Source organism: Pannonibacter sp. I15F10I1 (assembly GCF_900185665.1).
GTDB lineage: Bacteria > Pseudomonadota > Alphaproteobacteria > Rhizobiales > Stappiaceae > Pannonibacter > Pannonibacter indicus.
Map to the genome: position 1 here is coordinate 114946 of NZ_FYAN01000011.1, position 56941 is coordinate 171886.

General features: G+C 62.8%; 53 protein-coding genes and 2 tRNA genes (2 of these 55 running past the window's edge). 17 read left to right on the forward strand and 38 right to left on the reverse strand.

Features of this window, described 5'->3' with window-relative positions; genetic code table 11:
- The 8 genes from IF10I1_RS09045 to IF10I1_RS09080 all read right to left on the reverse strand — a co-directional run.
- Positions 1-89, reverse strand: the 5' portion of a protein-coding gene (locus tag IF10I1_RS09045; protein WP_186392533.1) for an ABC transporter ATP-binding protein. The gene continues 973 nt to the left of window position 1, outside the view; only the first 89 of its 1062 coding nucleotides appear in the window; it begins with the start codon at positions 87-89; the stop codon falls past the left edge of the window.
- On the reverse strand, positions 89-871 hold the full coding sequence (locus IF10I1_RS09050) for an ABC transporter permease (RefSeq protein WP_050470978.1): 783 nt from the start codon (positions 869-871) through the stop codon (positions 89-91). Before IF10I1_RS09050 ends, IF10I1_RS09045 begins: the two co-directional genes overlap by 1 nt.
- Positions 868-1740, reverse strand: a complete 873-nt coding sequence (locus IF10I1_RS09055) for an ABC transporter permease subunit (protein WP_050470977.1) — start codon at positions 1738-1740, stop codon at positions 868-870. Before IF10I1_RS09055 ends, IF10I1_RS09050 begins: the two co-directional genes overlap by 4 nt.
- 125 nt (positions 1741-1865) lie before the next feature.
- Positions 1866-2921, reverse strand: a complete 1056-nt coding sequence (locus tag IF10I1_RS09060; RefSeq protein WP_244293706.1) for an ABC transporter substrate-binding protein — start codon at positions 2919-2921, stop codon at positions 1866-1868.
- 602 nt (positions 2922-3523) lie between these two features.
- A complete protein-coding gene (locus IF10I1_RS09065) occupies positions 3524-4291 on the reverse strand; it encodes an ABC transporter permease (RefSeq protein WP_058900463.1) in 768 nt (255 codons plus the stop codon).
- Positions 4288-5106 (reverse strand): ABC transporter ATP-binding protein, encoded by an 819-nt coding sequence (locus tag IF10I1_RS09070; protein ID WP_244293702.1) that lies wholly within the window; start codon positions 5104-5106, stop codon positions 4288-4290. The genes IF10I1_RS09065 and IF10I1_RS09070 overlap by 4 nt, the downstream gene beginning before the upstream one ends.
- A gap of 56 nt (positions 5107-5162) precedes the next feature.
- Entirely contained in the window at positions 5163-6173 is a 1011-nt protein-coding gene (locus IF10I1_RS09075) for an ABC transporter substrate-binding protein (RefSeq protein WP_050470974.1), read from the reverse strand.
- Between the two features lie 513 nt (positions 6174-6686).
- Positions 6687-7166 carry a MarR family winged helix-turn-helix transcriptional regulator gene (locus tag IF10I1_RS09080; protein ID WP_050471363.1) on the reverse strand — a complete coding sequence of 160 codons (480 nt, stop codon included), beginning with the start codon at positions 7164-7166 and terminating at the stop codon, positions 6687-6689.
- Between the two features lie 157 nt (positions 7167-7323).
- On the opposite strand from IF10I1_RS09080, the gene hmgA reads away from it, so the two are divergent.
- The 5 genes from hmgA (at position 7324) to IF10I1_RS09105 (ending at position 12777) form a co-directional block, all read left to right on the forward strand.
- A complete protein-coding gene (hmgA, locus tag IF10I1_RS09085) occupies positions 7324-8685 on the forward strand; it encodes a homogentisate 1,2-dioxygenase (RefSeq protein WP_186392537.1) in 1362 nt (453 codons plus the stop codon).
- 90 nt (positions 8686-8775) lie between these two features.
- Positions 8776-9798: a fumarylacetoacetate hydrolase family protein gene (locus tag IF10I1_RS09090; RefSeq protein WP_186392538.1), complete on the forward strand. Its 1023-nt coding sequence runs from the start codon at positions 8776-8778 to the stop codon at positions 9796-9798.
- A gap of 26 nt (positions 9799-9824) precedes the next feature.
- Positions 9825-10775 carry an MBL fold metallo-hydrolase gene (locus IF10I1_RS09095; RefSeq protein ID WP_050470971.1) on the forward strand — a complete coding sequence of 317 codons (951 nt, stop codon included), beginning with the start codon at positions 9825-9827 and terminating at the stop codon, positions 10773-10775.
- Between the two features lie 53 nt (positions 10776-10828).
- Positions 10829-12493, forward strand: coding sequence for an FAD-dependent oxidoreductase (locus tag IF10I1_RS09100; protein WP_186392539.1), 1665 nt, complete (start codon positions 10829-10831; stop codon positions 12491-12493).
- A gap of 86 nt (positions 12494-12579) precedes the next feature.
- A complete protein-coding gene (locus IF10I1_RS09105) occupies positions 12580-12777 on the forward strand; it encodes a DUF2783 domain-containing protein (RefSeq protein ID WP_186392540.1) in 198 nt (65 codons plus the stop codon).
- Positions 12778-13178: 401 nt separating this feature from the next.
- On the opposite strand, the gene IF10I1_RS09110 is transcribed toward IF10I1_RS09105, so the two are convergent.
- The 13 genes from IF10I1_RS09110 to IF10I1_RS09170 form a co-directional block, all read right to left on the reverse strand.
- Positions 13179-13254 (reverse strand) — tRNA-Phe (locus IF10I1_RS09110).
- A 240-nt stretch (positions 13255-13494) separates the two neighbouring features.
- Positions 13495-16593, reverse strand: a complete 3099-nt coding sequence (locus tag IF10I1_RS09115) for a FecR domain-containing protein (protein WP_186415075.1) — start codon at positions 16591-16593, stop codon at positions 13495-13497.
- Between the two features lie 11 nt (positions 16594-16604).
- Positions 16605-17948, reverse strand: coding sequence for a tetratricopeptide repeat protein (locus tag IF10I1_RS09120; RefSeq protein ID WP_186392542.1), 1344 nt, complete (start codon positions 17946-17948; stop codon positions 16605-16607).
- Positions 17949-18298: 350 nt separating this feature from the next.
- Positions 18299-19912 carry a bifunctional UDP-sugar hydrolase/5'-nucleotidase gene (locus IF10I1_RS09125; RefSeq protein WP_050470967.1) on the reverse strand — a complete coding sequence of 538 codons (1614 nt, stop codon included), beginning with the start codon at positions 19910-19912 and terminating at the stop codon, positions 18299-18301.
- A gap of 248 nt (positions 19913-20160) precedes the next feature.
- Positions 20161-20373 (reverse strand): DNA gyrase inhibitor YacG, encoded by a 213-nt coding sequence (gene yacG / locus IF10I1_RS09130; protein ID WP_050470966.1) that lies wholly within the window; start codon positions 20371-20373, stop codon positions 20161-20163.
- A gap of 10 nt (positions 20374-20383) precedes the next feature.
- A complete protein-coding gene (locus tag IF10I1_RS09135; protein WP_186392543.1) occupies positions 20384-21025 on the reverse strand; it encodes a Maf family nucleotide pyrophosphatase in 642 nt (213 codons plus the stop codon).
- A gap of 29 nt (positions 21026-21054) precedes the next feature.
- Positions 21055-21273: a translation initiation factor IF-1 gene (infA, locus tag IF10I1_RS09140; RefSeq protein ID WP_019962913.1), complete on the reverse strand. Its 219-nt coding sequence runs from the start codon at positions 21271-21273 to the stop codon at positions 21055-21057.
- A 188-nt stretch (positions 21274-21461) separates the two neighbouring features.
- A complete protein-coding gene (locus IF10I1_RS09145) occupies positions 21462-21914 on the reverse strand; it encodes a low molecular weight phosphatase family protein (protein WP_050470964.1) in 453 nt (150 codons plus the stop codon).
- 5 nt (positions 21915-21919) lie between these two features.
- A complete protein-coding gene (locus IF10I1_RS09150; protein ID WP_050470963.1) occupies positions 21920-22444 on the reverse strand; it encodes a UPF0262 family protein in 525 nt (174 codons plus the stop codon).
- Between the two features lie 59 nt (positions 22445-22503).
- A complete protein-coding gene (gene hisD, locus IF10I1_RS09155) occupies positions 22504-23808 on the reverse strand; it encodes a histidinol dehydrogenase (RefSeq protein ID WP_186392544.1) in 1305 nt (434 codons plus the stop codon).
- Between the two features lie 98 nt (positions 23809-23906).
- Positions 23907-24347 carry a DUF2948 family protein gene (locus tag IF10I1_RS09160; protein WP_058900472.1) on the reverse strand — a complete coding sequence of 147 codons (441 nt, stop codon included), beginning with the start codon at positions 24345-24347 and terminating at the stop codon, positions 23907-23909.
- A 131-nt stretch (positions 24348-24478) separates the two neighbouring features.
- Complete coding sequence (gene murA, locus IF10I1_RS09165) at positions 24479-25768, reverse strand: UDP-N-acetylglucosamine 1-carboxyvinyltransferase (protein ID WP_186392545.1); 1290 nt, start codon at positions 25766-25768, stop codon at positions 24479-24481.
- Between the two features lie 184 nt (positions 25769-25952).
- Complete coding sequence (locus IF10I1_RS09170) at positions 25953-26156, reverse strand: hypothetical protein (protein WP_186392608.1); 204 nt, start codon at positions 26154-26156, stop codon at positions 25953-25955.
- Between the two features lie 238 nt (positions 26157-26394).
- Here IF10I1_RS09170 and IF10I1_RS09175 point away from each other — a divergent pair.
- A tRNA-Thr gene (locus IF10I1_RS09175) sits at positions 26395-26469 on the forward strand.
- A gap of 123 nt (positions 26470-26592) precedes the next feature.
- On the opposite strand, the gene IF10I1_RS09180 is transcribed toward IF10I1_RS09175, so the two are convergent.
- The 8 genes from IF10I1_RS09180 to IF10I1_RS09215 all read right to left on the reverse strand — a co-directional run bounded on the left by IF10I1_RS09180 (position 26593) and on the right by IF10I1_RS09215 (position 34407).
- Complete coding sequence (locus IF10I1_RS09180) at positions 26593-26886, reverse strand: helix-turn-helix domain-containing protein (protein WP_058900474.1); 294 nt, start codon at positions 26884-26886, stop codon at positions 26593-26595.
- Entirely contained in the window at positions 26883-27233 is a 351-nt protein-coding gene (locus IF10I1_RS09185; protein WP_122519540.1) for a type II toxin-antitoxin system RelE/ParE family toxin, read from the reverse strand. The genes IF10I1_RS09180 and IF10I1_RS09185 overlap by 4 nt, the downstream gene beginning before the upstream one ends.
- Positions 27234-27329: 96 nt before the next feature.
- Positions 27330-29243: a bifunctional sugar phosphate isomerase/epimerase/4-hydroxyphenylpyruvate dioxygenase family protein gene (locus IF10I1_RS09190; protein ID WP_186392546.1), complete on the reverse strand. Its 1914-nt coding sequence runs from the start codon at positions 29241-29243 to the stop codon at positions 27330-27332.
- A gap of 4 nt (positions 29244-29247) precedes the next feature.
- The gene (locus IF10I1_RS09195; RefSeq protein WP_186392547.1) at positions 29248-30114 is read right to left on the reverse strand and encodes a shikimate dehydrogenase; all 867 of its coding nucleotides are present in this window, start codon (positions 30112-30114) and stop codon (positions 29248-29250) included.
- 6 nt (positions 30115-30120) lie between these two features.
- Positions 30121-31614, reverse strand: a complete 1494-nt coding sequence (locus tag IF10I1_RS09200) for a tripartite tricarboxylate transporter permease (RefSeq protein WP_186392548.1) — start codon at positions 31612-31614, stop codon at positions 30121-30123.
- 13 nt (positions 31615-31627) lie between these two features.
- Positions 31628-32131 (reverse strand): tripartite tricarboxylate transporter TctB family protein, encoded by a 504-nt coding sequence (locus IF10I1_RS09205; protein WP_019962927.1) that lies wholly within the window; start codon positions 32129-32131, stop codon positions 31628-31630.
- A gap of 210 nt (positions 32132-32341) precedes the next feature.
- Positions 32342-33334: a tripartite tricarboxylate transporter substrate binding protein gene (locus IF10I1_RS09210; RefSeq protein ID WP_019962928.1), complete on the reverse strand. Its 993-nt coding sequence runs from the start codon at positions 33332-33334 to the stop codon at positions 32342-32344.
- Positions 33335-33465: 131 nt separating this feature from the next.
- Positions 33466-34407, reverse strand: a complete 942-nt coding sequence (locus IF10I1_RS09215; RefSeq protein ID WP_019962929.1) for a LysR family transcriptional regulator — start codon at positions 34405-34407, stop codon at positions 33466-33468.
- Positions 34408-34577: 170 nt separating this feature from the next.
- Between IF10I1_RS09215 and IF10I1_RS09220 the strand changes: the two genes are divergently transcribed.
- Positions 34578-35336, forward strand: a complete 759-nt coding sequence (locus tag IF10I1_RS09220; RefSeq protein ID WP_186392550.1) for a hypothetical protein — start codon at positions 34578-34580, stop codon at positions 35334-35336.
- Positions 35337-35353: 17 nt separating this feature from the next.
- Here IF10I1_RS09220 and IF10I1_RS09225 read toward each other — a convergent pair whose 3' ends face one another.
- Positions 35354-36211, reverse strand: a complete 858-nt coding sequence (locus IF10I1_RS09225) for a ChbG/HpnK family deacetylase (RefSeq protein WP_208977215.1) — start codon at positions 36209-36211, stop codon at positions 35354-35356.
- Between the two features lie 139 nt (positions 36212-36350).
- On the opposite strand from IF10I1_RS09225, the gene IF10I1_RS09230 reads away from it, so the two are divergent.
- On the forward strand, positions 36351-37364 hold the full coding sequence (locus IF10I1_RS09230; protein WP_186392552.1) for a glycosyltransferase family 2 protein: 1014 nt from the start codon (positions 36351-36353) through the stop codon (positions 37362-37364).
- Here IF10I1_RS09230 and IF10I1_RS09235 read toward each other — a convergent pair.
- Positions 37325-37762 carry a YqaA family protein gene (locus tag IF10I1_RS09235; protein WP_019962933.1) on the reverse strand — a complete coding sequence of 146 codons (438 nt, stop codon included), beginning with the start codon at positions 37760-37762 and terminating at the stop codon, positions 37325-37327. The genes IF10I1_RS09230 and IF10I1_RS09235 overlap by 40 nt on opposite strands.
- Positions 37763-37849: 87 nt before the next feature.
- The gene (gene uxuA, locus IF10I1_RS09240) at positions 37850-39073 is read right to left on the reverse strand and encodes a mannonate dehydratase (protein ID WP_186392603.1); all 1224 of its coding nucleotides are present in this window, start codon (positions 39071-39073) and stop codon (positions 37850-37852) included.
- A 204-nt stretch (positions 39074-39277) separates the two neighbouring features.
- Between uxuA and IF10I1_RS09245 the strand changes: the two genes are divergently transcribed.
- The 6 genes from IF10I1_RS09245 (at position 39278) to IF10I1_RS09270 (ending at position 44657) form a co-directional block, all read left to right on the forward strand.
- A complete protein-coding gene (locus tag IF10I1_RS09245) occupies positions 39278-39997 on the forward strand; it encodes a GntR family transcriptional regulator (protein ID WP_164477499.1) in 720 nt (239 codons plus the stop codon).
- 22 nt (positions 39998-40019) lie between these two features.
- Positions 40020-40997 carry a TRAP transporter substrate-binding protein gene (locus tag IF10I1_RS09250; protein ID WP_186392553.1) on the forward strand — a complete coding sequence of 326 codons (978 nt, stop codon included), beginning with the start codon at positions 40020-40022 and terminating at the stop codon, positions 40995-40997.
- A 62-nt stretch (positions 40998-41059) separates the two neighbouring features.
- Positions 41060-41569 carry a TRAP transporter small permease gene (locus IF10I1_RS09255; protein ID WP_019962937.1) on the forward strand — a complete coding sequence of 170 codons (510 nt, stop codon included), beginning with the start codon at positions 41060-41062 and terminating at the stop codon, positions 41567-41569.
- The gene (locus IF10I1_RS09260; protein ID WP_186392554.1) at positions 41566-42843 is read left to right on the forward strand and encodes a TRAP transporter large permease; all 1278 of its coding nucleotides are present in this window, start codon (positions 41566-41568) and stop codon (positions 42841-42843) included. The genes IF10I1_RS09255 and IF10I1_RS09260 overlap by 4 nt, the downstream gene beginning before the upstream one ends.
- A 6-nt stretch (positions 42844-42849) precedes the next feature.
- Positions 42850-43896, forward strand: coding sequence for an L-idonate 5-dehydrogenase (locus IF10I1_RS09265; RefSeq protein WP_186392555.1), 1047 nt, complete (start codon positions 42850-42852; stop codon positions 43894-43896).
- A 113-nt stretch (positions 43897-44009) separates the two neighbouring features.
- Positions 44010-44657: a DsbA family protein gene (locus IF10I1_RS09270; RefSeq protein WP_186392556.1), complete on the forward strand. Its 648-nt coding sequence runs from the start codon at positions 44010-44012 to the stop codon at positions 44655-44657.
- 11 nt (positions 44658-44668) lie between these two features.
- On the opposite strand, the gene IF10I1_RS09275 is transcribed toward IF10I1_RS09270, so the two are convergent.
- The 5 genes from IF10I1_RS09275 to IF10I1_RS09295 form a co-directional block, all read right to left on the reverse strand.
- Entirely contained in the window at positions 44669-45754 is a 1086-nt protein-coding gene (locus IF10I1_RS09275; protein WP_186392557.1) for an ABC transporter ATP-binding protein, read from the reverse strand.
- A 21-nt stretch (positions 45755-45775) separates the two neighbouring features.
- Positions 45776-47398, reverse strand: coding sequence for an alpha-glucosidase (locus tag IF10I1_RS09280; protein WP_186392558.1), 1623 nt, complete (start codon positions 47396-47398; stop codon positions 45776-45778).
- Positions 47399-47444: 46 nt separating this feature from the next.
- Complete coding sequence (locus IF10I1_RS09285) at positions 47445-48572, reverse strand: carbohydrate ABC transporter permease (RefSeq protein WP_186392559.1); 1128 nt, start codon at positions 48570-48572, stop codon at positions 47445-47447.
- Positions 48572-49567, reverse strand: coding sequence for a carbohydrate ABC transporter permease (locus tag IF10I1_RS09290; protein ID WP_094462210.1), 996 nt, complete (start codon positions 49565-49567; stop codon positions 48572-48574). Before IF10I1_RS09290 ends, IF10I1_RS09285 begins: the two co-directional genes overlap by 1 nt.
- A gap of 152 nt (positions 49568-49719) precedes the next feature.
- Entirely contained in the window at positions 49720-51078 is a 1359-nt protein-coding gene (locus IF10I1_RS09295) for an ABC transporter substrate-binding protein (RefSeq protein WP_058897701.1), read from the reverse strand.
- 282 nt (positions 51079-51360) lie between these two features.
- On the opposite strand from IF10I1_RS09295, the gene IF10I1_RS09300 reads away from it, so the two are divergent.
- The 3 genes from IF10I1_RS09300 to IF10I1_RS09310 all read left to right on the forward strand — a co-directional run bounded on the left by IF10I1_RS09300 (position 51361) and on the right by IF10I1_RS09310 (position 54407).
- Entirely contained in the window at positions 51361-52392 is a 1032-nt protein-coding gene (locus IF10I1_RS09300) for a LacI family DNA-binding transcriptional regulator (RefSeq protein ID WP_186392560.1), read from the forward strand.
- A 5-nt stretch (positions 52393-52397) separates the two neighbouring features.
- Positions 52398-53723, forward strand: a complete 1326-nt coding sequence (locus IF10I1_RS09305; protein ID WP_186392561.1) for a GH1 family beta-glucosidase — start codon at positions 52398-52400, stop codon at positions 53721-53723.
- Between the two features lie 75 nt (positions 53724-53798).
- Positions 53799-54407, forward strand: a complete 609-nt coding sequence (locus IF10I1_RS09310; RefSeq protein ID WP_371328537.1) for a GDP-mannose pyrophosphatase — start codon at positions 53799-53801, stop codon at positions 54405-54407.
- A 1241-nt stretch (positions 54408-55648) separates the two neighbouring features.
- On the opposite strand, the gene IF10I1_RS09315 is transcribed toward IF10I1_RS09310, so the two are convergent.
- A protein-coding gene (locus tag IF10I1_RS09315; RefSeq protein WP_186392562.1) for a PhoX family phosphatase crosses the window boundary here: on the reverse strand, positions 55649-56941 show its 3' portion. It continues 618 nt past the right edge of the window; only the last 1293 of its 1911 coding nucleotides appear in the window; its start codon lies beyond the right edge, outside the window — the gene reads right to left on this strand; the stop codon is at positions 55649-55651.

The window sequence follows — 56941 nt, forward strand, 5'->3', positions numbered from 1 at the left end:
TCCCCCGCGCCTACGGACAGGGAGAAATCCTTCACGACGGTGTTGAGCCCAAAGGACTTCTGCAGGTTCTTGAGTTCGAGAAAAGCCATCAGCGTCGAGCCTGTAGATGTTTGGAGAAGCGGGCGGCCAGCTGGATCAGCGCCATGCAGCCCCATGTGATGGCAAAGGCGATCACCGCCAGCGCCGCCGGCTCATAGGCACGGTTGACGCCAAGGCTTGCCATGAAGGGTCCGAAGGCCGGACGGTTCAGAAGCGCTGCCATGGTGAATTCGCCAATGACGATGGCAAAGGTCAGGAAAGCCCCCGAAAGCACCGAGATCAGCACGTTGGGCAGGATCACCCGGAACAGGATCGTCGTCCATCCGGCGCCAAGGCTCATGGCTGCTTCCGTCAGCGTCGCCACGTCGATGGTTCTGAGCCCCGTATCCACCGCGCGGTACATATAGGGCAGCGCCAGCATCACATAGCCGCACATGAGCAGGATGTTGGTGCCCCAGATGCTGCCCGTCAGCGGCAGGAAGGACGAGGTGTTGTAGAGCCGGATATAGCCGAAGACCACGATGATGGCCGGGATCACCAGCGGCAGCAGGGTGATGAACTCCACCCACGGCCGGGCGGCGGGCAGTTTCAGCCGCACCCAGAAGGCCGTCGGCACCACCAGCAAGACCCCGGCAACGATCGTCGCCAGCGCCATGGACACAGAGTAGATGAAGGTGTCCTGAAAGCGGCTGTCGGCCAGAACCGCCACATAGGCATCGAAGGAATAGGCATCGCGCCGCATCCGCAGGCTGAATTCCGTCATGCCGATCAGCGGCAGGGCGAAGAAGATGCAGCCGAGGATGAGCGTGCCCCAGGCAAGAAGACGGTTCACTTGAGCCACCTTTCACTGCGCACCCGCAGCCAGATGTAGATCCCGTTAGCAACGCCGGTGATGACGATCATGCCGAAGGCCAGCGCATAGCCCAGATGCGGATTGCCGAGCACGTCGCCGCGGATCTGCGCAAACAGCTTGATGGGCACGATGTTGAACTGCGGCCCGGCCAGCGCGAAGGCCGTTGCAATGGCGCCGAAGGAATTGGCGAAGAGCAGTGCAAACGTGCCGAGGAAGGACGGAAACAGGATCGGAATGGCCACCATGCGCCAGTATTGCGCGGAGGTCGCGCCCAGGATCGAGGCCGCTTCCTTCCACTCGCGCTTCAGGCCGTCCAGCGCCGGGGCGATCATCAGGATCATCAGCGGGATCTGGAAGAACAGATAGACGACCACCAGCCCCCAGAAGGACAGGAGGTTGAAGCCCATCGCCCGGAGATTGATGCCGAATTCGTTGCGCAGCCAAATGGTGACAAGACCAACCGGACCAAGTGTGGCGAGAAAGGCAAAGGCCAGCGGCACGCCGGCGAAATTCGAGGCAACGCCGGAAAAGGTCATCAGCGCCGAACGCACCCGTGCCGGCAATCCGCCGAGGATGACCGCCGATGCCATGCCAAAGCCGATCAGGCATCCCAGAAGTGACGTCACCAGACTGAGCTGGATCGACACCCAGTAGGAGGACTTGATCGAGTCCGTGTTCAGGCCGCGGATGTTTTCGAGGGTGAAGCTGCCATCGGGCGTCTGGAACGCCCCCACCACGATCTGCAGGGCAGGCAGGATCAGGAAAAGGAACGCAAAAAGCGTGAAGGGAGCAAGGCCGAGCCAATTGAGGTTCAATCGGAACGCGCTTGCCCTTGCCGGTTTCGTCATAAGGCTGAGCCCCCAAGGCGCCTTGTGAAACGCATGCCAGCCACGCGCAGGCAGCTGACTCGGAATGCAGAGAACCGGTCCCGGCCAAAGGGCCGGAACCGGACAGTCTCATGCGTCAGACGTTCTTACTGAACGTTGGCGCCAACGACCTTGTCCCAGCCGCCAACAACAGCTTCCTTGTTGGCGTTCTGCTCTTCGATGGTCGGGAAGTAGGCCTTCTCATAGGGGCCGGCCGGCGGCAGGGCGTCCAGCAGGTCCTGCGGGATCTTGCCGTCAGCAACCATCTGGTTGAAGCGGGCGGTGTGGCAGTAGCCCTTCACGTAGCCGTTCTGGCCTTCGTCGGAGAAGATGTGCTCCATCCACAGCTTGGCAGCGTTCGGATGGGGGGCGTAGGCGCTGATGGCCTGAACGTAGACGCCAGCCAGCGTGCCCTTGGTCGGCACGACGACTTCCACAGGCGGGTTGCCCTTCAGGGTGTCACGGGCGGTCAGGGCGTTGTAGTCCCACATCACCATGATCGGCGTGGTGCCCTGGGCCAGCGTGCCGGCCTTGCCGATGACCGGAACGAAGTTGCCGGCATCATTCAGCTTCTTGAAGAATTCGAGGCCAGCTTCACCGGAAGCCGTACCGGCAGCAGCGCCCTGGGCCATGCCGGCGGACAGAACGCCGAGGATCGCCTGGTTGGACGCGCGCGGGTCACCGGCGAGGGCCACCTGACCGGCATATTCCGGCTTCAGCAGGTCATCCCATTCGGCCGGGGTGTTGGTGACGAGATCCTTGTTCACGATGAAGGACATCACGCCATAATAGGCGCCGTAGTAGTAGCCGTCGGCATCCTTGACGTCGTCGGAGATCTGATCCCAGACGGAAACCTTGTACGGCTGGATCAGGCCTTCGCCCTTGGCCTGCGGACCAAAGGAAAGACCAACGTCGATGACGTCCGGAGCCTGCGGGCCGGTGTTGCCCTTGTTGGCGCGGATGGCTTCCAGCTCATCGGCGGAACCGGCATCCGGGTTCAGCTCGTTGACGGTCAGGAACGGGTACTTTTCCTTGAAGGATGCGATGATGTCGCCATAGCCGCACCAGTCATGCGGGAGAGCGATCGTGGTCAGCATGCCTTCCTTCTTGGCGCCTTCGATGATCTCTTCCATCGACTGCGCGTTCACCGCAGTGGTCTGCATGAGAGCCGCAAGGCTCACCGCTGCAGCGAGTGTCTTTTTCATGCTCATTCGCTTCTCCTCACTGTTCCGGCGGACGGCGCCCGCCGGTGTCAACCAGTCGCCCTCTTGGCCTTTGGCCGGGGAACCCGCTTGCTCCTGCGGCAAGTGCCAGGCCCTTCGCCCTGCACCTGTGACGGCCGGAAGACGGGCAGCCCATACCGCCCCTCCCACCCGGCCCTGCCGCCGCCCTTCGCTGATCACCGCGAAGGTTTCAGACATGCGCCTTAGAGCATCAGCATGTCAGTTCGGATTCTCTTTTATGACAGTTTCATGAAACTCCAGCCGCGCCAAATGTGACAGCACGGAAACGTCACAGTAATGCCTTGATGCGTCAAGCCTTAATGCGCAGCTGGATCAAGATTGACCGAATGCCGCAGCAACGGAAAACGCCCGGAATTCACCGTCCGCAGGCGTGCAGCGCACAATTCTTTGAACGGCATTTTCCGATGATAAAACGGACTGACCCCAAGGCTCTGAGATGGTGATGCCTCACGCCTCGAAATTGCCCGGACACCGCTCGGGCTTGCCTGCCCCCGGCAAGCCAGGCTCATCGGGAGATGGTATCAGGCCCTCGCCGAACCGGACCGGTGCGCCCAGCCGGTCATGCGCATTTCAAGCCAGGCCATGATCGCATACATGACGATGCCAAGCACGGCGAGCGCCATCAGTCCCGCCCACACCAGCGGCACGTTGAACTGCGACTGCGCCGCCAGCATCATGTGGCCAAGGCCGGAGTTGGCGGCCACCGTTTCGGAGATCACCGAGCCGACGAAAGCCAGCGTGATGGCCACCTTCAGCGAGCCGAAGAAATACGGCATCGAGCGCGGAATGCCGACCTTCAGCATAATGTCCATCTTGCGCGCGCCCAGCGCCCGGAGCACGTCTTCCATCTCCGGCTCGATGGTGGCAAGGCCCGTCGCCACATTCACCACAATGGGGAAGAAGGCGATGAGAAAGGCTGTCAGCACCGCCGGAACCGTGCCGATGCCGAACCAGATCACCAGGATCGGGACGACAGCCACCTTGGGCACCGAGTTGAAGCCGATCATCAGCGGATAGAGCCCGGCATAGATCGCCCGGCTCCAGCCGATGGCAAGACCGAGCAGCAGCCCGCCGCCGACGGCCAGCGCAAAGCCGAGCACGGTGGTGAACAGGGTCTGCAGCGAGTTCTTCCAGATGGCCGGCCAGAACTTCACCGTGGCCGCATAAATATCCGTGGGCGCAGGCAGGATATAGACCGGCAGCTTCAGGATGCTGCAGGCCGCCTGCCAGATGAGAAAGAGCCCGATGGTCCACAGCCAGGGGGCCGCCTTGATCCAACGCTCACTCATGCTGCCGCCCTCGCCTCTGCAATATAGCCGCGCAACTCGTGCACGATGTCGTTGAACCCGGCCTCATAGGTCAGATCAATGGGCCGCGGGCGCGGGAAGGTGACCTCGCGTTCCACGATCACCCGGCCCGGCCTTGCGCTCATGACAAAGATCCGGTCCGCCAGATAGACGGCTTCGCGCAGGTCATGGGTGACGAGAATGGTGGTGAAGCCCTTTTCCGCATGCAGATCCCGCATCACCTGCCACAGCTCTTCACGGGTGAAGGCATCCAGCGCGCCGAAGGGCTCGTCCAGCATCAGCAGCGTCGGATCATGCACCAGCGCACGGCACAGATTGGCACGCTGCTGCATGCCACCCGAAAGCTGCCAGGGAAACTTGGCGCCGAAACCCTTGAGGCCGACGAGCGACAGCAGCGCCTCGGCCTTGGCCACGTAAGCAGTCTTTTCCTTGCGCAGGCGGGCGCGGTGCGGCTGCACGATTTCCAGAGGCAGCATCACATTGTCGAGGGTGGTGCGCCAGGGCAGCATGGAAGGGTTCTGGAAGGCCATTCCGGCCACACTCACCGGACCGCTGACTTCCTTGCCCGCCACTTCCACAGTGCCCGCATTGGGGCGCATCAGGCCGGTGGCGAGCTTCATCAGCGTGGACTTGCCGCAGCCTGACGGCCCGACAACGGCGGCAAACTCGCCCTTCTTCACCGACATGGTCAGCCCGTCCAGCGCCAGCGTGCCCGTGTCTCCGCCGCCATAGGTGAGGCGGATATCCCGCAATTCTACAAAACCGGTCACCCGCGCCCCCAAAAGATCATTCCGCATGATGCAAACACCCTCCCGGCAGGCGGCAGGCCAGCCGGGAGGGTGCAAAGTCTGGCTTACTTGACGGCCCGCTCTTCTGCGGACGGCAGGTAGGACGGATCGAAGACCTTTTCAGCGGCCGGCGGCGTGTCGCTTACGCCCATGGAAGCCTTGAGATAGTCCATGCTCTTGGTCAGCTTGGCCATGTCCACACCGCCGAAGCCGTTGGCCTTGACCGCCGGGGTGGCAATGGCTTGCTCGACAGCCATCTTGAGACGCTCGGTCTCCACGGCGGCATCCAGCACCTCGTTGCGCTTCATCACATAGGGGATGGCCGCTTCCGGATCGGCGATGGCGTCGAGATAGCCCTTGGTCAGCGCCTTGACGAAGCCCTTCACCGCTTCCGGGTTGGCTGCGGCGAAGTCCGTGTTCACCATCACCACGTTGCCGTAAAGGTCGAGGCCGTTCTCGGCCATCAGGATGGTGACGATCTCGTCGTCAGCAATGCCTTGCGCCTTCAGGTTCAGCACCGAAGAGAAGGAGAAGCCGAAGATGGCGTCCACCTGCCCCTGCGCCAGCATGGGCTCGCGCACCGGGAAGCCGACATTCTCGATGGTGATCTTGGAGGTGTCGAGGCCAGCCACTTCCGCAAAAGCCGGCCACTGACCGAAGGCGGCGTCCGGCGGCGGCGCACCCAGCTTCTTGCCTTCCAGCGACTTCGGATCTTCCGTAACACCGAGGCTCTTGCGGCCGATGATGGCAAAGGGCGGACGCTCATAGGCCATCAGCACGGCCTTGGCCTTCAGGTCCGGCTGCTCGTCCAGCAGCTTGATCAGGGCGTTGATATCGCCGAAGCCGAATTCATAGGCGCCCGTTGCCACACGCGGGATCGACTCGCGCGAGCCTGCGCCCGTGTCGATGGTGACATTGAGCCCTTCCTCGGCGAAATAACCCTTGTCCAGCGCAATGAAGAACGGAGCCGCCGGGCCCTCGAACTTCCAGTCGAGCGTGAATTTCACATCCGTTGCAGCGAGAGCCGAAGACGCCGACAGCGCCAGACCCATCGCAAAACCCATCAGACGACGCATGCTGTTCCCCTCTGGTTTTCCCAGTTTGTGAAAGCAGAGTGACGCGGGGATGCACAGCAGGCAAGCAGGTTTTTACGCTGCTTGCCGTTTCAGCACGGAAGCGCAACAGAAGCAGGCATAGAAGATTTTTATGTTTATATTCAGATAGTTAATCCGGTCACGACGGATCATGCGGACCAACACATTGCAGTCTGCTCCATGCCCATCACCTCCCCTCTCCATCGTCCTCCCGGACGCAGCGAAGCGAAGATCCGGGACCGGAGAGCCAGGACCCACCAACCATAACCTATTGAATTATCTAACTTCCGGGTTCACCGATCCCGGCTCGCGCTGCGCGTGGCCGGGAGGACGGCGGAAGGGTTTTGCCGGGCATCAAGGCATCAATCCACTGCGCCCATCTGATCCCTGACGCCCCGCATGCCGCCCAAAATTTCGCCACCCGTGGTCTGACCAGATGAAATCCAAGTGGTCAGCAGAGTGTTTTTCATTGTCAAATCTGCGGATTAACCGATCTCAAGCACCCGAATCCGCATCTTCATCCGGCGGCATATCCCGCCCCTCGCGGATAAGCCGGCGCAGGAACTCCTCAAGAGCAGCCGAGATGTCCGGCCCAAGGCCTGCGCGCAGGTCCCGGTCATAGGCCATCGCCCGCTCCCCCAGCCGGAGGAAGACGTCCCGGCCCTTGGGCGTCAGTGACAGGATTTCCGCCCGCCGGTCCTGCGGCGCCGTCTGCCGCTGCAGGTGGCCGCCCGCCTCCAGCCCCGCGACGGCGCGGCTGACCTTGGTTTTCTCGATGTGGGAAATGGCGCAGATATCCCGCGCCGTCATGGAGCCGAACTTGCCGAGATTGGCCATCACCCGCCACTGGGTCCGTGTCAGGCCGAAGTCGTCCCGGTAGACCGCCTGAAAGGACCGGCTGGTCGCCTCTGCCGCCTGATTGAGCAGATAAGGCAGAAACGCCTCCAGATCGAATCCATCTGCCGGACCTGTCATCTTCACCCCGTCTCCCGCCCCGTATTGCCGCTTCATGGGCAGCTTCGGGCGCGCAAACTGCCACGAGCGCCCTTGCCTGTCATCCTCTCTTGACTTGGTTGCATTTGCAACTATTATCACAGGCAACGGCCGGGGGAGCCGGCAAGAGGAGGACATCATGACAACGCACGCCCTGCCCATAGGCATGGTTCGCGCCGCCACGGTCAACGGCACGGTTGAGGGCTACATGCCCGGCTTCGGCAATGACTTCGAGACGGAGGCCCTGCCTGGCGCCCTGCCACAGGGGCAGAATTCGCCGCAGAAATGCAATTACGGCCTTTATGCAGAGCAGCTTTCCGGCACAGCCTTCACCGCTCCCCGCGGCCAGAACGAGCGCACCTGGTGCTACCGCATCCGCCCCTCGGTCAAGCACACCACCCGCTTCACCAAGATTGATGTGCCCTTCTGGAAGAGCGCGCCCAACATCGTTGATGACGTGATCAGCCTGGGCCAGTACCGCTGGGACCCGGTGCCCCATGCGGATGAGCCGCTGACCTGGGTCACCGGCATGCGCACCGCGACGACGGCCGGCGACGTCAACACCCAGACCGGCATGGCCAGCCACATCTATCTGGTCACCCGTTCCATGGTGGACGAGTACTTCTTCTCCGCCGACAGCGAGCTTCTGGTGGTGCCGCAGGAAGGCCGCCTGCGCTTCTGCACGGAGCTGGGCGTCATCGATCTGGAGCCGAAGGAAATCGCCATCCTGCCGCGCGGCCTGGTCTACCGGGTGGAAGTGCTGGAAGGCCCGTGCCGGGGCTTTGTCTGCGAGAATTACGGCCAGAAATTCGACCTGCCGAACCGTGGTCCCATCGGCGCCAACTGCCTTGCCAACCCGCGCGATTTCAAGACGCCGGTTGCCGCCTTTGAGGACAAGGAGGTGCCGTCCACTGTCATCATCAAGTGGTGCGGCCAGTTCCACGAAACGAAGATCGGCCATTCGCCGCTGGATGTGGTGGCCTGGCACGGCAATTACGCGCCCTGCAAATATGACCTGCGCACCTACTCACCGGTCGGGGCCATTCTCTTCGACCATCCGGACCCTTCGATCTTCACCGTGCTGACCGCCCCTTCGGGCGTCGAAGGCACCGCCAATATCGACTTCGTGCTGTTCCGCGAGCGCTGGATGGTGGCCGAGCACTCGTTCCGCCCGCCCTGGTACCACAAGAACATCATGTCCGAGCTGATGGGCAACATTTACGGCATCTATGATGCCAAGCCGAAGGGCTTCGTGCCCGGCGGTATGAGCCTGCACAATTGCATGCTGCCGCATGGACCGGACCGCAACGCCTTCGAGGGCGCCTCCAACGCGGAACTGAAGCCGGAAAAGCTGGACGAGACCATGAGCTTCATGTTCGAAACCCGCTTTCCCCAGCACCTGACCGAATGGGCAGCGACCTCCGCGCCCTTGCAGGATGATTACATCGACTGCTGGGACAGCCTCGAAAAGAAGTTCGACGGCACGCCCGGCGTGAAGTGAGCGGCACCCGCTCACAACCAGGCATGACACGGGGCAGCGGCGGGCCGGGGGAGCCTGCCACCCTCTCACACCAGTTTTCGGGAAAACACCATGAAACTTGCCACGCTGAAGGACGGCAGCCGTGACGGACGGCTCGTGCTGGTCAACAAGAGCCTGACCCGCTGCACCGAAGCCACTCACCTAGCCCCCACCCTGCAGGCCGCGCTGGACAACTGGGCAACGCTTGCGCCCAAGCTTGCCGTGCTGGCCGAAAGCCTTGAGCACGATGCCGTGCCCTCCATGCGCTTTCATGAGCATGACGCCCATTCGCCGCTGCCGCGCGCCTATCAGTGGGCGGATGGCTCGGCCTACGTCAACCACGTGGAGCTGGTGCGCAAGGCGCGCGGCGCGGAGATGCCGGAAACCTTCTGGACCGATCCGCTGATGTATCAGGGCGGCTCCGACAGCTTCCTCTCCCCGCGTGATCCCATCCGCATGGCTGATGAAGCCTATGGCATCGACATGGAAGGCGAGGTGGCCGTCATCGTTGATGACGTGCCGATGGGGGCAAGCGTTGACGAAGCGCGGGCGGCCATCCGCCTCATCATGCTGGTCAATGACGTGTCACTGCGCGGGCTCATTCCGGCGGAACTGGCCAAAGGCTTCGGCTTCTTCCAGTCCAAGCCCTCCTCTGCCTTCTCGCCCGTTGCCGTGACGCCGGACGAGCTGGGCGACGCCTGGGATGGCGGACGGCTGCATCTGCCGCTGAAGGTGGATCTCAACGGCAAACCCTTTGGCCGCGCCAATGCCGGCATCGACATGACCTTCGATTTCCCACAGCTCATCGCCCACGCAGCCAAGACCCGTCCGCTGGCTGCCGGTTCCATCATCGGTTCGGGCACGGTTTCCAACAAGCTGGACAGCGGCCCCGGCAAGCCGGTGAGCGAGGGCGGTGCAGGCTATTCCTGCATTGCCGAGATCCGCATGATCGAAACCATCAACACCGGCGCGACGCAGACCCCCTTCCTGCGCTTTGGCGACACGGTGCGCATCGAGATGCTGGATGCCACAGGCCATTCCATCTTCGGCGCCATCGAGCAAACGGTTGAGCAGACAGTCGAGCAGAGCGCCTGAAACAGACTTACGGACGGACCATATCCATGAGCAAGAAATTTGCCTCGCAGGGCGACCTCACCGAGAAGACCATCAGCTTCACCGAAGTCGGCGAGGGTCTTTATGCCTTCACCGCCGAGGGCGATCCCAACTCCGGCGTCATCATCGGCGATGACAGCGTGATGATCGTCGAGGCACAGGCCACTCCGCGCCTTGCCCAGAAGGTGATCGACTGCGTGCGCAGCGTCACGGACAAGCCGATCACCCATGTGGTGCTCACCCACTATCACGCCGTGCGCGTGCTGGGTGCCTCCGCCTTCAAGGCGCAGCAGGTGATCATGGGCGAGACCGCCCGCGCCATGGTGGCCGAGCGCGGCCAGGAGGATTGGGACAGCGAATTCCAGCGCTTCCCCCGCCTGTTCCAGGGCCATGAAAGCATCCCCGGTCTTACCTGGCCAACCACCACTTTCAGCGACCGGATGACCGTCTTCCTCGGCAAGCGCCGGGTGGACCTGATGCACCTTGGCCGCGCCCACACGGCGGGCGACATCGTCATCCACGTGCCGGACCAGAACGTCATGTTCACCGGCGACATCGTTGAGGCTCATGCCGCCTGCTATTGCGGCGACGGCCATTTCCGCGAATGGAGCCCGACGCTGGAGGCCATCCGCGCCTTTGACCTTGATGCCATTGCGCCGGGACGCGGCGATGCCGTTCTGGGCCGGGATGCGGTCAACGCAGCTCTGGATCGCACCCGCGACTTCGTGGAGAGCACCTTCCGCCCGGTGGCACGGGTTGCCGCCCGCAACGGCACCCTGAAGGAAGCCTGGGACGCGGTGCGCGCCGAATGCGATCCGAAGTTCAAGGACTACGCCATTTACGAGCACTGCCTGCCCTTCAACGTTGCCCGTGCCTATGACGAAGCGCGCGGCATCAGCCATCCGCGCATCTGGACCGCCGCCCGCGACCTCGAGATGTGGGCCGCGCTGCAGGGCTGACACCAGCCCTGCGGCGCCTCGCACGGAAAACGGGACAAGAGGGAGGAGACCTCGTGGACAGACCCGCCGCAATTGCACCTGCGCCCGCCAGCAAGGCCGGCGAACGCGCCCTTGCCTTCGCGCTTTACCCCTATGCCCGCTCGGCCGATCAGGACCAGCCGGCTCCCGCCCGCCATACGGTGATTGTCGTTGGCGGCGGGCCGGTGGGGCTCGCCACCGCGCTCGACCTTGGGCTCAAGGGCGTGCCGGTTCTGGTGCTGGATGATCAGGAAGGCGTTGGCGAGGGCAGCCGCGCCATCTGCTTTGCCAAGCGTACACTGGAGATCTGCGCCCGGCTTGGCGCGGCGAGGCCCATGCTGGACAAGGGCGTGCAGTGGAACAAGGGCAAGGTCTTCCGCGATGACCGGCTGCTCTACGAGTTCAACCTGCTGCCGGAAGGCGGGCACGAGTTCCCCGCCTTCATCAACCTGCAGCAGCCCTATTTCGAAAAGTTCCTGCATGAGCGCATCCTTGCGGCCATCGCGGAAGGCGCGCCCATCGAAATCCGCGGCCGCAACAAGGTGGAGGCGCTGGCGCAGACCGGCAACGGCGCCCGCCTCGACATCTCAACCCCGGACGGCCCCTATCAGCTCCATGCCGATTGGGTGATCGCCTGCGACGGCGCCCGCTCGCCGCTGCGCTCCATGCTGGGGCTGGGCTTCGAAGGCCGGGTGTTCGAGGACAATTTCCTCATCGCCGATGTGCGCATGACGGCGGACTTCCCGACCGAGCGCTGGTTCTGGTTCGAGCCGCATTTCAAGTCCGGCGACAGCGCCCTGCTGCACAAGCAGCCGGACGGCGTGTGGCGCATCGACTTCCAGCTGGGCTGGAACATCGACCGCAAGCGCGAACTGGAACCCGAACGCGTGCGCGCCCGGGTGGATGCCATGCTGGGCGAAGGCGCGGATTACGAACTGGTCTGGACCTCGATCTACACCTTCCAGTGCCGCCGCATGGAGACCTTCCGCAAGGGCCGGGTGCTCTTTGCCGGCGATTCTGCCCATCAGGTTTCCCCCTTCGGCGCACGCGGGGCGAATTCCGGCATTCAGGATGCGGACAATCTCGCCTGGAAGCTGGCGCTGGTGGTGAAGGGCATTGCGCCTGAAGCCCTGATCGACAGCTACTGCGCAGAGCGTATCCACGGGGCGGACGAGAACATTCTCAACTCCACCCGCGCCACCGACTTCATCACCCCGAAAAGCGGCATGTCGCGCATGTTCCGCAATGCGGTGCTGGATCTGGCCGCCCAAGCCCCCTTTGCCCGCAGCATCGTCAATTCCGGGCGCCTCTCCGTGCCTTGCGTCTATGACGGGCTGCCGCTCAACGGGGCGGATCATCCGCTGATGCCGCCCCGCACGAGGCCCGGCGCACCGCTGCTGGATGCGCCTCTTGGCGGGAAAGCGGGTGCGGAAGACTGGCTTCTGGCGCGGCTTGGCGGCGGCTTTCATCTGCTGGCCATCGGCACGGATGCGCCCGAAAGCTTCACCGCCCACGGCCTCACCCTGCCCTGCCTGCAGCTTTCGCCGCAAGGCAACGAGCCGCTGCGCGAGCGCTATCTCGGGCAGGCAGCTTCCGCCGTCTATCTGGTGCGCCCGGACCAGCACACCGCCGCCCGCTGGGAGCGCTTTGACGCAAACGAAGTGTCCACCGCCCTCGCCCGCGCGCTCTGCTTGGCTTAGTGGCCTTGTACGAAATGCCTTGCGTTACGTGAACAATCACCCCTGACAGGCTGCCCGCTTCCAGCGGCAGCCGGGATAGATGAACCATGCTGATCACCGCCCCGAACCTGCCCAACCCGGACGATGCCTACGCCAGCCTTCTCGCCGCTCATGAGGGCCTGACGGAAGACGAAAGCCACGCCCTCAACGCCCGCCTGATCCTCATCCTGATGAACCACATCGGCGACCCGGCAATACTGGCTGAAGCGCTGGCTCTGGCGAAGGAGACGGGGCAGAAGGTGTGATGCAGGCTCATACAAGCCTCACCATGCTGACGCATCACGTTTCGAAATGCTCAGCCGCCGCAAAGGCTTACTGTGCCGTAAGGCGCAACCTTTCACGCTGATGCAACAACACCCTCCGCGCCGTCCCGGCCCCCGTGCCGGGACCTGTTATTGACGCACGGCAGCTGAAACAAAGCTACAGCACCGGCTCAAATCCCAGCTCTACAGTGGTCATCCCATCTCACCCACATCACGTCCATAACGGGTCCCGGCACAAAGGCCGGGACGGCGCGGGTGGGGAGCCTGAGACAGATATCAACGCTCACAGCCTGCCGTGATCGCTGCAAGCCATCTCTGGCGAAATACAGAGCAAGCTGCGTAAGGTCCGGATACTTTTTTGATTTTCATGGGGGAGAGAGAAGTGGTGCCCAGAGCCGGAATCGAACCAGCGACACGCGGATTTTCAATCCGCTGCTCTACCAACTGAGCTATCTGGGCCTGACTTCATGTGGCGTGACCGCCGGAAGTGGGGGTCTTATAGGAGATCGCCCGGGCCTTGTCCAGCGCCCCGGCAAAACTTTTCGCAGGCTTGGACCATTATTTTCGCAGCCACTGCAAAGCGTCGCTTTTCTCCATGGTTTCAACAACTTCAGGCGCATATTGCGCCTGTGGACAAGCGCCCCGGCTGGTGCCCGCGGCTGGCCCGGCTTCTAGCCGGGCCAGCCGCCAGCGGCCTTCTCAGGGCAGCCGCTCGCCCACCGCAACACCGGTGGCCATCCACGAGCCGTCAATGGCAGAGAAGTTGCCAATGACACCGTCGAAATTGCTGTTCGGGCCCTGCACCAGCGATCCATTGAATGAACCACTGCTGACACCGCTGGGGGCGCTGCCGGAAAAGAGATTGTGGTCCGTAGAATAGATGTCCTGCGACAGGCCGAAAGAGAAGCTTTTTCCATCGAAGTTGATGATATCGGCTGTGCCTGTGCGGGTGCCAAAATCCACGCTCATGCTGAAGTTGCCGGCGGCCAGGTATTGGCTGCCACCATTCACCACACTGCCAACCGCATGCCCCTGATAGCCGGCACTTCCGCTGGTCGGCAAGTCACTTGGCCCCAAAATACGACCCGCAGCCCAGGTTCCCAGATGGATCTGGCTGAGATCACTTGGCGCAGAATCTGGAGCAAGACTGGAGCCCCAATAACCCCACTCCAGGAAAGCGCAGGTGCATTTGGCCGTCCCGCCGGTGAAGATGGCGTCATCGGCGCCATCGACCAGCGTGTTCGGAATCAAATATCCTTTTGCTCTAGCCGGAAGGCCTTGGCCTGCGTCATCGATAATTTCGTGGCCTGAAGTGTCATTTTTTTCGATCGCGGCGTAACGGTCGTTGTCAACAAAGACAGATGTGCGGTCGCTTTCGTCTACGAGAGGGCTCACACCCAACGAGAGCTCGATTTTAGGTGCGCTCCCCGGACCGACATAGTTTTTACTGGTGAGACTGAGCGTAGCCGAAACTGACCGGCTGGCCGCATCAAAACGGATGTCGTTCCCAAATGTACTTTGTGAGGCGTATGGATCAATGACCAGCGTACTGCCGCTCTTCGTTTCCACCATGCCTGCAGAAAAGACACTCAAGTTCCGCGAAGTTCTGATCAGGCTTGATCCGGCAACAGTCGAAGAAAGCTCGGCTACATGACTAGACCCGCTATACCGCTCCGCTGAGGAAATCCCACTCGGGGTCAGGGCATAGCTGTCAAATGCACGATCACCGCCTATATTGCTACTAACAATGAAGTTTTGGGCGTTCGTTCCAAAGGCATGAACATATCCCACGCCTGCGAGCGAGCCAATGCCACCGGAAAAATTACCAGACGCGTCAGTATTCGCCAGATGGTAGCCGCCACGACGCTTGCCCTCAAGCACGATCGAACCAGCGTGATCCTCCCCAATGGCGCCAACAAAGAGACTGATCAGAGACTTCTGTGCCGTATCCACTCCTTGAATTGAGAAAGAGGCAGCAAGCGCCAATGGCGGCTCCTCCTCCAGGTCTGTTCCACCCTCAAGCATCAAAAGCCCGGAATTGCCAACGCTGCTAAGGAACGGCGCCCCCAGACTTGAGGCGACCCGAGGATTGAGGAACAGAGCTCCTGAAGCTCCGACGGCAATGCTGCCGTCGGAAACCTCTGTGTTAAGAGCAAGAAGCTGCAGAAAATCTGCCGTCAACGTATAGCTGCGAAGCCGTGACTGATTCATCACGTCAAAAGATCCAACCGTTCCGCCGAAAGCAAAGATCGCATCGGAAAAATCGCTTTCAAAGGAGGGGGTGTCGCCAGGGGAGTAGGCATTCTGATAAAGCAGCGCACTGAAATCCCCCTGACCGCGGTAAAATATGCCGCGGCCATTGATTTCAACGTCTCCATCCTGGGATGCATCCAGAGTCAACCAGGAAGGAACGCCAGACTGACTAAACTGCCCAATATGATAGTTCTTGTCGGTCCGGAGAGACTGGAAATAATTGATCCCGGTCATCGACGGCACACCGACGGTAACGATTTGACCGCTAATTTCGCCTTTGAGCACAGGATCGCCGACAGCAGATGAGTAAGCACCGGATCGTCCACCTGAAAGGTTGCCGTCCAGGACCAACGTGCCCTCAATGGAATCACCTGCCTTTCCCCAAATGCCCTGACGGCCAGGATTGCTCAAAAAGTCGGGCCAAGGCAGCTCGACACCATTCCCCCCACTCAGGGCACGCAGGCTGACGGTTGACGGTGTGCCGCCTCCCCCGCCTCCACCTCCGCCGCCTGTTCCCGGAGAAGGCGTTGGATCTTCCGGCTCCGGCTCCGGCTCAGGTTCAGGCTCAGGCTCAGGCTCAGGCTTTGAAGGTTCCTCATCCGGGATGGTTGGAGGGCGGACAGTATCATCGGGATCCTGCACCGGTGGAACCTCCGGAACAGGGTCAGGTTTAGCGGTTTCATCCGGTTTCGGTGCTGGTGTTTCCGTATCGCGCGCGCTGGGTGCCGGACTCTTACTGATCGACTCTTCCGCCTGCACAGCGTCCGATGCCGCAACGACCTGCGGTTTTGGCTGAGGCAGAGTGTTGATGATGCCGAGCCCGGAATTGACCGCCGGAATTCCACTCTGAACAACAATCTCGTTGGAGGGCGCGCGCACTGCACCGCCATTCTGGCCCGGCCGGCTGGTCAGCGACTGCTGCAAACTTCCAAGGTCAGCCTGGCTCGTTGGCCGGACTTCCGGACGGGCGGTCCCATTGCCACCGACGGTCATGGTGTAGCCGGGCTCATAGATGCGCTGCTGGGTACCGTTTGGCCCCGTGAATGTCAGCTCCTTACCGAAAATCAGCGAAAACGTGCCGCCGTCCTCACGTATATCCAGATTGGCGATCCCGCCCCGGATACCAATGGTACCAACAGGTGTTCGGACATTGACGCCGCCCTTGTTCTTCGACAGCTTGCCGCCGACGAACCGGGCCACGCCTTTGCCCATGCTGGCCACCAGCTTGCCGGTGCCTGCCTCAGGATCAAACACGAACTCATCAATGACCAAGTCGGAGTTGGCTCCAACGGTGAAAGTGGATCCATCAACAAAAAGCACCTGAACGAGGCCGATGCCGCCAGTCTTGATGCGATGCTTGTGATAGACATCATCTCCCAGCATGATGGTCCGGACACTGGAGCCTGGCGCCGTTCCCTGCGCCTGAGGGTTCACGGCGGTGGTAACCCCCACCTCCGTCGAAGCCAGCGCGGTCGTGGCCAGAAGTGCAGGCAAAATTCCGGCCAGCGTCAGAAACAAATGGGCAGAAGCGGGACGGCTCATCATGGCGTCAAACCTTAAAACCGGCGCATGACAGACAGCATGCCCGATGCATTGGTGTAATCATTCAGGTCATAGTTAGACTGCTGACGGCGCAATTCTCCCGTCAGGCTCACGGCGGTCTTGCCCTCCCCCAAAGGCATAGTGAGCACCGTGCGCAGCCACCCCTCGTTATCGCGCTGCGCCTTGTTGCGATTGATCAGCCTGTCCGGAGCATCATACGACCGGTGCAAATAGCCGCCCTCTACATCAACGAACCAGGGGGCGGTGGACAGGTTGAGCGGCGCGGCGAAACGGTAAGTTCCACCGAGGGCCACGCCTCCATCCGTATTCGACTTATAGGCCTTGCTGGCAGTCACCACATCGCCCAGAAGCGTGATGCGGGCAGTGAAGGTACCTGTCAGCCGGTACTGATAGCCTGCAGAAACACGCAAGGCATAGCCGGCCCGGTCAGACAAATTGGGTTGCTTTGATGTATCGTTATACCAGCTCCGGCGCAGTTCTGCGCGGGCCGAAAGACCAGCCCGCTCACTCAGGTTTGCCGCCAGCCGCAGACCGGCGCCGAGCCCCCCAGCATAATTAGCCCCATCCAGCCGGATGCCATTGGCAATCCCGTAGAGCCCGAGCCTTGCATCCTCAACGCCGAAACGGGCGAGGTTAAGGGACGGACCCAAGGTGATCTCTGCCATCTCCGTGTCGAGGCGGCTAATGTCGCCGTAGCGGGCGCCGTAGAATATCAGGTCAGCCTCAAGCCGGTCTCCCTGATTGGCCAGATCGTAGGAAAAGCGGACATTAGCCGACAGGAAAGCGTTGATGTCGGCCTTGCCCGTTCCCGCATCATCCAGCGTGAAGGCTGTTCCGTTCAGGTTGACGATACGCCCTCCTGGAGCGGCATTGGCATTGGACTGACCACGTACACCGGCTGTCAGAACACCACTCATCTGAGCAGGAGCTTCCTGATCAGTGATTGCTGCGAGAAAATAGTTCACCCGTTCCGTGACTTGGGGCGGCACATTTGGCCCAGAGATCGCGCTTTCGAAATAATTGCGCGCCATATCTTTGGCGCCGAGGCGCATATAGAGCACGCCCAGTTCCAGCTGCACGCGCGGCAAGCCCGGTGCATAAATCAGCATGCGCTCCAGCGTGCCGATAGCCGCTTCATAGTCACCCAGCTGGGAAGACACCATGGCGTATTCAAAGGCGATGTCGAGATTTTGCGGCTGGGCAAGCGTCGCTTGCAGCAGCTGCTGCTGCCTCGCTGCCAGATTGTCAGCTGGAAATGGCTGTGATGCAGCGTCATCTGACTGCATCACGGCGAAAACCGGCGAAAGAAGCCCGATCAGGCATATCGCAATGCGCATTCTAAGGCTGCAAGGGGCACGCCCTACCCGAATCAAACTGTTCAACGGACTGATCACGCTGCCCGGCATCCCACGCTTTACTGAATTTTAAGATTAGCCTAAGCGTGACAGATACATGAGAACCGCGCTGACGCAAGCCGTGAGCCGCACGACATGCGCTACCCTCTACACAGGTTGATCAAAAGCTCTTTCACAAGCAATTGATAACAAAGAGAAAGGACGCAGGATCCGATCCTGCGTCCTTGATGCCTCATGTGGCAGTTTCTAGATGCACTTCCACGAACCGGGAGCCGGTCGCCCCTGTCTGGTGCCCCCTTGGAAGGGCGCCCGGCACCAGACAGGAGGAGCCTTTACTGCACTTCGGTGATGCGGCCGTCCGTGAACGGGGTGTAGTCGCCGCCGTTCTTGGCAATGTACTCCGCCAGCACTTCTTCAAGGCCCGGGCCGAAGTCATAGGCATTCATGCCGGCCTTGGCGAAGACGGCATAACCATCACCGCCGCCACGCATGTAGTTGTTGGTGGCAAGGCCGTAGACCTTCTCGGGGTCGATCGGAGCCCAGCCGTCGCCGTCCTTCACCTCGACCTTGAGGATACGTTCACCGGCCGGCTTGGCCTTGGTCCACTCGTAGCGAAGACCTGCGACCTGCGCGAAACGGCCAGCGCCTTCTTCAACCTTGGACACGCCATTTTCCAGAGCGGCCACAACGTCGGAGCCCTTGAGCTGGAACGTGGCCAGGGTGTTCTGGAACGGCAGCACCGTCAGAACCTCACCCATGGTGATCTCGCCCGAATCGATGGAGGCACGCAGACCGCCGCCGTTCTGGATGACGATCTCGACGCCCTGCTCCTTCACGCGGTCCAGCATCGCTTCGGCCACCAGATTGCCCATCTGGCACTCGGAGACACGGCAGGTGTCGCGCGAGCCATCGATGGCGGCGGTGGTGGAACCGATCACCTTGGCCTTCAGCTCTTCCAGCGGCTGGGCCAGTTCAGCGACGCGGGCGGCGACGGTCTCATCCGGAGTGACGGACGCATCCAGCAGGATCGGGTCGCCCTTGGCAGAGATCAGATCGCCATTGTCGTTGAAGGTCAGCTCGATCTCGCCCAGATACTTGCTGTAGGCATAGGCCGTGACAACCGGCACGTCCTTGCCGTCCGGGTTGGCAACGATGGTCGGGTAAGGACCGGCGGCCTTGTCATTGTCATTGGCCAGCAGCGTGTGAGAATGGCCGCCGACAATGGCGTCAATACCGGAAACTGCGCTGGCGATTTCCTTGTCACGCTCGTAGCCCATGTGGGTCAGGGCGATGATCTTGTTGACGCCCTGTGCCTCCAGCTCGCCCACGGCGCCCTTGAGGTAATCCTCAGCCTTCACGAACGTGACGCCGGGGCCGGGGGATGCGGTCTCGGCGGTGTCTTCGGCCAGAACCGAGACGATGGCAATCTTCTGCCCGCCAACTTCCAGGATCACCGAACCGGGCACCTTGTCCTTGAGCAGAGGCTCGTTGGAGACATCGGTGTTGCCGGAGATGACCGGGAACGTCACATCCGCCAGGAAGTCGGCAAGGCCCTGCGGACCATCATCGAACTCATGATTGCCCACGGCCATCACGTCATAGCCGATCATGTTCATGAACTCGGCTGCCGCCTTGCCCTTGTAGGTGGTGTAGAACAGGGATCCTTGGAACTGGTCACCAGCGTCCAGCAGGATCACGTTCTTGCCGGCGTCCGTCAGCGCCTTGCGGCGCTCGTCCACCTTGGTCTTGATACGGGCAACACCGCCAAAGCACTCGCCCTTGGCATCTTCGTCGGCGCTGCAGGTCGAATCAAACTTGTTGATCTGCTCGATGCGGCTATGCAGGTCGTTGGTGTGAAGGATGGTCACCGAGTAATCGGCCAGCGCTGCGCCGCCCATTGCCATCGCGGCAAAAAGGGCAGTCGCGCCAAGAAGCATCTTTTTCATATTCGCCTCGCCTGTTGGAAGCCAGCCCCGGCCTCCGCTTTTTCTACACAGCCGCCCTAGCACAGGTCTGCGACAGTTTTATTCGCAGCAGCGCGCAAGAGGGCAGGCCAGCCTCCCGCCTTCCGCTGAATTGTGACAGCGTTTGTGACAGGCAGCCCTGATTATGACAGCGGAAAATTTTTCAGGACAAGATGATTTTTTCAGCAAGCCTGCCCGGAATTTCACGGCGCAGACCGGCAAGGCAGGAATCAGCGGTCTTCGCCGCCCTCTGCCTCGTCATCAACATCATCCGTCTCGACGGCGGGAATGCTGTAGCCTTCCACCATCCAGCGGTGCAGGTCGATCTTGGCGCAGCGGTCGCTGCAGAAGGGATAGTCGGCCTGGGTGGAGAGCTTGGAGCAGATGGGGCATGGCCGCATGCGCCGGCCCTGGTCCCCTGCATTGCCGGATGCTGCGGTCATTGCGGCATCCTCACGCGGGCAGCTTCAGCGGATCGCGCCACAGGGCGCGGACATCCAGACCGGCAGCGGCCAGCATGTTGACCGTTTCATAAAGCGGCAGCCCCACCACATTGGGGTAGGAGCCGGTCAGCTTCACGACAAAGGTGCCCGCAAGGCCCTGGATGGCATAGCCGCCCGCCTTGCCGCGCCATTCGCCGGAAGCCAGATAGTCATCACCCTCCCGGCGCGACAGCTTCTTGAAGCGCACGCGGGTCTCCACGATCTTCGTCCGCACGGAGCCAGATGGCGAAATCACGGCAAGGCCGGTCAGCACGCGGTGGCCACGGCCTGAGAGAAGGCCAAGGCAGGCCTCTGCCTGCTCCACCGTCTCGGCCTTGGGCAGAATACGGCGGCCGGCGCAGACCACCGTGTCCGCCGCCAGAATGACGGCTTTCGACAGCACGGCATCTTCCGCCAGCTGCTCACGCACGTGACGGGCCTTGGACTTCGCCAGACGCACCGCCAGAGCGCGCGGCGTCTCGCCGCGCAGCGGGGTCTCGTCCAGATCGGCCGGAATGAGATGCTGCGGCTCTATGCCGGCCTGCTGCAGCAGAGCCAGACGGCGCGGCGAAGCGGAGGCCAGAACGAGGGGAACGGTGGCAGTATCGCTCATGGGTGTCTCGCTCCCGGCCGGACCGCGGCTTACTTGAAGCGGTAGGTGATGCGGCCCTTGGTCAGGTCATACGGGGTCATCTCGACGAGAACCCGGTCGCCTGCCAGAACACGGATGCGGTTCTTGCGCATGCGCCCTGCAGTGTGAGCAATGATTTCATGGTCATTTTCAAGACGCACGCGGAACGTCGCGTTGGGCAGCAGTTCCGTGACGACGCCCGGAAACTCCAGAACTTCTTCCTTAGCCATATGGTATCCCGGTTAAACCGATCCTGAGGTGCGCGGAACCTATAGGATCAAAGCAAAAAAGTGAACAGGGCAATCTCCGCGCCGGTGATTTTCCATCGGGCGGGCCGTCATGCGGACTTGCCGGTTCAGGCGTGAGGGCGGAAAAGGGCCGCTTCGCAGCAGCTTCCCAGCTCTTTCGCTTCTCTGTATCACCCGCTGGGTGGCGGCGTCCAGCCCAGCCGCTTCTTGATTTTCATCATCAGCTGATCACGCACCGAACGGTAGGCGTCCAGAATCTGGTCGCGGCTGCCGGAAACGATGGTCGGATCCATGGTTGGCCAGTATTCCACGTCCACCGCATCGGCGCGGGTCAGGTCCAGAACCTTGTGATGGGCTTCCGGCGAAAGGGTGATCACAAGGTCGAAGCCCGACTCGTCCAGATCCTCCAGCGTCTTGGGCTGATGGGTGCTGGCGTCCATGCCGATTTCGGCCATCACCGCATCCACGAACGGGTCACGCTCGCCTTTGCGTGCGCCGGCCGAGCGCACGTAGACCTGCCCCGGAAACAGGCTGCGGGCAATCGTTGCAGCCATGGGAGAACGCACAGCGTTCATGCTGCAGGCAAACAGGACCGCAGTCGGACGGGAGCCCGGCCCGGTCATGGTGCTCAGCCTTTCCAGTGCAAGGCGTAGACAAGGGTAAAGAGGCGGCGGGCCGTGGGCTGGTCAATCTCCACCTTGCCCTCCAGCCGCTCCTTCAGGACCATTGCCCCCTCGTTGTGCACGCCGCGCCGGCCCATGTCGATCGCCTCGATCTGGCTGGGCGTCGCATGGCGGATCGCCTGATAGTAGCTTTCGCAGATCAGGTCGTAATCCTTCACCACGCGGCGCAGCGGCGTCAGCGACAGCACATGGGTGGCCACATCCTCGCCGCCCTCGCTGGTGATCTGGAACACCAGCTTCTTTTCCACGACGGACAGGCGCAGCACGAAGCGGCCACCGCCCAGCCCGCTGGGGCAGAAGCTGTTTTCCTCGATCAGGTCATAGATGGCCACAGCCCGGTCATGCTCGATGTCGGGCCCCGCACGGGCAATGGACGCCTCATCGAGAATGACATCGATAAGACGGCCTGAGGCATCTTCGCCGGAACCCTCTCCGGCGCCGGAGGACGCACTGCTTTCCACCAAGGTCATACGGCTCGCACCTTCCCCGTCAGAGCCCTCAATATGCTGTCCTCCTCCCAGCCGCTTGCCTATTCGGCTTCCAGATTAAGCCGGATGGAAACGGACCTTGCATGCGCGCTGAGGCCTTCCGCCTCGCCCAGGGCGATTGCCGCAGGCCCGAGAGCCCGAAGGCTCTGCGCATCACACTTAAGGATCGACGTCCGCTTCACAAAGTCAAGCACAGACAGGCCGGACGAGAACCGCGCCGAACGGGCGGTCGGCAGAACATGATTGGAACCGCCGACATAATCGCCGATGGCTTCCGGTGTGTGGCGGCCCAGGAACACGGCGCCCGCATTGCGCACGCGGCCCAGCAGCGCTTCGGGATCTTCCACCGCCAGCTCCAGGTGCTCCGGTGCCAGCCGGTTGATCAGCGGAATGGCTTCCTCCAGATCCTTCACCATGATGACGGCGCCGAAATCGCGCCAGCTGGCCGAGGCCACCTCCGCACGCGGCAGCGTCTTCAGCTGGCGCTCCACCGCCGCTTCCACGGCAGCGGCCAGCCCTTCGTCATCAGTGATCAGGATCGACTGGGCCACCGGATCATGCTCGGCCTGCGCCAGAAGGTCCGCTGCCAGCCAGTCCGGATTGTTGTCCGCATCGGCCACCACCAGCACTTCGGAAGGGCCTGCGATCATGTCGATGCCCACCGTCCCGAAGACCCGGCGCTTGGCGGCGGCCACAAAGGCATTGCCGGGTCCGACGATCTTGCTCACCGGCGCGATGCTTTCCGTGCCATAGGCAAGCGCCGCGATCGCCTGCGCGCCGCCGATGCGGTAGATTTCCGTGATCCCGGCCACCTTGGCTGCCGCCAGCACCAGCGGGTTCAGCACCCCGTCCGGCGCGGGCACCACCATGGCGATGCGCTCCACCCCGGCGACGAGCGCGGGCACCGCATTCATCAGCACGGAGCTGGGATAGCTGGCAAGGCCGCCGGGCACATAGAGGCCGACCGCCTCCACCGCCGTCCAGCGCGAGCCAAGCTCGACGCCGAGCGCATCCGTATAGCGGTCATCCTTCGGCATCTGGCGGGCGTGGTGCGAGTGGATGCGGTCCCGCGCCAGTTTCAGCGCATCGAGCGTCGCCGGCTCGACTGCCGCAGTGGCAGCCTCGATCTCTTCAGCCGTCACCCTGAGATCCGCAATGGAAGAGACGCTCACCCGGTCAAACCGGTTCGTATACTCCACCACGGCCGCATCGCCGCGGGCACGCACATCGTCCAGAATGGCGCGGACGACCTGATCCACATCCTCGGACGCCTCGCGCTTGCCTGCGAGCAGGTCCTTGAAGCGGGTCTCGAAATCTGCATCTGCGGTGGAAAGCCGAATTGCCACGTCTGTCTCCTTGCAAGGCCTTTTCGCGGCGCCGGCTCACCCCCGAAGGGTCCGCGCCGCTTGTCGCCGGCAAACCTGCGCCTGCCAGCTGGAAAATCTCAGTCGATGTGATGATGAGGTTTATTGGGCGTGGCCCAGGCCGCGCCAAGATCGGTCAGCTGCGCCTCGATGCATTCCACATCCAGCGCCAGCGTGCCGCCACCGGCAAATTCCAGCCGCACCGTGCCGGAAGGAGCTTCCGCGCCCTGTTCGAAGCGGATGGCCAGCAGCGACAGGATGGCGCCCTTCGCCTCCTGCCGGATATGGGCGGCGCGCATCGCCGTCACACGGGCGAAGGCCAGCGCCGAGCGGCGCCTTTCGTGAGTGCGCGCACGCCGGTCTTCCGCCTTGTCCCAGACGAAGCGGTTCATGGCGACAATCACCTTGCGCTCCTTCGGCAGGTAGCGGATGTCGCCAACGCTCAGCACCGCATCCTGCACATGGGCGGAAACCACGGCCAGATCTTCCTCATCGAGGGCGGCAAGTTTCAGCAGGTCCATGGGCGGCTCTGTCTCCGGAAGGCTTGTGGCAAAGGGCGGGAGAGCTCCCGCCATTCCAATCCGTTGCCTAGCGCGTCCGGGGCCGTTTGACAATGCGGCAGGCCGTGCACCACGCCTGCCGCACGCAGCAATTACGCCGAGATACGCTCGATCATGGCGCCGCAGCGGCCGAGCTTTTCTTCCAGCCGCTCGAAGCCACGGTCAAGGTGATAGACGCGGCTCACATTCGTCTCGCCTTCAGCCACCAGACCGGCAATCACCAGCGACACGGAGGCGCGCAAATCCGTTGCCATCACCGGGGCGCCGCGCAGGCTGTCCACGCCGTCCACGATGGCCGTCTTGCCGTCGATGCGGATGCGGGCACCGAGGCGGGCCAGCTCCTGCACATGCATGAAGCGGTTTTCGAAGATGGTCTCAGTGATGCGGCTCTGGCCGCCCGCCCGGGTCATCAGCGCCATGAACTGGGCCTGAAGGTCCGTCGGGAAGCCGGGGAACGGCTCGGTGGTGACATCCACCGGCGCAATGCCGTTGCCATTGCGGTAGATGCGCAGGCCGTCTTCCACCTGCGTGATGTCCACACCGGTCTGGCGCAGCACGTTCAGCGCTTCGTCCAGAAGTTCAGGCCTTGCGCCCTGCAGCACAACATCGCCGCCGGTCATGGCAACTGCCATGGCATAGGTGCCAGTCTCGATGCGGTCAGCGATCACCGCATGGCGGTGGCCCTTGAGGCGCGGCACGCCCTCGATGCGGATGGTGGAAGTGCCCGCGCCTTCAATCTTCGCGCCCATGCCCTTCAGGCAATTGGCAAGGTCTTCCACTTCCGGCTCACGGGCGGCGTTTTCCAGAATGGTCTCGCCCTTGGCCAGCGTCGCCGCCATCATCAGCGTGTGGGTGGCACCCACAGACACGCGCGGGAAGGTGATATGCGCGCCGGTCAGGCCCTTACGCGCATTGACCACCACATAGCCCGCTTCAATCTCGATCTCCGCGCCCAGCTGCTTCAGGCCATCGATGAAGAAGTCCACCGGCCGGGTGCCGATGGCACAGCCGCCTGGCAGCGACACGCGGGCCACGCCCATGCGCGCCACCAGCGGGCCGATGACCCAGAAGCTGGCACGCATCTTCGACACCAGCTCGTAAGGCGCGGTCGTGTCCACAATGGCGCGCGCCGTCAGATGCAGCGTCTGGCCGCGCAGCTCGTCAACGCCGGTGCGCTTGCCATCGACCGAATAGTCGACGCCATGGTTCGACAGGATATGCGTCAGCTGCGCCACGTCGCGCAGGCGCGGCACGTTTTCCAGCGTCAGCGTCTCGTCCGTCAGGAGCGAGGCGATCATCAGCGGCAGGGCCGCATTCTTGGCGCCGGAAATCGGGATGACGCCATTAAGCTGCGCGCCGCCGATGATCTTGATGCTGTCCATGGAATCACCTGATTGGGCAGGTCTCAGGCCTGCCGGCAAATAGAAAACTGGCCCGGCTCTACACCGGGATAAAGGCTGAGGCAAGGCAGCGTGCTACGCCGCACTGCCTGCATTGCTTCCGCCTTGCGGCAGCATGCGGGGCCCGCAGCTTCCCGCCACTCCCGCATGCCCTCATCTGACGCCATCACGCCTGCGGCACCGCGTCCGCATCCCCACCCTGCCCGGCGGGCGCGCCGGCAGCATCGTCTGCCTCAAGCGGTCCTGCCGCCGTCTCGCGGCGCTGACGGTCTGCCGCCTTGCGCCGCTTCAGATTCTGCCGTAGCGCCTCGGCAAGGCGCGCCTCGCGGGAGCCGGGCTTAGGCCCGTCCGGCTTGTTCTGCCTGGTCATCGCCATCCCTGCTGTTTCGAATTTTCCAAGGAATAGCTTATGCTTTCCGCCACCGGAAGGCATCCCCCTTCCCTTCCCGGCAAACTGTCCACAGGCATGCGGAAAAATCAGCACGATAAGCGCTTGCCATGTCCAGCCTTCTATGGCACAAGCCGACCCGTTCGCGGCGCCACAGCGCGCCGGTCACGAACGGCCTGCCGGATCACCGGATAAAAGGCCATCGGGTCCGCCCGGAGATGCTGCAGTAGCTCAGTGGTAGAGCACTCCCTTGGTAAGGGAGAGGTCGAGAGTTCAATCCTCTCTTGCAGCACCATCTTCCTTCCTTACGTCTTTAAATTACTTGCACATTGATCATCGCTGATATCTTGCGGCTTTCAATTGCCAAACGGATTTCGAGATGAAATCCGTTTGGCGTGCAGCGCCAAAGCCCAAAACCTCAAGCCAGTTCCAGTCTGATTTCCCGCCCGACGATGCGTGCTGCACGGGAAAGAACGGCGAGTGTGACACTGTCGTTATCCGGGTCCAACAGGCGGTCCAGCTGCGAGCGGCTTGTCTGCAACCGCCTTGCCATTTCCACCTTGCTGATCTTCTGCGCCTTCATCGCCTCGGCAAGCTGAAAGGCCAGAACCCGCTTCACTGCCTGCTCTGTCGCCTCCTCATGAATGCCCTCCTCCTTGAGAAAGTCCTCAAACAGGGTGCCTGCCTTGCCTTGCTCCACATCAGCCGTCATGTCAGACCTCTCATTCTCCTTGCCGCCAGATCCAGATCGGCCTTGGGTGTCTTCTGCGTCTTCTTGATGAAGCCGTGCAGCAGCACCATTGATCCGCCGTGAATGCAAAACAGCACGCGCGCGATTTTGCCATCGGTCAGATTTGATCTGATCTCCCAAAGCCCCTTGTGGGAGCTCATCGCCCGGCAGAGCGGCATACCGACAGGCCATCCGAATTCCGCCGTGCGAATGTCAAACCCGACGATCTTGCGATCCTCGGGCTTCAGCTCAAGAAGCCATTCCCGAACCGGCACCCGCCCGCTGCTGTTCTCAAAGAACCGCGCTGCCAGCCGCTTCTGATCGACCATGCTGCAATGTACCTTATATGGTGCAAAATACGCAATACGACTGTTAAGCATCCTATCGCGTGCAGCCTGTAATAACCACCATCTTTCCGCGTAGATTCACTCCGCCTGCGGCATTCCTGCGGGCCTCAAGGCCCGTTTCTGGGCGGAGATGCGGAAGGGGGCGTTGGGGGCGCCGTAGCCGGCGTAGTTGCCGCCGCGCTGGACGAATTCGAAGAACAGCCCTTCCGGACGGGTCTGGGAATAGAGCTGGAAGAAGCTGCCGCCTGCATCCTCGTCATAGAGCACGTTAGCCGCCTTCATGCGGGCCACCAGTGCCGGATCGAGGCCGAAGCGGGCTTCGACGTCGGCGTAATAGTTGGCGCCGATCTGCAGGATGGGGAAACCACGGGCGCTGAGCGCGGCGGCGGTTGCGAAGATGTCATCCGTGGCAAAGGCGATATGCTGGACGGAGGAGCCGAAGCTTTCCTTCACAAAGCGTCCGGCCAGCGTGTGGCGGGCTTCCGCACCGTTGAGCGTGACGCGCAGCGCGCCGGTTTCCACCGCCTGCGACTTCACCAGCCCGTCCGGATCGGCCACATCCACCATGGGCGCGCGGCGGGCATCGAACAGGGCGTGGTAGAACAGCGACCAGCTGAGCATTTCGTCATGCGCCATCGTCTGGGCGATGTGGTCGATGCGCGTCAGCCCCGCGCCTGTGGCGGCATCTGCCTTGCCGGCACCAGCCTTGCCGGAATCGGGCAGCGGGCGGAAGTCCACATCCCACAGGCGGCCCAGCATCTCCCCGCCATCGACAAAGCGCAGCAGGCTGCCGCCATGGCCGCGCACGGCGGGAATGGCCAGTTCGCCTTCGGAAATATGGCTCTGATGGGCCGGGATCAGCAGCGCCTGCGCCCGCTCTGCGGCAGCGGCGGCATCGGACACCTTCAGCGCGATTTCGGACACGGTGGTGCCGTGGGTGACATAGGCGGTGTGGGCAAAGCCGGTGACGGCCGTGTTGACGAGAATGTTCACCGCGCCCTGACTCCAGCGCGTCACCGGCTTGGAGACGTGCCGCGCCACGGGCGCAAAGCCTGCCGCCGTCAGGAAGGCGGCGATGGCCGGTTCTTCCACTTCCGAGGTGGCGATTTCGAGGAACTCGACCCCTTCCACGGGGGCAGGCGCGGGGAAATGCGGCAGGTCGACGGTCAGCGCCGGTTCGGCACGGCGCACCCGGTCCTGCAGGTCGATGAGGCTGCGGTGGCCATCCAGCGCCACAAGGCGCGGCAGGCCGGCGCGGAACTGATCGTTGAAGATCTCCAGCGACAGCGGCCCGGAATAGCCGGTGGAGAGCACCGCCCGCATGAAGCCGGTCACATCCAGATCGCCCTCGCCCGGCATGTTGCGGAAGTGGCGCGACCAGTAGAGCAGGTCCATGGGAATGGCCGGGGCATCGGCCAGCTGCACGAAGAAGATGCGGTCGCCGGGAATGGCGCGGATCGAATCCGGCGGAATGCCGCGCCCGAGCGTGTGGAAACTGTCGAGGATCAGGCCGATGCGCGGATGGTCCGCACGGCGCACCACTTCCCAGGCGTCGCGGTGGTCGTTGATGTGACGCCCCCAGGCCAGTGCCTCGAATCCGGCGCGCACGCCGAAACGGGCGGCAAGCTCGCCGAGGTCATGGAAATCCTGCGCCATGCGGTCAATACCGCCCATGGCTGCCGGATGCACGGAGGAGCAGACCAGCATCAGGTCGGTGCCCAGTTGGTTCATCAGATCGAACTTGCGCGCCGCACGGGCAAAGGCGCGGGCGCGGTAGGGTTCCGGCAGGCCCTCGAAGTCGCGGAAAGGCTGGAACAGGGTGATGGTCAGCCCGTGATCGCGCACCATGCGGCCCACATCGGCCGGGCTCAGGTCCGAGGCGATGAAATCCTGCTCGAAGATCTCGATCCCCTGGAAGCCCGCCTTGGCGATGGCCTCCAGCTTGACCGGCAGATTGCCCGAGATGGAAACGGTGGCGATCGAATTCAGCATCGGTTCACTCCGGCTTGAGGAGATCCTGGCGCAGGCGGCCATGATCGAGCGGCAGTCCTGTGAAGATGGCCCAAGCATCGACGCCCTGCCCGAAGAATAGCTCATAGCCCGAGATGATGGTCAGGCCTTCGGCTTCCGCATCCTTGAGGAAAGGCGTGTCGACGGGCGTGTAGACCGCATCGAACACCCAGGCAGCGCCTGTCATGCGCGCCCGCTCCAGCGGCGTGCCGCCGTAGCCGACCATGCCGACGGGCGTGCAGTTGATGAGGCCGCTGGCGCCGGTGGATAGATCTGCTGCCTCCGGTCCGGTGCGGGTGACGAGTTCCGGCCGCACCACCTTCAGCGCTTCGGCCAGCGCATCGGCCTTGGCCACATCCCGGTCGGCAATGCGGATTTCGGCAAGGCCCAGGGCGATGAGGCCGAAGGCCACCGCCTTGCCGACACCCCCTGCCCCGATCATCAGAACGGGACCGGGCGCTTCATCGCCGCGCACTGCGCGATAGGCGGCGATGAAACCGGAATAGTCGGTGTTGAAGCCGCGTGCCTTGCCGTCCTCGAAGATCACCGCGTTGACCGCGCCGATGGCCCGCACCAGCGGATCATCGACCTGAACCTTGGCCGCCGCCCGTTCCTTGTAGGGATAGGTGACGTTGACGCCCCGGTAGCCATCTGCCGCCACATGGGCAAACAGAGGGTCGAACTCCATGCCCATCTCCCGGGGCACCAGCCGGTCGTAGGTCACCGTGCGCCCGTTCTGCAGCCCCGCCAGCACATGCAGGCGGGGAGAGGATGAGGCGGCGATGTTGTCGCCGATGAGGCCGAGGCGGATGGTGCCGGTTTGCGGCACGGCAGCGGGAGAGGATGCGGACATGGCGTGTCAGGCTCGCTTGCGGAAAATGCGGCGCCAGAGCGGCGTCTTGGACAGAAGGATCAGCACCACACCGGCCATCAGCGTGGCCGAAAGCGGACTGGTGAGAATGCCCTTGAACAGCATGGGCAGGCTTTCCTGCTCCGAGATGATGGCCCGGCGCCAGTTGTCATCCAGGAGGCGCGACAGGATCACGCCGAGAATGACGGGGCCCAGGGAATAGCCGTAAAGGCGCATGAAATAGCCCAGCACGCCGAAGCCCAGCATCCAGTAGACATCCCCCAGCCGGTTGTTGACCGCATAGGCGCCGACGATGGACAGGAGCAGGATCAGCGGGATCAGCAGCCCGCGCGGCAGTTCCACCACCTTGACGAAGAGGCGGATGCCGGTGAGGCCGAAGAGCAGCATGAAGCAGTTGGCGATCATCAGCGCGCTGACGATGAACCAGAACATATGCGGCTGCTGCACCATCAGCAGCGGCCCCGGGTTGAGGCCGTGGATGAACAGCGCGCCGATCATGATCGCCGTCACCGCATCCCCGGGGATGCCGAGCGTCATCATCGGGATGAAGGCCCCGCCGACAGCGGCGTTGTTCGCCGTCTCGGGGGCGACAAGCCCCTCGATGGCGCCCTTGCCGAAGGGTACTTCCGGATCCTTCGTCACGCGCTTGGCATGGTCATAGGCCATCAGCGCAGCAATATCCCCGCCCGTGCCGGGCAGCGCACCGACAACGACACCGATGGCCGAGGTCTGCAGCGACAGCGGCAGATGCTTGCGGATGGTGCTGAAGCGCGGAACGATGCGGCTGATCTTCTGCTTCACCGCTTCGGACTTGATCGTGTGCAATTGCATCAGGGCTTCGGACACGCCGAACATGCCGATCATCACGGCAATGAAGGAGATGCCCCCCATCAGCGACGGGGAGCCAAACGTGAAGCGCTGGTCCATGGTCAGCGGGTCGAGGCCGACGGAGCCGATCATCAGGCCCAGAGAGCCTGCGAAGACGCCCTTCACCAGGCTTTCCCCCGACAAGGAGCCAACCAGCAGCAGGCCGAGAATGGCCAGCAGCATGAAGTCGCGCGGCTGAAAGCGGATGGCGAAATCGGATACGGCAGGCGCTGCCAGGGCGAGCACCAGAATGCCGGTCAGGCCGCCGAAGAAGGACATGACGGTGGTGACGCCAATGGCCTCACCCGCTTCGCCCCGCTGGGCCATGGGATAGCCGTCCAGCGCCGTGGCGATGGCCGAAGGCGCGCCGGGAATGTTCAGGAGGATCGCCGTGCGCGAGCCGCCATACACCCCGCCCATGAAGATGCCGATCATCAGCGACAGGGCGGGCAGCACATCCCAGGAGAAGGTGAAAGAGATGAGAATGGAGACGGCCATCGTCACCGACAGGCCGGGAATGGCGCCGATATAGATGCCGGCCATGGTACCTGCCGCGATGAGGGCGAGCAGCTTGATGTCCAGCAGCGGCACGAGAAGAGCGTTGAGAATATCCATCAGGGTCTCTGCCTTACGCCATGAGCTTGCGGAAGAAGGCGAGGATTTCCGCCTCCGGCACGATGCCGGCGGGCATCAGCACCGAGAAGATCAGCCGGAAGATCACCCAGATCAGAAGAATGCTGAAGGCCGAGACCATCACCGTCCAGCCCCAGTTGCGGCGGGTCAGGATGCGGATGCCGATGACCAGAAACAGGAAGGACGTGGGGATGAAGCCAAGCGGCTTCAGCAGGAAGGCATAGGCCGTGATCAGCACGGTCATCAGCACCACCGGCAGCGGCAGGATCTCCCGCAGGGCCCACTGGTTGCCTTCCGCGGGCTTGCGCAGGGTCTGGATCAGCACCATGCCGGAGGTCACGGTCATCAGACCGGTCGTCATCATCGGCACGCCGCCCGGTGCGGACAAAGCCTCAAAGCCGGAAATCCCGTAAGCGGTGTAGAACAGGAACAGACTGGCGCCGAACATGAAGAAGCTGAAAACCAGTTCAAAGGAGCGGCGGGGTTGCGGGTTTTCCATGTGACCTCCAGCAGCCGGATCAGGCAGGCAGGGTTTTACCACCTGCCCATGCAAAACGCCGCCCCTCTTCGGCAGCCTGCGTCACATGAAATCATGCATGATGCAGGCTGCTTCAGAAGCGTTTCCCGAGGCCCGGCAGGGTGCTTTCCCTTTGCCGTCGGCGGCCAGGCCCCGGAAGATCAGGCGGCGTTTTCTGGTTTATGGCGAGGATCAGGGCTTGGGAATGCCGAATTCCTCAGGCGAGGCCTTGGCAAGGCCCGCTTCCCAGACAAGCCAGCTGGTGGTGGACTGCCACTTCGACAGGAAGTCTTCCGCCTCGGCGCCGGAATAGGACATCATCTTGAAGCCGCGGCTGTCCATCAACTTGAGGAAGTCCTCGTTCTTTGCGCCTTCCTGATAAGCGGCCACCAGCTTGGCAACCACGTCATCCGGGGTGCCCTTCTTCACGAAAATGCCGAAGAACGGGCCCCAGGGCAGCAGTTCGGCAAATTCCGGGTTGGTGGACACGATGGTCGGCACGTCCGGCAGGGCCGGGGTGGGCTCGACGTCGAACAGGGCAATCGGCTTCATCGTGCCGGCCTTGATGTTCTCGACCGCAGCGCCCAGCACCGCCGGCATCACGTCGATGGCGCCGCCCTGCAGGGCGGTCAGGGCCGGGCCGTCACCGTCGTAGGGAACGAAGGTCACGTCGATTGGCGTCTTCTGGTTGATCATCGCGGTCACGACAGACGGCAGGCCGCCCGGACCGGTGGAGCCAAATTTCACCGCCTTCGGATTGGCGTTGATATAGGCGATCATCTCCTGAAAGGTGTTGAACGGAGCATCCGGACGGGCCACCAGGATCGGGATACCGCGCGCCAGAACATTGATCGGGGTGAAGTCGGAATAGTCCTTCTCACCCAGCTTCATCACTTTGTATAGCAGCGGGTTTTCCGCGCCGAACAGGATGGTGTAGCCATCGGCATCACCGGCCTCGACCATGTTGAGCGCCAGGGCGCCAACGCCGCCGGTGACGTTCTGCATGATGATCTTGCCGCCCAGCGCCTGTTCGGCATGCGGGGTGACGGCGCGCATCACCGTGTCGGTGGAGCCGCCTGCGCCCCACTGGATGATGCCCTGAATTTCCTTGTCCGGATATTCGGCAAGAGCCGGAACAACAGCAAGCCCAAGCGCAAGAGCTGCGCCGATAAGCGTCTTCTTCATGAAGATCCTCCCATTTGAACGGTCCCGGCCCATTCTCCTTTTGAGCCGCCCGAACCCTTGATTGCCAGAAGTCAGAGATAACAGCAAATACCGATTTTGCCGTCATAGTAACATGATGTTAATCCAGCATCTCAGCCCGTCCCCGTTGCTGAAGGTGCGGGGTCCCAGGCCTCGCGGGCACGGGCGCGCTGGAGTTCGTGGCGGAAACGCTCGACGGTGAATTCGGCGAAGCTGGAGAGCTGCCGTCCATGTTTGGTCAGCACCCAGGCGTTGATTGACGCGGGCTCCTTCAGCGGGCGCCGCACGAGGCCCGGCATGTAGACCTCCGCCACCGAGAATTCGTCGATCACCGAAACACCCAGGCCATGCCGGACGAGGCTGACAATCGTCTGGGCAAAACGCCCGCGCATGGAAAAGCGCGGCTCCAGCCCGGCGTCCCGGTAAGGGTGGGACAGGATGCGCCCGTATGGATCACTCTCATCGATGCCGATGATCGGCTCTTCCATGAGATCATGCACGGAAATGACCGGCTTTTCCGCCAGCCGGTGCCCCTCCGGCACCACGGCGACAAGCCGCCCCTCCACCAGCTTCTGGCAATCCACCGCCGGATTGTCCATGGCCGAGCTCATGATCACGAACTCTCCGCGCTCCAGCAGCAGGTAATCGAGGGTCTCCTCGATCTTGAGGATGTTGAGGTCGATGAAGAGATCGGGAAAGCGCTGGCGCACATTGCGGATGGCGCGTGCCGCGATGAACTGGGCAATCGAGGGGGCGCAGGCAATCGACAGGGTGAATTCCTCACCCTTGTGCAGGGAGGACACCGCCTGGTTCAGGTTCTCCATCTGCCGGTAGACCTGATGCACCATGTCGAAGACCTTCTGCGCCTCGGGCACCGGCACGAACAGCCCCGCCTTGCGCTCGAACAGGCGCACGCCGAGCGAATCCTCTGTGTATTTGATGAGGCGGCTGACGCCGGGCGCAGACACGTTCAACAGCTTGGCGGCGCCCGCAATCGTCCCGGCCATCATCACGGCGCGGATGACCTCAACCTGCCGGAGTGTCAGTTCTTTCATCTTGAAGAATCTCCCGGGCGCGATGCTGTCACAGCTTCGGAGGACGCGAAAGGTCTCCTTTCAGGAACAGCTGCCAAGGTATCGGGCGATGACCCTTGGCAGAATTGACCTTCTCAAGTCCGCATGAACCTGATTAACCTCACGGCCCCGAACCGGAGATTCCTCAGAAAATGAAGCTTGATGCCGCCCTTGAAGCCCGCCTCACGCAGGCCAGTGCCATGCTCGCCGAATGCCGCCGTCAGGGCGGCGCGCTGGAGCGCCTGCCGGAAGCAGCCCGCCCGCAGTCCATGCTGGAGGGCTACGAGATCCAGCGCCGCGTCCATGCGCTGCTGGGCGATGCTCCGGTCCGGCACTGGAAAACCTCCGAAACCGGTCCGAAGGGCGCGATGACCGCCCCGATCCACGGCAGCCGCATCTTCACAAGCCCCGCCAGCGTTGCTCGTGTCAACGCTCTGGAGACGGAGATCGCCCTGCAGCTTGGCCAGGATCTGCCCTTCCGCGACGGCGAGCCCTACACCCGTGAGGACGTCCTTGCCGCTGTCTCTCACTACGCTCTGGCCTTTGAGCTGTGCGCCTCGCGGTGGCTGGTGAAGGATGTGGAAGTGGAAGAGAAGATCGCCGACTGCCTGTCCAATGACGGCCTTGTCCTCGGCACACCGGTGCCCTTCACCGGCGATATCCTCTCCCCGGTAAAGCGCCTCGTGCTGATGCGGGATGGCACGCCGGAGCCCTTCACGCCCAATGACATCGATCCGGCAGGCTCGCTGACGGCTTATGTCAATGCAGGCGGTGACCGGTTCGGCGGCTTCAAGGCCGGAGACTGGATCATCACCGGTTCCATGAGCGGCGTGCAGAACGCCCCTGCTCCCGGTCTTTGGACAGCCCGCTGGGATGACCGGCTGGAGATCAGCCTGACCATCACCGGCTGACCCTGATGCTCTCCGGTTCAGCGGACGGAAAAGCCGCTGAACCGGACGAGCTGGACGTTCTTTTCTTCCAGAAGCGCGGCGAAGGCATCGCTGGCGAGATACTCCAGCTCCACCTCGCGCAGATCCGTCAGCGGATCGAGCCCGATGAGATGCCCGTCGACGAGGCCGGGATGGCACATGATCAGCGGCCGCTCCCCCTCGCCGCTCAGGAACCGGGCAAACAGATCGCCGGTCTTCTCCCGCGCCGTGAAGTCCCGCACGCCGCGGAAACTGTCATTGGCCTTGAACCCCGCCGCCGTCACCTTGCGGGCAAAGCCCTGGCCCAGCGCGCTGATGACAGCCGCCCGCAACACCGCCCTGCCCCGCTTCAGGATCGCCGCCAGCGGCTCCTGGCACAGGCGCAGATAGCCGCCCTGGGGGGCGATGCGGGCTGCGAAGGCCTCCAGCACAAGATCGCGGATCACCGGCAGCTGGTGGCAATGATGATGGCCATCGATGAAATCCGGCACCCGGCCCATGACAGCCCCGAAGGCATCGATCTGGGCGGCGATCTCCCCGGCCAGTTCCTGCCGGATGGTCTCATCCTCAAGCTGGCCGCGCAGGGCCATGATGATCAGCCGCCCGTTCGACGGCAGATGCCCGCTTTCCGCCAGCCTCGGCATCTGGGTCAGGGGAATGTGATCGGTGAGCGTCAGATGCAGCCCGGTATCCGCATCGATCTGCTCCGCCCCGGCCAGAAGGTGACGTCCCTCTTCTGCCCAGAAAGGGCTCACCGTCATGGCTGCCGTGGCCGTCAGGCGCTGCTGGCGCAGCAGCTGGCGGATGCCCTCGCTGATGCCCGGCGTCAGCCCATAGTCATCCGCGCTCAGAATCACCTGTTTTTTATCAGACGCCACCCTTTGAAAAACCTTTCCTCTTGCTTTAGGTAAACAGCCAACAGAAACACTGTGAAAAGAATACGGCGCTATTCAGCTGCTGCGGGGGCTGCCGTCCCTGGACCGGGATGCGAGAGAGATGAACGGCGAGGCTCCAGAACTTTCGGTCGTGATACCATGCTTCAATGAAGCTGCAAATCTGACGCCCTTGATGACCCGGCTTGTTCCGGTGCTGGAAGGGCTTGGCCGCAGCTTTGAGATCCTGCTGGTGGATGACGGCAGCCGCGACCGCACGCTGGAGGTGGCTGCAGGCCTTGCCGCTGCCGACCCGCGCATCGGCATCCTCGCCCTGTCGCGCAATTTCGGCAAGGAAATCGCCATCACCGCCGGCATCGACCATGCGCGCGGAAATGCGGCCATCCTGATGGATGCCGATCTGCAGCATCCGCCCGAAAAGATCATCGAGCTTGCCGCGGCCTGGGACGAGGGCTTCCAGATCATCCACGCCACCCAGGCCGTCCGCCCGTCCGAAGGCATGGTCAAGCGCCTTTGCGTGAAATCCTTCTACAAGCTGCTGGCACAGCTTTCCGACATCAAGCTGCCGCGCGGCGCGGGCGATTTCTGCCTGCTGGACCGGGCGGCGCTGGATGCGCTGAAATCCATGCCCGAGCGGGCGCGCTTCATGAAGGGCCTGTATTTCTGGGTCGGTTTCCGGCAGAAGCAGATCCCCTACGAGCCGGCCGAGCGCACGGCCGGGGCAAGCGCCTGGAACATGCGGCGTCTGTTTGGGCTTGCGCTGAACGGGCTGACAGCCTTCAGCACCGTCCCGCTGCGGCTCGCCTCCATCGCCGGAATTCTGGTCTCCTTCATCGCCATCATTTATGCGCTCATTCTGGTGACCGATGTGCTGCTTCATGGCATCGACGTACCGGGCTATGCCTCGCTCATGGTCGGCCTCTTGTTCCTCAGCGGCGTGCAGCTGATCTCGCTCGGCATTCTGGGTGAATATGTGGGCCGCATCTTCAACGAAACGAAGCAGCGTCCGCTTTATTTTGTCGGCAACTACCGGCCGGCGGAAGGCCATGCGGATGCAGGTTCCCTGTCCTGCGCATCTCAGGCCAGCCCGGAAGCTGCCAGCGCCACGAGGACATAACGCCCGGCCTTGCCGATGGTGACCAGCAGCAGGAAGATGCCCAGCGGCTCGCGCAATGTGCCTGCGATCACGGTCAGCGGATCACCGATGACGGGCAGCCAGGCGAACAGCAGGCTCCAGCGGCCATAGCGGTGATACCAGCCCTCAGCTCGCGCCAGCGCCTTGTCTGAAACCGGAAACCAGCGCTTGTGCCGGAAACTGGCAATCCCGCGCCCCAGCAGCCAGTTGACCACCGAACCCAGCACATTGCCCGCCGTGGCAACGCCCACCAGCAGCCACAGGGGCCAGCCACCGGCAATCACCAGCGCCGCCAGCACCCCTTCGGACTGGGCCGGCAGCAGCGTCGCCGCCAGAAAGGCAGCCAGAAACAATCCGGCCAGACTGCCAAGCCCATTCATCCGCTGATGTTCCTCCCTCAGACACAAATGCGCTGCCGCAGGTAGCCCTACGGCAGCGCATCTTCAAGGATAAACACACAATCCGTTTCAGGCGCGGGCAAGAAACCCGTGTTCGGCGTGCTCCAGCGCGGTGACGATGCCGCGCAGTTCCGCCAGCCCCTTCAGCCGCCCGATGGCCGGATAGCCAGGCTGTGCCTTGCGCTTCAGGTCGTCGAGAATGTCCTGCCCGTGATCCGGACGGAAGGGGATCGACACATCGCTGCGGCCTTCCGCCTTGCGGCGCGCTTCTTCCTTCACAACCTCGGCCAGCAGCGCCACCATGTCGGTATTGCCCTTCAGGTGCTCTGCCTCGTGGAAGGAGCCGAAGAGCGCATCCGTCTCACGCTTCACGTTGCGCAGATGCAGGAAATGCACCTTGGCGCCATGGCGGCGCATCATGCCCGGCAGATCATTGTCGGAGCGCGCACCCAGCGAGCCGGAGCACAGGGTGATGCCGTTCGACGGATTGTCCACCGCAGAGAGAATCGTCTCATAGTCGGCTTCCGTCGACATGATGCGCGGCAGGCCGAGCAGCGGATAGGGCGGATCGTCCGGATGGCAGCACATCCGGATGCCTTCCTGCTCCGCCACCGGGATCACCTCCTCGAGGAAGGCGATGAAATGGCGGCGCAGCTGATCGGCATCGATCGCGCCATATTCGGCCAGATGCGCCCGCACATCGTCCAGCGTCATGTGTTCGGCAGCACCGGGCAGGCCAAAGGCCACGTTGATGGCCAGCGCCTTCTTCTGCTCCTCGCTCATGCCCGCATGGCGGCGGGCGGCTTCTTCGGCAATCTCTGCCGGGAAGTCCTCTGCCGCCCCCTTGCGCTGCAGGATGTGAATGTCAAAGGCGGCAAAATCCGCATGGTCAAAGCGCATGCAGGTGCCGCCATGGTCCACCCGCCAGGCCAGATCCGTGCGCGTCCAGTCCAGCACCGGCATGAAATTGTAGCAGAGCACCTCGATGCCGGCCGCGCCCAGATTGCGCAGGCTGACCTTGTAATTCTCGATGTGCTCGCGCCAGTTGCCCTTCTGCTTCTTGATATCCTCGGAGACCGGGAGGCTTTCCACCACCTCCCAGGCAATTCCCGACGGGCTGCCATCGCTGCGCGTGGCGATCTCCCGCTGACGCCGGGCAATTTCCTCAGGCGTCCACACCGCACCGCTTGGCACGTGATGAAGCGCGGAGACCACGCCCTCCACCCCTGCCTGCAACATGTCGTCAATGCTCACAAGGTCCTTGGGACCAAACCAGCGCCAGGTCTGCCGCACGCGTTCCACTCCTGTTTCCGGCCTGCCACTTCTGGCCCGGCCGGTCCTTCGGGCCTTCCGGTTGCCCCGGTTTGCCGCCTCTTTCAGGGGGAAGGCATAGCATGCCCTCGCCCCTGCCGACTAGTATGGTAGTTTGATATTGACTTGTATGGTAGTATGGAAAATGATGCTGGCAAGAGGAGAGTGTGGAAAATGGACGGGAACATGACGGGTCAGATTCTGCCGCTCAGACCACTTGCCGCATCCGAACCGGGCGTTCCTGTCGGCCAGCTGGTGCATCGGGACCTGCGCCAGCGCATCATTCGCGGTGAGCTGGCGCCGGGTACTCTTCTGTCCGAGGCGGAGATGGCGCGCAGTTTCGGCTCCAGCCGCCAGCCCGTGCGGGAAGCCTTCATCAAGCTCGCCGAGGAAGGCCTTGTCGAGGTCCGCCCGCAGCGCGGCACCCTGGTGCGCAAGATCTCCATCAAGCGCGTGATGGACATCCGCTTCGTGCGGGAGGCCATCGAGGCGAATGTGGTTCACCTGCTGGCCAGCGAACCCGAACCGGCCATCATCGCGGACCTGCGCGCCCAGATCGCCCGCCAGCGCGAGGTCGCTCCCGATGCGCAGGATGTGTTCATGGCGCTGGACGAAACCTTCCACCACACCATGGCCCGCGCCATCGGCAAGACCTATGCCTGGGACGTGGTGGAAAGCGTCAAGGCCCAGATGGACCGGGTGCGCTATCTCAGCTTTGCCGATTTTCCGATCTCGCGCCTCATCGCCCAGCATGAGGCCATCGTCGATGCGATCGAAACCCGCAACCCGCAAGGCGCCGGAGAGGCCATGCGGACCCACCTGCGGGAGATCCTGAAGGACCTGCCGAACATCGCGGCCGCCCGGCCGGAACTGTTCGACATGGAAGAGGTGCAAGTCACCCCATAATCACATGAAGTGGAGGAAAAACATGCGTCGTTTCACAAGGCAGGCCCTTGCCGCTGCCATCGGGCTTGCCAGCCTGACTGCCCTTGGCAACCCTTCCCTTGCCGCAGAGCGCGTGCTCAAGCTTGGCCACCTCGCCAATGAGCAGAACACCTGGCACAAGGCCTCCGTGAAGTTCGGTGAGGAACTGAAGGCAATCACCAACGGCCGTATCGAGGTCGAAGTCTATCCGAACGAGTCCCTCGGCAAGGAAGTCGACCTGATCAACGGCATGCAGCTTGGCACGGCCGACATGACGATCACCGGCGAAAGCCTGCAGAACTGGGCGCCCATGGCAGCCCTTCTGGCCGTGCCTTACGCCTACAAGTCGCTGGAGCATATGGACGAGGTTGCCTCCGGCAAGATCGGCGAGGACATCAAGGCAGAGATCGTGGCACGCGCCCAGATCCGCCCCATCGCCTATTTTGCCCGCGGCCCGCGCAACCTGACCGCCAACCGCGAGATCAAGACCCCTGATGATCTCAAGGGCCTGCGCATGCGCGTGCCGAACGTGCCCCTGTTCGTCGACACCTGGAAGACGCTGGGCGCCCAGCCCACGCCGATGGCCTTCTCGGAGGTCTTCACCTCGCTGCAGTCCGGCGTGATCGATGCGCAGGAAAACCCGCTGGCGCTGATCAAGTCGGCCAACTTTGCCGAAGTGCAGAAGTTCGTGAACAAGACCGAGCATGTGCGCTCCTGGATCTATCTCACGATCTCCGAAATGACCTGGTCGCAGCTCAGCGCCGAAGATCAGGCGGCAGTCATGGAGGCGGCCAAGCGGGCGCAGGCCTATGAGCGCGAGCTGTTCCTTGCCGACGAGGAAAACCTCGTGAAGGAGCTTCAGGCTGCCGGCATGACCTTTGTCGAGGTGGATGCTGCCGCCTTCGCCGAAAAGGCACGCCCGGCCGTTCTGGCCAATGTGAAGGCGGAAATCCGCCCGATCGTTGAAGACCTCATGAAGTGAAAAGGCAGCTGCGGCCCCGGCACCTCGCCCGGGCCGCAGCATGCCTCCTTCGGGAGACAATCATGATTTTCAGACAGGCCCTCGCGCTTGTGGCAGCGGTCAGCCGTTTTGCCACCGGAGCCGCCTTCTTCATCCTGATGGGCGCCGTGCTCGTTCAGGTTCTCGGGCGCACGCTCTTTCATTCGTCACCCGTCTGGACGGAGGAACTCACCCGCTTCGCCCTGCTCTATGTTGCCGCCATCGGCCTCGGCCTTGCCTATCGCAGCGGCGATCTGGTCAACGTGGATCTGGTCTGCGAGAGCCTGCCCGCCCCCTGGCCGAAGCTGCTGCGGGCGCTGTCGGCCCTGCTGACGGCGATGCTGTGCCTGATCCTGATCGGCCCGGCCTGGCGCTTCACCTCCATCGGCGCCCTGCAGACGTCCCCTGCCCTGACCTGGCGGATGGACTTCATTCACGCCAGCATGCTGGTTGCCCTCGTCTCACTCTGCATTTTTTCCCTCGCGCGCTTCCTGTCCATCGCTACCGGCGAAAGTGACGGCCTGCCGCAGGCAGCCGGAGAAGAAACCCCGTGAGCCTTGCCATTCTCTTCGGCGTTTTCGCCCTCGGCCTGATCATCGGCGCCCCCGTCGCGGTGACGCTGGGCCTCGCCTCCATGACCTACCTCTGGTTCAAGGGCATTCCTCTCGTCGTCATGCCGCAGAAGATGTTTGCCGGTATCGACGTCTTCGTTCTCCTGTGCATCCCCGGCTTCATCCTGGCCGGTAACCTGATGAACCGGGGCGGCATCACCGGGCGTATCGTGCGCTTTGCCAATGCGCTCGTGGGCTGGATGCGCGGCGGCCTGGGACAGGCCAATGTCGCCGGGTCCATGCTCTTCGGCGGCATTTCCGGAACCGCCGTGGCCGATGCGGCCTCCATCGGAGGCATGATGATCCCCGGCATGAAGAAGGCCGGCTATCCGGCCGACTTCTCCGCCGCGGTTACGGCAGCCTCTTCCACCGTCGGGCCGATCATTCCGCCCAGCGTGCCGATGATCATTGTCGGCGCCCTCTCCGGCATTTCCGTTGGCAAGATGTTCATGGCCGGCGCCATTCCCGGCATCATGATGGGCCTCGCCATGATGGTGACGACCTACATCATCGCCGTGCGCCGCGGCTTTCCACGCCAGCCCTGGCAGGGCGTGCGCGAACTTTGCCTCGCTTTCCTCGGCGCCTTCTGGGCTCTGGCCATGACGGGCCTTATCGTCGGTGGCCTGCTGACGGGCCTAGCCACGCCTACGGAAACCGCCGTTGTCGCCAGCATCTACGCCTTCGTCGTCGGCGCGTTCTTCTACCGGGAACTGCCCATCCGCGAAGTGCCGAAGATCGTCATCGACAGCGCCGTCTCGTCGGCGGCCATTCTCGCGCTCGTCGGCTTTGCCAATGTCTTCGGCTGGATCCTCGTTTCCGAGCGCATCCCGCAGATGATTGCCGAGAGCGTTCTGTCCATCACCGACAACAAGTTCGTCGTGATCCTGCTGATCAACATCGTGCTTCTGATTGTCGGCATGTTCATGGAAACGATCGCGGCGCTGATCATCCTCTTCGTGCCGCTCCTTGCCCTTGCGCAGGGTGTCGGCATTGATCCGCTGCATTTCGCCACCTTTGCGGTGCTGAACCTGATGATCGGCCTCACCACGCCTCCCGTGGGTGTGTGCCTGTTCATCTGCGCCAACATCGCCAAGCTGCCGCTGTCGCCGGTCATCCGGGCCATTACGCCCTTCCTCATCACCAACATCATCGTGCTGCTGCTCGTTTCCTATATCCCCGGACTGTCGACCTGGCTGCCCACCTATCTTCTGGATTGAACCGTCATGGAAACTCGCGTGTGCCGTCTTTATGGCCAGCATGACCTGCGCATTGAAACAGCTGAAGTGCCGCAGCCCGGCCCCGGTGAGGTGCTTGTCGCCATCGGCGCGGGCGGGATCTGCGGCTCGGATCTGCATTACTTTCAGGATGGCGGGTTCGGCCCCATCCGCGTCCGCGAACCGATCATCCTCGGCCACGAGATTGCCGGAACCATCGCAGCCCTTGGCGAGGGCGTTACCTCGCTCAAGGTAGGCCAGAAGGTCGCCGTCAATCCCAGCCGGCCGTGCCGCACCTGCAAATATTGCGCGGAAGGGCATTTCGCCCACTGCCTGGCCATGCGCTTCATGGGATCGGCCTTGCGCTTCCCCCATGAACAAGGCGGCTTCCGCGACCTTGTGGTCACCGATGCCATCCAGTGCGAGCCCGTCGGCGCGCATGTGGACCACGCGGAGGCGGCCTGCGCCGAGCCGCTGGCCGTTTGCCTGCATGCAGCCAATCAGGCCGGACTTCTGGAAGGCCGCCACGTGCTCATCACCGGCGCGGGCCCCATCGGGCTGCTCTGTCTGGCCGCAGCCAAACGGGCGGGTGCTGCCAGCATCACCGTCACCGATCTGCAGGACGCGACACTGGCCGTGGCAACGCGGATGGGCGCAACGCAGACCATCAACGTCATGACCCAGCCCGAGGCGCTGGAGCCCTTCAAGGCGGACAAGGGGCATTTCAACGTGGTGTTCGAATGCTCCGCCGCAGCCCCGGCCCTGCGCACGGCCATCGAATGCGTCCGCCCGCGCGGCCGTATCGTGCAGGTCGGCGTAACCGGCGATCTGCCCATCCCGGTCAATCTGATCGTCGGCAAGGAGATCGAGTTCGTGGGCACGCACCGTTTCCATGAAGAGTATGCGCTTGCTGCGCGTCTGATCGACAGCGGCGAGATCGACGTGAAGCCGATCATCAGCCACCGCTTTGCGCTGGACGATGCGGAAGAGGCCTTCCGCATTGCCGGTGACCGCTCTCAGGCCATCAAGGTCAGCCTGACATTCGCCAGCGCCTGAGGCGTTCCCTGCACCGATTGTCTCGCCTGCGTGGACACGTCATCCACGCAGGCGTTCTTTTTCCTCGCCGGCGAACATGCCATAAGACCTGCCTCATCAGCAGAGGCCATGCCGTGAACCCTGAGATCATCTATCTTTTCGATCCGCTCTGCGGCTGGTGCTACGGTGCCGGGCCGGGGCTTGCACGGCTCGCGGCAGAGCCCGGCATCACGGTCACACTGCAGCCGGTGGGCCTGTTTGCCGGAACGGGTGCGCGGCCCATGGACCCGGGTTTCGCCTCCTATATCGTCAAGGCCGACGAGCGGATCACGGCGATGACCGGCCAGCACTTCAGCGATACCTACCGGCAGAACGTTTTGTTCGGCGGCACGCAGAGGATCGACAGCGGCCCTGCAAACCTTGCGCTCACCGCCGTGCGCCTGACTGAACCGGATGAGCTGCAGAAGGCCCTGAAGGCGCTGCAGGCGGCGCGATATGTCGATGGCAAGGACATCACCAGTCCGGCCGTCCTTGTAGAAATCCTGAGTGACGCGGGATTGCAGGCCGCGTCTGACCGGCTTGCCTCGCCTGACAAGGACCTTGAGGCTGCCATGCAGGACTGGATCAGCGAAGGCATGGGCCTGATGCAGGCCATGCGGGCGCAGGGCGTGCCCGCCCTGCAGCTGCGCACCCCTTCGGGCGGACGCTACACCATCGATACCCAGGCCCTGTTCGGCCCGCAGGTCGAGGCCCTGATCGAGGCCATCGCCAAGGCTGCTTGAACCAGGCAGCCTCAGCGGTACAGCAGCGACACGCCGTCGTGGAACAGATGCAGCGCCTCCGGCGCTGCCGTCAGCCGCACGGCTGAATGCCTGAGGCCCGAGCGGATGCCCGGCAATTTGGCAACCATCTGGCGCCCCGCCTCATCCTTCTCAAAATAGAGCAGCGTCACCTCGCCCAGCGCCTCGGTGATATCCACCGCGCCGGTGAACAGCGGATCACCCTCCGTCTCGCGCAGGTCCTCGGGCCGGACGCCGAGATTGACCTTGAGGCCCAGATCGCTGTCACGGCTCGGGATGGCGGCCACAGCCTCCAGACCGCTGTCCAGCCGCACCCGGGTCATCCCGCCGGTGGCAATGATCTCGCCCGGCAGCAGGTTCATCGCCGGACTGCCGATGAACTGGGCGACAAACTCGTTCTGCGGCTTCTGATAAAGCTCCATCGGCGTGCCGACCTGGCTGATGCCGCCGCCCGCCAGCACGACGATGCGGCTGGCCAGCGTCATGGCTTCCACCTGATCATGGGTCACATAGATCATGGTGCTGTCCGGCATCTGCTCCTTGAGCTGGGCAATCTCGATGCGGGTGGCCACCCGCAGGGCGGCATCGAGGTTGGAAAGCGGCTCGTCGAACAGATAGACCTTGGGATCACGCACAATCGCCCGGCCAATGGCAACGCGCTGGCGCTGGCCGCCGGACAGCGCCTTGGGCAAGCGGTCGAGATAGGGCGTCAGTTGCAGGATATCCGCCGCACGGGCGACTGCGGCGTCAATCTCCGCCTTGCTCTTTCCCGCGATCTTCAAGGCAAAGGCCATGTTGTCGCGCACGGTCATATGCGGGTAGAGCGCATAGCTCTGGAACACCATGGCAATGCCGCGCTGGGCGGGCGGCACGTCATTCATCACCTCGCCGCCAATCTCCAGCGTGCCGCCGGAGATCTTCTCAAGCCCGGCAATCATGCGCAGCAGGGTTGACTTGCCGCAGCCGGAGGGGCCGACGAAGACGATCAGTTCACCCTTCCTGATGTCCAGGTTGATATTGCTGAGAACCTTGACGCCGCCATAGGATTTGGCCACGTCCGTAAGCTTCAGATCTGCCATCTGCCGGCCCTCCCCTTGCCTTCAGCGCCTGCGCATGAGGCTGACGCCCCAGGGCCCGAGCGCGATGATGCCATCATGCTCCGAAACACTGCCAATCTCATGCCCGATCGTTTCCCAGTCCTGCGCGGGAATACGGATATCGGCCGGCGTGTCCGAGAGGTTGAAGGCGCAGAATATGGTTTCGCCATTCAGCTTCCGGGAAAAACTCAGCACATCTCCCGTCACCGTCATCGGCGACTGGCTGCCCTTCATCACGGACGGATAGGCATGGCGGAAGGCAATGGCACGGCGGTAGTGGTGGACCAGCGCCGCCGGATCATTGTCCTGCGCATCCACGGCCAGAGCATAGTGCTCGCTGGGCACCGGCAGCCAGGGCCGGGCCTCCGAAAAGCCGCCGCTCTGCTGCTGGATGTTCCAGACCATCGGCGTGCGGCAGCCGTCGCGGCCCTTGAACTTCGGCCAGAACTCGATGCCATAGGGGTCCTGCAGATCCTCGAAGGCAAGTTCGGCTTCCGGCAGGCCCAGTTCCTCGCCCTGATAGATGCAGGCCGTGCCGCGCAGGCACATGAGGAGCGTGGCATAGGTCCGCGCGGCGGCAGGCGTCAGGTGCCAGCGGGTGATGTGGCGCACCACATCGTGGTTGGAGAAGGCCCAGCAGGCCCAGCCGTCCGAGGCCACACGGTCAAATTCCTCGAAGACGCTCGCCACATAGGACGCGGTCATCGGGCGGTTTGCCAGAAACTCGAAGGCATAGGACATCTGCATCAGGTCATCGCCCCGGGTATATTCCCCCAGAAGCTCCAGCCCGCGCTGGCTGTCACCGATCTCGCCGACGGTGGCCGCGTTGTACTCGTCCAGAACCACACGGAAACGGCGCAGGAATTCCAGGTTCTCCGGCTGGTTCTTGTCATAGACGTGACGCTGGTGGTTGTAGGGGTTCACCTTCGGCGCCGTCAGATCGTTGCGCTCCTCCAGGGGCAGGGCCGGATTGTCGCGCAGCTCCCTGTCGCAGAAATAGAAGTTGATGGTGTCAAGGCGGAAGCCATCGACGCCGCGCTTCAGCCAGAAGCGGGCGACATCCAGCAGCGCGTCCTGCACATCGGGATTGTGGAAGTTCAGATCCGGCTGCGAGATCAGGAAGTTGTGCAGGTAATACTGCTCGCGCCTTGCATCCCAGTGCCAGGCCGGGCCACCGAAGATGGACAGCCAGTTGTTCGGTGGCGTGCCATCCGGCTTGGGATCTGCCCAGACATACCAGTCCGAACGCGGATTGTTCCGGCTCTGGCGGCTTTCCTCGAACCAGGGGTGCTTGTCGGAGGTATGGGAAAGAACAAGGTCGATCAGCACCTTGATGCCATGAGCATGGGCGGTCTCGATCACCCGGTCAAAATCGGCCAGCGAGCCGAACATCGGGTCCACATCGCAATAGTCGGACACGTCATAGCCAAAGTCCTTCATCGGCGAGGTGAAGAACGGGCTGACCCAGATGGCATCCGCGCCAAGGCTGGCGATATGCGGAATGCGGCTGACGATACCCGCCAGATCACCGATGCCGTCGCCATTGGAGTCCTGATAGCTGCGCGGATAAATCTGATAGATCACCGCACCGCGCCACCAGTCCTTGTCCTTGATGAGGGTGGTCATTCACGAAATCCTGTCGTTGATACGTCTGATACTTGAGGGAGGAAGGTTATTTGACGGAGCCGGCCAGCAGCCCGCGCACGAGGAACCTCTGCAGCGCGAAGAACACCAGCAGCGGCACGAAGATGGACACGAAGGCGGAAGCCGCGAGAATTTCCCACTCCCCGCCCTTGGAGCCCAGAAGCTCGCGCAACACGCCGGTCATGACGAGCTGCTGCTGGTTGTTGCCAAGGAAGACGGTGGCCACCAGCAGGTCGTTCCAGGTCCACAGGAACTGGAAGATGGCGAAGGACGCCAGCGCCGGGAAGCTGAGCGGCAGGATCAGCTTGAGGAAGATCTGGAAGTCGCTCGCCCCGTCCACCCGCGCGCTCTCGATGATTTCGCGCGGCAGGCCCACCATGTAGTTGCGCAAGAGATAGATCGCCATGGGCAGGCCAAAGCCCGTATGCGCGAGCCAGATGCCCAGATATTCCTTGCCGATACCCAGCGAATTATGCAGCCGCAGCAGAGGGATCAGCGCCAGCTGCAACGGCACCACCAGAAGGCCGACAATCGCGGCAATCAGCAGCGCCCGGCCCGGAAACTCCATCCACGCCAGTGCATAGGCGGCAAAGGCGGCAATCAGGATCGGGATGACCGTCGCCGGAATGGTCACAGTCAGCGTGTTCAGGAACGCACGGCCCAGACCTTCGGCCAAGAGCACCGTCTCGTAATTGGCAATGGTGAAGCTCGGCGGTGTTTCCGCCGTCACGAAGATGCGCGGGCTGCGGCCTTCGAACCGCACCGGGCTTTCCAGCCGGTAGGCGCCATCGGCTTCCACCGTCAGCGTCTGCCCATCGGCGAGGCTGGCCGTGGCTCCTGCCTCATGGGCCGCATGTTCGCGCGAGGAGGTGCCGAAGGCGGTCACGATGCCGCTGCCTGTGTCAAAGACATTGCCATCGATGACGAACCGCCCCGCCTCCTCCCGCTGGGAGGCGGCATCACCGGCCCGGACGATGGAATTCTGAACCGATGGAAACAGCGCCTTCCACCAGCCGGTGGCGGCAATCTGATCCGCCTGCCGGAAGGAGGAGACGAGAAGCCCGATGGTCGGAACCGTCCACAGCAGCACCAGCGCGATGACGGAGAGGTTGACGGCCCAGGTGAGCCCCGAGCGCTTGCCCGCAATATGATCCATCACTGCATCTCCTTGCGGGCATTGCGGATATTCCAGATCATGATCGGCGTCACCAGCAGCATGATCACCAGCGCCACCGTGGAGGCACGGCCCGCGTCATTGCCGCGGAACATCCAGTCAAACATGAGGTTTGCAAGCACCTGCGTGCCCGACTGGCCGTTGGTCATGGCCAGCACGATATCGAAGACCTTCAGCACCACGATGGTGATCGTCGTCCAGACCACGGCAATGGTGCCCCAGATCTGCGGCACCTTGATGCGGAAGAACACCTGCAGCGGCGAGGCCCCATCAAGGATCGCCGCCTCGATGGTCTCCTCCGGAATGCCGCGCAGGGCAGCGGAAAGAATGACCATGGCAAAGCCGGTCTGGATCCAGACCAGCACGATCATCAGGAACAGGTTGTTCCAGAGGTCAATGGTCAGCCAGGTCTGCGGCTCGCCGCCGAAGAACACAACCACCGCATTGAGAAGGCCGATCTGCTCCTGCCCGGCGGGCCGGTAGTCATAGATGAATTTCCAGATCACCGAGGCGCCGATGAAGGAGATCGCCATCGGCATGAAAATCAGCGACTTGGCGAGATTGCCCCAGCGGATGCGATCCGTCAGCGCTGCCGCCAGCAGGCCGAATGCGGTGGAGGCGGCAGGCACGAACAGCAGCCACAGCATGTTGTTGCGGATGGATTCGCGGAATTTCGCGTCCTCGACCAGCCAGATGTAGTTGCCAAGGCCGACAAAGCGCGTGCCCGAACTGTCATGCAGCGACAGCCAGACCGACACGAACACCGGGTAAAGCAGATAGACGCCCAGCAGCAGCAGGGCGGGCGCCAGGAACAGCCACGGCCGGATCAGGGCCGCCCGGTTGATGTTGCGCCCCGCATTGGCCCCGCGCGGGGGAAACACCGCGTCGAGGATGAGGTTGGAGCCGTAGAAATAGGCGACGCAGCCGAACACGCCGGCAACAATCGTCGCACCCGCCATCATGATCTGCTGGAGCATTGCCCCTCCCGCCCGCCTCGGCCCGCCGGCAGCACATGCGGCCTGCAGGGTCCCGGCATCCGGTTCAACCGGCTTTTTGTCGTTGTGAAGAGCCGCCAGCCGTATCGAAGCTGGCGACACAGGCCATCACTTCAGGCCATTACTTCAGGCCATTACTTCTTGATCGCGTCCCAGGCCTTCTGGATATCCGCACCGACCACGGCCGCGTCCTTGCCGCCGGCCACATAGTCCACCATGCCGGTCCAGAAGGCACCGGCACCAATGGCACCCGGCATCAGGTCGGATCCGTCAAAGCGGAAGGTGGTCGCGTTCAGAAGGATATCACCCATCTTCTTCAGGGTCGGATCGCCATAGACTTCCGTGTTGACGCCCTTGTGCGGGGTCAGGAAGCCCTTCTGCGCCATCCACACTTCATGGGCGATCGGCGTCTGCAGGAAATCGATCAGCGCCTGGGCGGCCGGGCTGTCCCTGGTGATGGAGAACATGGTGCCCGCACCCAGCACCGGCTGGCCAAGGTCCTTCTCCGCATAGGCCGGGAAGTAGAAGAAATCCACGTCCTCACCGATGACCGTGCCTTCGGGGAAGAAGGACGGGATGAACGACGCCTGGCGGTGCATGTAGCACTGCGGCGGCGAGGCGAAGAGGCCCTTCGGGCTGTCGCGGAAATCGATGGTAGCCACACCGGCCGCGCCGCCAGCCACGTATTTTTCGTTGCGGGCAAAATAGCCGAATTCCTCGATGGCACCCACCACCTTCGGATCATCGAACTTCAGATCATTGCGCGTCCAGGCGTCGTAATCCTCCGGCGACTGGGTGCGCAGCATCATGTCTTCCACCCAGTCGGTGGCCGGCCAGCCGGTGGCAGCCCCCGAGCCAAGACCGATGCACCACGGTGTGCCGCCATCTGCGACGATCTGATCCGTCAGCGCCTTCAGCTCTTCCATGGTCGTGGGCACTTCATAGCCCGCATCCTCGAAGTTCTCTGGCACGTACCAGACGAGCGACTTCACATCGACCTTGTAGAACAGGCCGTAGAGCGCATCCTGACCATCCTTGCCCTTGAAAGTCGCCAGATCCACCCAGGACTGGCCGGCAGCGTAATTGTCGCGCAGCCAGTTGGAGGCCTCATCGCCCAGCGGGGTCAGGAAGCCCTTGGCCGCCAGATCGCGCGCAAGACCCGGCTGCGGGAAGATGGCGACATTCGGCGGGGAACCGGCTTCCGTATCGATGACGATCTGCTGCTCGAAGCTGTCGGAGCCGGAATAGTTGACCTTCACCCCCGTCGCCGCCTCGAAATAGGCAAAGACGCTTTCCACCAGCACCTTGTCCGGCCCAAGCCAGGGGCCAAGCACCGTGATCGACTGCCCCTTCAGGGCATCGGACTTCACGCCTTCATAACTTTCCCAGTTGAAACGGCTGTCGGCGCCCGGCTCGAACTTCAGGCTCTGCGCATTGGCTGCGCCGCACATCAGCGCCAGCCCGGCCGCGCCGGCGAGCAAAACTGTCTTCATCGCTACCTCCCAGTACCGCGCCAGGTTCCTGCGCTTCACACGCCGGACCAAGCGTCATTCAAACCGCTTTGAATGACCCACACTCGCCGATCGGCGCATGCGAGTCAACGGGGATGTTTTTCAGGCATGCTACAACACCGCATACAACCTGAGTTTTCTCACCGCACTGCAACAAAACACCTGGTCAAAGATCTTTGACGCACGCACCGCAGGCAGCTAAAGTCACACAAACTTCAAAGCGGTTTGGGTGCTCAGACCCGAACTTATTCGCGATGTGCCCCGATGAATCTGAAGCAGTTTTCCCAGAAGCTGGGGCTTTCGCCCACCACGGTCAGCCGCGCCCTCAACGGGTATCCGGAGGTCAATGAGGCCACGCGTGAGCGGGTGCTGGCCGCCGCAAAGCAGCATAACTATCAGCCCAATGCCCGCGCCCAGCGCCTTGCCACGGGCCGCGCCATGGCCATCGGCCACGTCATCCCCATCGCCACCCGGCACGAGATGGTGAACCCCGTCTTTGCCGATTTCATCGCAGGTGCAGGCGAGAGCTACTCGCGCGCCGGCTACGAGATGGTTCTGTCCATCGTGCCGGATGATCAGGAAGCCAGCGTCTACCGGGAGCTGAAATCGCGCGGCACGGTGGATGGCATCATCGTCCATGGCCCCAAGATGGCCGATCCGCGCATTCCGTTGCTGCAGGACATCGGCCTGCCCTTCGTGGTGCATGGCCGCTCCAGCGGCACGGCGGTTCCCTATGCCTGGCTCGACATCAACAACCGCCGCGCCTTCCGCCGCGCCACGGACTTCCTGCTGGATCTCGGCCACCGCCGCATCGGGCTGGTCAACGGCCTGGAGTTCATGGACTTCGCCGCCCGCCGCCGCTCCGGCTATCTCGAAGCATTGGAAGCGCGCGGACTTAAGCCTGCGCCGGAACTGATGTTCAGCGCCGAGATGACCGAGGGACAAGGCTATGCCGCTGCTTCCGCGATGCTCGCCCTGCCCGAAAATCCGACCGCCTTCCTTGCGTCTTCCATGATCTCCGGCATCGGCGTACGCCGCGCTGTCGAGGAACGTGGCCTGAAACTCGGCAAGGATGTGTCCGTCATCATCCATGATGACGAGCTTGGATATCTGAAGAACGGCGCGGAAGTTCCGCTCTTCACCGCCACCCGCTCCTCCGTGCGTGAGGCCGGACGTCTGGCGGCGGACATGCTGCTGGCGCAGATTGCCGAGCCTGCCAGCGAGCCGCAGACCCGCCTTCTTGAATGCGATCTCATCATCGGCCAGTCCACGGGACCGGCCCCAGTCAGGACGTGAACTCCATGAACTTCACCCGTGCAGATTTTCCCGGAGACTTCCTCTTCGGTGCAGCAACTTCGAGCTATCAGATCGAAGGCAGCGCCCTTGGCGGGGCGGGCCGCAGCCAGTGGGATGACTTTGCCGCGACGCCGGGCAACGTCATCCGCGCCGAAAACGGTGCGCGCGCCTGCGAGCATATCCTGCGCATGGACGAGGATCTGGACCTGCTGAAGCAGGGCAATTTCGACGTCTACCGTTTCTCCACCTCCTGGGCCCGTGTCATGCCGGAAGGGCGCGGCGCGGTGAATGCGGAAGGGCTCGATTTCTACGACCGGCTGGTGGACGGCCTGCTGGAGCGCGGCATCAAGCCTGCCCTCACCCTCTATCACTGGGAACTGCCCTCGGCGCTTCTCGATCTGGGCGGCTGGCGCAACCGGGACATTGCGGACTGGTTCGCCGATTACACCACTCTCATGATGGAACGGCTGGGCGACCGTGTGTGGTCCGTCGCGCCCATCAACGAGCCCTGGTGCGTCACCTGGCTGTCCCATTTCCTCGGCATCCATGCGCCGGGCGTGCGGGATATTCGCGCCACCGCACGCGCCATGCACCATGTGCTGCTGGCCCATGGCCGCTCCATTCAGGCCATGCGCGCACTGGGCGTTAAGAACCTCGGCGCTGTCTGCAATTTCGAATATGCTGCGCCTGCCGATGACAGCGAGGAAGCCCGCAAGGCGGCAGAGCTCTACGACGGCTATTACAATCGCTGGTTCCTCGGCGGCATCTTCAAGAAGGAATATCCGGCCAATGTGCTGGAAGGCCTTGGACCCCATATGCCGAAGGGCTGGGAGAACGACTTTGACGTGATCGGCACGCCGGTGGACTGGTGCGGGCTCAATTACTACACCCGCAAGCTCATCGCGCCGGATCCGGACAGCGCCTGGCCCTCCCACAAGGAGGTGGAAGGCCCCTTGCCGAAGACCCAGATGGGTTGGGAGATCTACCCCGAAGGCCTCGAATTCTTCCTCAAGCGCACCCATGCGGAATACACGAAAGGCCTGCCGCTTTACGTCACCGAAAACGGCCTTGCCAATGATGATCACCTGATCAACGGCGAGGTGCAGGATGACGGGCGCATCGATTTCCTTGACCAGCACCTTGCCGCCATCCGCCGGGCAGCCAAGGCCGGCGTGCCGGTGAAAGGCTATTTCCTCTGGTCGCTGATGGACAATTACGAGTGGGCCGTGGGCTACGAGAAGCGCTTCGGCATCGTGCATACGGATTTTGACACGCTGGTGCGCACGCCAAAGGCCTCCTTCAAGGCCCTTGCAAAGGCCATCGCGCGCTGATTGGCCACGGGTTGGCCTTGACAGACAGACTTGGGAAAGGCCTTCCTGCTGCATTGCAACAAGAAGGCCTTTCCCATGTCAGAGACCGATATGCCCGCCCGCACCCTGCAGGACCGGGTCCGCATCCGCGAAGCCGAGCTGCTTTCCGACAACTGGGGCAAGCTGACCCGCTACCGCTTTGATCTGCGCCGGTCGGATGGTCAATGGCAGGAGCAGACGCGGGAAGTCTATGACCGGGGGCACGGCGCCGTGCTGCTGGCCTATGACCTCGCCCGCCGCCACGTGCTGCTCACCCGCCAGTTCCGCCTGCCGGCTTTTGTTGCCGGGCATCAGGAAGAGATGATCGAGGCGCCCGCCGGGCTGCTCGACAAGCTCGATCCCGAAACCCGCATCCGCGCCGAGGTGGAAGAGGAAACCGGCTACCGGCTGGGCAAGGTGGAGCGCCTGTTTGCGCTCTTCATGAGCCCCGGCTCGGTCACCGAACAGGTCACCTTCTTCATCGCCCCCTATTCCCCCGATGACCGGGTGAGTGACGGCGGCGGCCTTGAAGAGGAAGGCGAGGACATCGAGGTGCTGGACCTTGCCTTTGACGAGGCGTTTGCCATGGTCCGCGACGGCCGCATCTGCGACGGCAAGACCATCCTGCTGCTCTACCACCTGGCCCTGACCGTGTTCCGGGATTGAGAGACAGTCATATTTTTCAAGAGATTCCCCCCTTCCGTCATGCCATGACTTGATCATGGCATCCATGCCCCTGCCTCTCCCCACGCCAAAGCGGTAACGGAGCACAAGCCTTCAGACAGGCTGACCGTGCAACACGGTCACGGAATGGATGCCATGGTCGAGCCATGGCAAGACGAAGACGGGGAGACTTGGCGCGGGAAGAGAGGCCTAAAGCCTCCAAAAAACCAAAGAGCGCGCCGGGTGGGCGCGCCCTTCGTGTTTCAAAGACCACCCTTCCGTCATGCCATGACTTGATCATGGCATCCATGCCCCTGCCTCTCTCCGCGCCAAAGCGGTAACGGAGCACAAGCCTTCAGACAGGCTGACCGTGCAGTACGGTCACGGAGTGGATGCCATGGTCGAGCCATGGCAAGACGAAGACGGGGAGGCTTGGCGCGGGAAGTGAGGCCGAGAGCCTCAAGAAAGCCAAAGGGCGCGCCGGGTGGGCGCGCCCTTCGTGTTTCAGAGAATCACACTCCGTCATGCCATGACTTGATCATGGCATCCATGCCCCTGCCTCTCCCCACGCCAAAGCGGTGACGACGCACGAGCCTTCAGAGAGGCTGACCGTGCAGCACGGGCACGGAGTGGATGCCATGGTCAAGCCATGGCAAGACGGAGACGGGGAGGCTTGGCGCGGGAAGAGAGGCCGAAAGCCTCAAGAAAGCCAAAGGGCGCGCCGGGTGGGCGCGCCCTTCGTGTTTCAAAGACCACCCTTCCGTCATGCCATGACTTGAACATGGCATCCATGCCCCTGCCTCTCCCCACGCCAAAGCGGTGAGAGCACGCGAGCCTTCAGACAGGCTGACCGTGCAGTACGGTCACGGAGTGGATGCCATGGTCGAGCCATGGCAAGACGAAGACGGGGAGGCTTGGCGAGGGGGAAGAGGCCGAAAGCCTCCAAAAAGCCAAAGAGCGCGCCGGGTGGGCGCGCCCTTCGTGTTTCAAAGACCACACTCCGTCATGCCATGACTTGATCATGGCATCCATGCCCCTGCCTCTCCCCGCGCCAAAGCGGCGAAAGCATGCAAGCCTTCAGAGAGGCTGAGCTTGCAGTACGGCCACGGAATGGATGCCATGGTCCAGCCATGGCAAGACGGAGACGGGGAGGCTTGGCGCGGGAAGAGAGGCCGGAAGCTTCCAAAAAGCCAAAGGGCGCGCCGGGTGGGCGCGCCCTTCGTGTTTCAGAAGATCACGGCAGATCAGCCGATGATGCGGTTGTCTTCGTGCTTGACCGCCACGATGGCCGAGCGCGGCAGCTTGCCTTCGCCGTCCGGGAACGGAGCATCCGGGTGCTGAATGCCGACGAAGTGGGTGCGCTTGTCGGAAGACCAGGTCATGCCGGTCACTTCCGAACCCTTCGGGGCCGTGAGGAAGCGCTCGATGCGGCCCGTCACCGGGTCGCCTGCCAGCATCTGGTTGTTGCCCTGACCGGCATAGTCGCCTTCGTTGCTGTCTTCACCGTCCGTCTGGATCCAGAGCAGACCCGTGGTGTCGAACATCATGCCGTCCGGCGAGTTGAACATGTTGCCTTCGTTGATGTTCGAAGAGCCGGCATAGGCGTCCTTGTGGACAGCCGGGTTGCCGGCCATGCAGAACAGGTCCCACTTGAAGGCAGCGTCTGCATGGTCTTCGTTCGCCGGGAACCAGCGGACGATCTGGCCGTAGTTGTTCTTCTCGCGCGGGTTGACAGCGTTCACTTCCAGCGGGTCGCCGCCAGCGTTGGTACGCAGCTTGCCGTCCTTCACTTCACCACGGCGGCTGTTGTTGGTCAGCGCGCAGTAGGCTTCGATGGCGACCGGGTTGGTGGCAACCCACTCCGGGCGGTCCATGGTGGTGGCACCGACCTTGGAAGCAGCCTGACGGGTGAAGACGCAGATTTCATCCATCTTCATGCCGGTGGTTTCCGGCGTCAGAGCCAGCCACTCGCCGGTGCCGTCTTCAGCGAACTTGGCCACAAAGAGCGTGCCTTCGTCCAGCAGCGTCGAGGTGTCGCCGCCGGGGACGTAGATGCCGTTGGAGACATACTTGTAGAGGAACTCACCACGCTCATCGTCGCCCATATAGACGACCACGCGGCCATCACGCGCGATCACGCAGGCAGCGTTCTCGTGCTTGATGCGGCCGAGAGCGGTGCGCTTGACCGGGGTGGAGGAAGCGTCCGACGGATCGATCTCGACCACATAACCAGCGCGGCGCGGCTCGTTCGGGTGCTTGGAAACGTCGAAACGCTCGTCGAACTTCTCGTAGGCGTAGCGGGTTTCAGCCGAGATGCCATAACGCTTGTAGTCGTCCGGCAGCTTGAATTCGGCGTTGGTGGAGCCGAAGTAGCCGTTGAAGTTTTCTTCGCAGGTCAGGTAGGTGCCCCAGGGGGTCTTGCCTGCACCGCAGTTGTTGAAGGTGCCGAGGCTTTCGGTACCGGACGGATCGGCATCCGTCTTGACGAGATCGGAGCCGGCAGCCGGGCCGGAGAGCTTCATCGGGGTGTTGTGATG

What these genes read in the sequence shown, in the direction of transcription:
- IF10I1_RS09190 (WP_186392546.1), bottom strand. Translation starts at nt 29,243, where the DNA reads ATGCTGAATTCGATCGCCACCGTTTCCATCTCGGGCAATCTGCCGGTC.
- IF10I1_RS09065 (WP_058900463.1), bottom strand. Translation starts at nt 4,291, where the DNA reads ATGAGTGAGCGTTGGATCAAGGCGGCCCCCTGGCTGTGGACCATCGGG.
- IF10I1_RS09090 (WP_186392538.1), top strand. Translation starts at nt 8,776, where the DNA reads ATGAAACTTGCCACGCTGAAGGACGGCAGCCGTGACGGACGGCTCGTG.
- IF10I1_RS09180 (WP_058900474.1), bottom strand. Translation starts at nt 26,886, where the DNA reads ATGACGGCTGATGTGGAGCAAGGCAAGGCAGGCACCCTGTTTGAGGAC.
- IF10I1_RS09150 (WP_050470963.1), bottom strand. Translation starts at nt 22,444, where the DNA reads ATGACCTTGGTGGAAAGCAGTGCGTCCTCCGGCGCCGGAGAGGGTTCC.
- IF10I1_RS09055 (WP_050470977.1), bottom strand. Translation starts at nt 1,740, where the DNA reads ATGACGAAACCGGCAAGGGCAAGCGCGTTCCGATTGAACCTCAATTGG.
- IF10I1_RS09280 (WP_186392558.1), bottom strand. Translation starts at nt 47,398, where the DNA reads ATGACCACCCTCATCAAGGACAAGGACTGGTGGCGCGGTGCGGTGATC.
- IF10I1_RS09285 (WP_186392559.1), bottom strand. Translation starts at nt 48,572, where the DNA reads ATGGATCATATTGCGGGCAAGCGCTCGGGGCTCACCTGGGCCGTCAAC.
- IF10I1_RS09245 (WP_164477499.1), top strand. Translation starts at nt 39,278, where the DNA reads ATGACGGGTCAGATTCTGCCGCTCAGACCACTTGCCGCATCCGAACCG.
- IF10I1_RS09235 (WP_019962933.1), bottom strand. Translation starts at nt 37,762, where the DNA reads ATGAATGGGCTTGGCAGTCTGGCCGGATTGTTTCTGGCTGCCTTTCTG.
- IF10I1_RS09265 (WP_186392555.1), top strand. Translation starts at nt 42,850, where the DNA reads ATGGAAACTCGCGTGTGCCGTCTTTATGGCCAGCATGACCTGCGCATT.
- IF10I1_RS09220 (WP_186392550.1), top strand. Translation starts at nt 34,578, where the DNA reads ATGAAGCTTGATGCCGCCCTTGAAGCCCGCCTCACGCAGGCCAGTGCC.
- infA (WP_019962913.1), bottom strand. Translation starts at nt 21,273, where the DNA reads ATGGCTAAGGAAGAAGTTCTGGAGTTTCCGGGCGTCGTCACGGAACTG.
- IF10I1_RS09210 (WP_019962928.1), bottom strand. Translation starts at nt 33,334, where the DNA reads ATGAAGAAGACGCTTATCGGCGCAGCTCTTGCGCTTGGGCTTGCTGTT.
- IF10I1_RS09120 (WP_186392542.1), bottom strand. Translation starts at nt 17,948, where the DNA reads ATGCGCATTGCGATATGCCTGATCGGGCTTCTTTCGCCGGTTTTCGCC.
- IF10I1_RS09080 (WP_050471363.1), bottom strand. Translation starts at nt 7,166, where the DNA reads ATGACAGGTCCGGCAGATGGATTCGATCTGGAGGCGTTTCTGCCTTAT.
- IF10I1_RS09170 (WP_186392608.1), bottom strand. Translation starts at nt 26,156, where the DNA reads ATGACCAGGCAGAACAAGCCGGACGGGCCTAAGCCCGGCTCCCGCGAG.
- IF10I1_RS09250 (WP_186392553.1), top strand. Translation starts at nt 40,020, where the DNA reads ATGCGTCGTTTCACAAGGCAGGCCCTTGCCGCTGCCATCGGGCTTGCC.
- IF10I1_RS09200 (WP_186392548.1), bottom strand. Translation starts at nt 31,614, where the DNA reads ATGGATATTCTCAACGCTCTTCTCGTGCCGCTGCTGGACATCAAGCTG.
- IF10I1_RS09215 (WP_019962929.1), bottom strand. Translation starts at nt 34,407, where the DNA reads ATGAAAGAACTGACACTCCGGCAGGTTGAGGTCATCCGCGCCGTGATG.
- IF10I1_RS09160 (WP_058900472.1), bottom strand. Translation starts at nt 24,347, where the DNA reads ATGGACCTGCTGAAACTTGCCGCCCTCGATGAGGAAGATCTGGCCGTG.
- IF10I1_RS09290 (WP_094462210.1), bottom strand. Translation starts at nt 49,567, where the DNA reads ATGCTCCAGCAGATCATGATGGCGGGTGCGACGATTGTTGCCGGCGTG.
- IF10I1_RS09060 (WP_244293706.1), bottom strand. Translation starts at nt 2,921, where the DNA reads ATGCAGACCACTGCGGTGAACGCGCAGTCGATGGAAGAGATCATCGAA.
- IF10I1_RS09255 (WP_019962937.1), top strand. Translation starts at nt 41,060, where the DNA reads ATGATTTTCAGACAGGCCCTCGCGCTTGTGGCAGCGGTCAGCCGTTTT.
- IF10I1_RS09295 (WP_058897701.1), bottom strand. Translation starts at nt 51,078, where the DNA reads ATGAAGACAGTTTTGCTCGCCGGCGCGGCCGGGCTGGCGCTGATGTGC.
- IF10I1_RS09275 (WP_186392557.1), bottom strand. Translation starts at nt 45,754, where the DNA reads ATGGCAGATCTGAAGCTTACGGACGTGGCCAAATCCTATGGCGGCGTC.
- IF10I1_RS09310 (WP_371328537.1), top strand. Translation starts at nt 53,799, where the DNA reads ATGTCAGAGACCGATATGCCCGCCCGCACCCTGCAGGACCGGGTCCGC.
- IF10I1_RS09185 (WP_122519540.1), bottom strand. Translation starts at nt 27,233, where the DNA reads ATGGTCGATCAGAAGCGGCTGGCAGCGCGGTTCTTTGAGAACAGCAGC.
- murA (WP_186392545.1), bottom strand. Translation starts at nt 25,768, where the DNA reads ATGGACAGCATCAAGATCATCGGCGGCGCGCAGCTTAATGGCGTCATC.
- IF10I1_RS09125 (WP_050470967.1), bottom strand. Translation starts at nt 19,912, where the DNA reads ATGAAAAAGATGCTTCTTGGCGCGACTGCCCTTTTTGCCGCGATGGCA.
- IF10I1_RS09205 (WP_019962927.1), bottom strand. Translation starts at nt 32,131, where the DNA reads ATGGAAAACCCGCAACCCCGCCGCTCCTTTGAACTGGTTTTCAGCTTC.
- IF10I1_RS09095 (WP_050470971.1), top strand. Translation starts at nt 9,825, where the DNA reads ATGAGCAAGAAATTTGCCTCGCAGGGCGACCTCACCGAGAAGACCATC.
- IF10I1_RS09145 (WP_050470964.1), bottom strand. Translation starts at nt 21,914, where the DNA reads ATGACCGGGCCGGGCTCCCGTCCGACTGCGGTCCTGTTTGCCTGCAGC.
- IF10I1_RS09195 (WP_186392547.1), bottom strand. Translation starts at nt 30,114, where the DNA reads ATGTCCGCATCCTCTCCCGCTGCCGTGCCGCAAACCGGCACCATCCGC.
- IF10I1_RS09105 (WP_186392540.1), top strand. Translation starts at nt 12,580, where the DNA reads ATGCTGATCACCGCCCCGAACCTGCCCAACCCGGACGATGCCTACGCC.
- IF10I1_RS09300 (WP_186392560.1), top strand. Translation starts at nt 51,361, where the DNA reads ATGAATCTGAAGCAGTTTTCCCAGAAGCTGGGGCTTTCGCCCACCACG.
- IF10I1_RS09230 (WP_186392552.1), top strand. Translation starts at nt 36,351, where the DNA reads ATGAACGGCGAGGCTCCAGAACTTTCGGTCGTGATACCATGCTTCAAT.
- hmgA (WP_186392537.1), top strand. Translation starts at nt 7,324, where the DNA reads ATGACAACGCACGCCCTGCCCATAGGCATGGTTCGCGCCGCCACGGTC.
- IF10I1_RS09075 (WP_050470974.1), bottom strand. Translation starts at nt 6,173, where the DNA reads ATGCGTCGTCTGATGGGTTTTGCGATGGGTCTGGCGCTGTCGGCGTCT.
- IF10I1_RS09305 (WP_186392561.1), top strand. Translation starts at nt 52,398, where the DNA reads ATGAACTTCACCCGTGCAGATTTTCCCGGAGACTTCCTCTTCGGTGCA.
- IF10I1_RS09115 (WP_186415075.1), bottom strand. Translation starts at nt 16,593, where the DNA reads ATGATGAGCCGTCCCGCTTCTGCCCATTTGTTTCTGACGCTGGCCGGA.
- IF10I1_RS09135 (WP_186392543.1), bottom strand. Translation starts at nt 21,025, where the DNA reads ATGAGCGATACTGCCACCGTTCCCCTCGTTCTGGCCTCCGCTTCGCCG.
- IF10I1_RS09070 (WP_244293702.1), bottom strand. Translation starts at nt 5,106, where the DNA reads ATGCGGAATGATCTTTTGGGGGCGCGGGTGACCGGTTTTGTAGAATTG.
- yacG (WP_050470966.1), bottom strand. Translation starts at nt 20,373, where the DNA reads ATGACCGCAGCATCCGGCAATGCAGGGGACCAGGGCCGGCGCATGCGG.